At 63.6% G+C, this 54,581-nt stretch carries 56 protein-coding genes and 1 tRNA gene (1 of these 57 only partly in view); 35 read left to right on the forward strand and 22 right to left on the reverse strand.

Features of this window, described 5'->3' with window-relative positions:
• Positions 1 to 508: the 5' portion of an FMN-dependent NADH-azoreductase gene (locus FJ950_RS18260; RefSeq protein WP_015316231.1), read on the reverse strand. 128 nt of this gene lie to the left of the window's left edge; only the first 508 of its 636 coding nucleotides appear in the window; the start codon lies at positions 506 to 508; its stop codon lies off the left edge, out of view.
• Positions 509 to 615: 107 nt separating this feature from the next.
• Here FJ950_RS18260 and FJ950_RS18265 point away from each other — a divergent pair, with 107 nt between their 5' ends.
• A complete protein-coding gene (locus tag FJ950_RS18265; RefSeq protein ID WP_140617804.1) occupies positions 616 to 1,578 on the forward strand; it encodes a LysR family transcriptional regulator in 963 nt (320 codons plus the stop codon).
• Between the two features lie 382 nt (positions 1,579 to 1,960).
• Here FJ950_RS18265 and FJ950_RS18270 read toward each other — a convergent pair whose 3' ends face one another.
• From FJ950_RS18270 to FJ950_RS18280, 3 genes are all read right to left on the reverse strand, one after another.
• Complete coding sequence (locus FJ950_RS18270) at positions 1,961 to 2,575, reverse strand: TetR/AcrR family transcriptional regulator (protein ID WP_140617805.1); 615 nt, start codon at positions 2,573 to 2,575, stop codon at positions 1,961 to 1,963.
• A 141-nt stretch (positions 2,576 to 2,716) separates the two neighbouring features.
• Positions 2,717 to 5,827, reverse strand: coding sequence for an efflux RND transporter permease subunit (locus FJ950_RS18275; RefSeq protein WP_140617806.1), 3,111 nt, complete (start codon positions 5,825 to 5,827; stop codon positions 2,717 to 2,719).
• Positions 5,827 to 6,939 carry an efflux RND transporter periplasmic adaptor subunit gene (locus FJ950_RS18280; protein ID WP_140617807.1) on the reverse strand — a complete coding sequence of 371 codons (1,113 nt, stop codon included), beginning with the start codon at positions 6,937 to 6,939 and terminating at the stop codon, positions 5,827 to 5,829. The genes FJ950_RS18275 and FJ950_RS18280 overlap by 1 nt, the downstream gene beginning before the upstream one ends.
• A gap of 85 nt (positions 6,940 to 7,024) precedes the next feature.
• Here FJ950_RS18280 and FJ950_RS18285 point away from each other — a divergent pair, with 85 nt between their 5' ends.
• Together FJ950_RS18285 and fabF are read left to right on the forward strand one after the other, a co-directional pair.
• Entirely contained in the window at positions 7,025 to 7,603 is a 579-nt protein-coding gene (locus tag FJ950_RS18285) for a TetR/AcrR family transcriptional regulator (protein ID WP_015316237.1), read from the forward strand.
• A gap of 35 nt (positions 7,604 to 7,638) precedes the next feature.
• Positions 7,639 to 8,907, forward strand: a complete 1,269-nt coding sequence (gene fabF / locus FJ950_RS18290) for a beta-ketoacyl-ACP synthase II (protein WP_015316238.1) — start codon at positions 7,639 to 7,641, stop codon at positions 8,905 to 8,907.
• A 122-nt stretch (positions 8,908 to 9,029) separates the two neighbouring features.
• On the opposite strand, the gene FJ950_RS18295 is transcribed toward fabF, so the two are convergent.
• Positions 9,030 to 9,623 carry a TetR/AcrR family transcriptional regulator gene (locus tag FJ950_RS18295; RefSeq protein WP_140617808.1) on the reverse strand — a complete coding sequence of 198 codons (594 nt, stop codon included), beginning with the start codon at positions 9,621 to 9,623 and terminating at the stop codon, positions 9,030 to 9,032.
• Between the two features lie 66 nt (positions 9,624 to 9,689).
• On the opposite strand from FJ950_RS18295, the gene FJ950_RS18300 reads away from it, so the two are divergent.
• The gene (locus FJ950_RS18300) at positions 9,690 to 10,166 is read left to right on the forward strand and encodes a VOC family protein (protein WP_140617809.1); all 477 of its coding nucleotides are present in this window, start codon (positions 9,690 to 9,692) and stop codon (positions 10,164 to 10,166) included.
• Here FJ950_RS18300 and FJ950_RS18305 read toward each other — a convergent pair.
• Positions 10,126 to 11,076 (reverse strand): trypsin-like peptidase domain-containing protein, encoded by a 951-nt coding sequence (locus FJ950_RS18305; protein ID WP_140617810.1) that lies wholly within the window; start codon positions 11,074 to 11,076, stop codon positions 10,126 to 10,128. The genes FJ950_RS18300 and FJ950_RS18305 overlap by 41 nt on opposite strands.
• A gap of 166 nt (positions 11,077 to 11,242) precedes the next feature.
• Between FJ950_RS18305 and FJ950_RS18310 the strand changes: the two genes are divergently transcribed.
• On the forward strand, positions 11,243 to 12,115 hold the full coding sequence (locus FJ950_RS18310) for a S1C family serine protease (protein ID WP_140617811.1): 873 nt from the start codon (positions 11,243 to 11,245) through the stop codon (positions 12,113 to 12,115).
• An 8-nt stretch (positions 12,116 to 12,123) separates the two neighbouring features.
• On the forward strand, positions 12,124 to 12,810 hold the full coding sequence (locus FJ950_RS18315) for a helix-turn-helix transcriptional regulator (RefSeq protein ID WP_140617812.1): 687 nt from the start codon (positions 12,124 to 12,126) through the stop codon (positions 12,808 to 12,810).
• 244 nt (positions 12,811 to 13,054) lie between these two features.
• On the opposite strand, the gene FJ950_RS18325 is transcribed toward FJ950_RS18315, so the two are convergent.
• On the reverse strand, positions 13,055 to 13,321 hold the full coding sequence (locus FJ950_RS18325; protein WP_140617813.1) for a type II toxin-antitoxin system VapB family antitoxin: 267 nt from the start codon (positions 13,319 to 13,321) through the stop codon (positions 13,055 to 13,057).
• Positions 13,322 to 13,500: 179 nt separating this feature from the next.
• Between FJ950_RS18325 and FJ950_RS18330 the strand changes: the two genes are divergently transcribed.
• Complete coding sequence (locus tag FJ950_RS18330; protein WP_140617814.1) at positions 13,501 to 14,367, forward strand: NAD(P)-dependent oxidoreductase; 867 nt, start codon at positions 13,501 to 13,503, stop codon at positions 14,365 to 14,367.
• Between the two features lie 399 nt (positions 14,368 to 14,766).
• Here FJ950_RS18330 and FJ950_RS18335 read toward each other — a convergent pair whose 3' ends face one another.
• Entirely contained in the window at positions 14,767 to 16,866 is a 2,100-nt protein-coding gene (locus FJ950_RS18335; protein ID WP_140617815.1) for an OmpA family protein, read from the reverse strand.
• A gap of 198 nt (positions 16,867 to 17,064) precedes the next feature.
• On the opposite strand from FJ950_RS18335, the gene FJ950_RS18340 reads away from it, so the two are divergent.
• Positions 17,065 to 17,511 carry a YcgN family cysteine cluster protein gene (locus FJ950_RS18340; protein ID WP_140617863.1) on the forward strand — a complete coding sequence of 149 codons (447 nt, stop codon included), beginning with the start codon at positions 17,065 to 17,067 and terminating at the stop codon, positions 17,509 to 17,511.
• 262 nt (positions 17,512 to 17,773) lie between these two features.
• Positions 17,774 to 18,130 carry a hypothetical protein gene (locus tag FJ950_RS18345; protein WP_015316248.1) on the forward strand — a complete coding sequence of 119 codons (357 nt, stop codon included), beginning with the start codon at positions 17,774 to 17,776 and terminating at the stop codon, positions 18,128 to 18,130.
• Between the two features lie 168 nt (positions 18,131 to 18,298).
• On the opposite strand, the gene FJ950_RS18350 is transcribed toward FJ950_RS18345, so the two are convergent.
• Positions 18,299 to 19,009, reverse strand: a complete 711-nt coding sequence (locus FJ950_RS18350) for an SIMPL domain-containing protein (protein ID WP_140617816.1) — start codon at positions 19,007 to 19,009, stop codon at positions 18,299 to 18,301.
• 135 nt (positions 19,010 to 19,144) lie between these two features.
• On the opposite strand from FJ950_RS18350, the gene FJ950_RS18355 reads away from it, so the two are divergent.
• From FJ950_RS18355 to FJ950_RS18405, 11 genes are all read left to right on the forward strand, one after another.
• A tRNA-Ile gene (locus FJ950_RS18355) sits at positions 19,145 to 19,220 on the forward strand.
• Positions 19,221 to 19,299: 79 nt separating this feature from the next.
• Positions 19,300 to 20,328: a LacI family DNA-binding transcriptional regulator gene (locus FJ950_RS18360; protein ID WP_140617817.1), complete on the forward strand. Its 1,029-nt coding sequence runs from the start codon at positions 19,300 to 19,302 to the stop codon at positions 20,326 to 20,328.
• Positions 20,329 to 20,516: 188 nt separating this feature from the next.
• A complete protein-coding gene (locus FJ950_RS18365) occupies positions 20,517 to 21,530 on the forward strand; it encodes an SIS domain-containing protein (RefSeq protein ID WP_140617818.1) in 1,014 nt (337 codons plus the stop codon).
• A gap of 37 nt (positions 21,531 to 21,567) precedes the next feature.
• Positions 21,568 to 22,890: an ABC transporter substrate-binding protein gene (locus FJ950_RS18370; RefSeq protein WP_140617819.1), complete on the forward strand. Its 1,323-nt coding sequence runs from the start codon at positions 21,568 to 21,570 to the stop codon at positions 22,888 to 22,890.
• 4 nt (positions 22,891 to 22,894) lie between these two features.
• Entirely contained in the window at positions 22,895 to 23,854 is a 960-nt protein-coding gene (locus FJ950_RS18375; protein ID WP_224527425.1) for a sugar ABC transporter permease, read from the forward strand.
• A gap of 5 nt (positions 23,855 to 23,859) precedes the next feature.
• Complete coding sequence (locus tag FJ950_RS18380; protein WP_041163763.1) at positions 23,860 to 24,711, forward strand: carbohydrate ABC transporter permease; 852 nt, start codon at positions 23,860 to 23,862, stop codon at positions 24,709 to 24,711.
• A gap of 19 nt (positions 24,712 to 24,730) precedes the next feature.
• Positions 24,731 to 25,585, forward strand: a complete 855-nt coding sequence (locus FJ950_RS18385; protein ID WP_140617820.1) for a sugar phosphate isomerase/epimerase family protein — start codon at positions 24,731 to 24,733, stop codon at positions 25,583 to 25,585.
• Positions 25,582 to 26,448, forward strand: coding sequence for a PfkB family carbohydrate kinase (locus FJ950_RS18390; RefSeq protein WP_140617821.1), 867 nt, complete (start codon positions 25,582 to 25,584; stop codon positions 26,446 to 26,448). Before FJ950_RS18385 ends, FJ950_RS18390 begins: the two co-directional genes overlap by 4 nt.
• Position 26,449: 1 nt before the next feature.
• Positions 26,450 to 27,865: an FAD-dependent oxidoreductase gene (locus tag FJ950_RS18395; protein WP_140617822.1), complete on the forward strand. Its 1,416-nt coding sequence runs from the start codon at positions 26,450 to 26,452 to the stop codon at positions 27,863 to 27,865.
• Positions 27,866 to 28,021: 156 nt separating this feature from the next.
• Positions 28,022 to 29,518, forward strand: a complete 1,497-nt coding sequence (locus FJ950_RS18400) for an aldehyde dehydrogenase family protein (protein ID WP_140617823.1) — start codon at positions 28,022 to 28,024, stop codon at positions 29,516 to 29,518.
• 150 nt (positions 29,519 to 29,668) lie between these two features.
• The gene (locus FJ950_RS18405) at positions 29,669 to 29,944 is read left to right on the forward strand and encodes a hypothetical protein (protein ID WP_015316720.1); all 276 of its coding nucleotides are present in this window, start codon (positions 29,669 to 29,671) and stop codon (positions 29,942 to 29,944) included.
• Positions 29,945 to 30,049: 105 nt separating this feature from the next.
• On the opposite strand, the gene FJ950_RS18410 is transcribed toward FJ950_RS18405, so the two are convergent.
• Positions 30,050 to 30,550 carry a peptide deformylase gene (locus FJ950_RS18410; RefSeq protein WP_140617824.1) on the reverse strand — a complete coding sequence of 167 codons (501 nt, stop codon included), beginning with the start codon at positions 30,548 to 30,550 and terminating at the stop codon, positions 30,050 to 30,052.
• A gap of 10 nt (positions 30,551 to 30,560) precedes the next feature.
• The gene (locus tag FJ950_RS18415) at positions 30,561 to 31,643 is read right to left on the reverse strand and encodes a CaiB/BaiF CoA-transferase family protein (RefSeq protein ID WP_140617825.1); all 1,083 of its coding nucleotides are present in this window, start codon (positions 31,641 to 31,643) and stop codon (positions 30,561 to 30,563) included.
• Between the two features lie 132 nt (positions 31,644 to 31,775).
• On the opposite strand from FJ950_RS18415, the gene FJ950_RS18420 reads away from it, so the two are divergent.
• Positions 31,776 to 32,798, forward strand: coding sequence for an LLM class flavin-dependent oxidoreductase (locus FJ950_RS18420; RefSeq protein WP_140617826.1), 1,023 nt, complete (start codon positions 31,776 to 31,778; stop codon positions 32,796 to 32,798).
• A gap of 49 nt (positions 32,799 to 32,847) precedes the next feature.
• Positions 32,848 to 33,495 (forward strand): ThuA domain-containing protein, encoded by a 648-nt coding sequence (locus tag FJ950_RS18425; protein ID WP_140617827.1) that lies wholly within the window; start codon positions 32,848 to 32,850, stop codon positions 33,493 to 33,495.
• 1 nt (position 33,496) lies between these two features.
• Here FJ950_RS18425 and FJ950_RS18430 read toward each other — a convergent pair whose 3' ends face one another.
• On the reverse strand, positions 33,497 to 33,916 hold the full coding sequence (locus tag FJ950_RS18430) for a VOC family protein (protein ID WP_140617828.1): 420 nt from the start codon (positions 33,914 to 33,916) through the stop codon (positions 33,497 to 33,499).
• Between the two features lie 58 nt (positions 33,917 to 33,974).
• Positions 33,975 to 35,996: an amidase gene (locus FJ950_RS18435; protein ID WP_140617829.1), complete on the reverse strand. Its 2,022-nt coding sequence runs from the start codon at positions 35,994 to 35,996 to the stop codon at positions 33,975 to 33,977.
• Between the two features lie 158 nt (positions 35,997 to 36,154).
• Here FJ950_RS18435 and FJ950_RS18440 point away from each other — a divergent pair, with 158 nt between their 5' ends.
• The gene (locus tag FJ950_RS18440) at positions 36,155 to 36,388 is read left to right on the forward strand and encodes a hypothetical protein (protein ID WP_181171304.1); all 234 of its coding nucleotides are present in this window, start codon (positions 36,155 to 36,157) and stop codon (positions 36,386 to 36,388) included.
• Positions 36,389 to 36,462: 74 nt separating this feature from the next.
• Positions 36,463 to 36,663 (forward strand): hypothetical protein, encoded by a 201-nt coding sequence (locus FJ950_RS18445; RefSeq protein WP_015316727.1) that lies wholly within the window; start codon positions 36,463 to 36,465, stop codon positions 36,661 to 36,663.
• A 65-nt stretch (positions 36,664 to 36,728) separates the two neighbouring features.
• Here FJ950_RS18445 and FJ950_RS18450 read toward each other — a convergent pair whose 3' ends face one another.
• Positions 36,729 to 38,012, reverse strand: coding sequence for an alpha-D-ribose 1-methylphosphonate 5-triphosphate diphosphatase (locus FJ950_RS18450; RefSeq protein ID WP_140617830.1), 1,284 nt, complete (start codon positions 38,010 to 38,012; stop codon positions 36,729 to 36,731).
• Positions 38,013 to 38,219: 207 nt separating this feature from the next.
• On the opposite strand from FJ950_RS18450, the gene FJ950_RS18455 reads away from it, so the two are divergent.
• Positions 38,220 to 38,423: a hypothetical protein gene (locus FJ950_RS18455; RefSeq protein WP_140617831.1), complete on the forward strand. Its 204-nt coding sequence runs from the start codon at positions 38,220 to 38,222 to the stop codon at positions 38,421 to 38,423.
• 432 nt (positions 38,424 to 38,855) lie between these two features.
• On the opposite strand, the gene FJ950_RS18460 is transcribed toward FJ950_RS18455, so the two are convergent.
• Positions 38,856 to 39,656, reverse strand: a complete 801-nt coding sequence (locus FJ950_RS18460) for a carbohydrate ABC transporter permease (RefSeq protein ID WP_246681335.1) — start codon at positions 39,654 to 39,656, stop codon at positions 38,856 to 38,858.
• Positions 39,657 to 39,791: 135 nt separating this feature from the next.
• Between FJ950_RS18460 and FJ950_RS18465 the strand changes: the two genes are divergently transcribed.
• Both FJ950_RS18465 and FJ950_RS18470 read left to right on the forward strand, forming a co-directional pair.
• Positions 39,792 to 40,634, forward strand: a complete 843-nt coding sequence (locus tag FJ950_RS18465) for a helix-turn-helix transcriptional regulator (protein WP_140617833.1) — start codon at positions 39,792 to 39,794, stop codon at positions 40,632 to 40,634.
• A 395-nt stretch (positions 40,635 to 41,029) separates the two neighbouring features.
• Positions 41,030 to 41,560 carry a GNAT family N-acetyltransferase gene (locus FJ950_RS18470; protein WP_140617834.1) on the forward strand — a complete coding sequence of 177 codons (531 nt, stop codon included), beginning with the start codon at positions 41,030 to 41,032 and terminating at the stop codon, positions 41,558 to 41,560.
• Positions 41,561 to 41,620: 60 nt separating this feature from the next.
• On the opposite strand, the gene FJ950_RS18475 is transcribed toward FJ950_RS18470, so the two are convergent.
• Entirely contained in the window at positions 41,621 to 42,679 is a 1,059-nt protein-coding gene (locus FJ950_RS18475) for an aminopeptidase (RefSeq protein WP_140617835.1), read from the reverse strand.
• Here FJ950_RS18475 and FJ950_RS29550 point away from each other — a divergent pair.
• The 3 genes from FJ950_RS29550 (at position 42,618) to FJ950_RS18485 (ending at position 44,539) form a co-directional block, all read left to right on the forward strand.
• The gene (locus FJ950_RS29550; protein ID WP_181171314.1) at positions 42,618 to 42,797 is read left to right on the forward strand and encodes a hypothetical protein; all 180 of its coding nucleotides are present in this window, start codon (positions 42,618 to 42,620) and stop codon (positions 42,795 to 42,797) included. The genes FJ950_RS18475 and FJ950_RS29550 overlap by 62 nt on opposite strands.
• A gap of 90 nt (positions 42,798 to 42,887) precedes the next feature.
• The gene (locus FJ950_RS18480) at positions 42,888 to 43,646 is read left to right on the forward strand and encodes an SDR family oxidoreductase (protein ID WP_140617836.1); all 759 of its coding nucleotides are present in this window, start codon (positions 42,888 to 42,890) and stop codon (positions 43,644 to 43,646) included.
• Positions 43,643 to 44,539, forward strand: a complete 897-nt coding sequence (locus tag FJ950_RS18485; RefSeq protein ID WP_140617837.1) for a sigma-70 family RNA polymerase sigma factor — start codon at positions 43,643 to 43,645, stop codon at positions 44,537 to 44,539. Before FJ950_RS18480 ends, FJ950_RS18485 begins: the two co-directional genes overlap by 4 nt.
• A 12-nt stretch (positions 44,540 to 44,551) precedes the next feature.
• On the opposite strand, the gene FJ950_RS18490 is transcribed toward FJ950_RS18485, so the two are convergent.
• The 3 genes from FJ950_RS18490 to FJ950_RS18500 all read right to left on the reverse strand — a co-directional run bounded on the left by FJ950_RS18490 (position 44,552) and on the right by FJ950_RS18500 (position 47,007).
• A complete protein-coding gene (locus FJ950_RS18490; RefSeq protein ID WP_140617838.1) occupies positions 44,552 to 45,172 on the reverse strand; it encodes an FMN-binding negative transcriptional regulator in 621 nt (206 codons plus the stop codon).
• Positions 45,173 to 45,305: 133 nt separating this feature from the next.
• Positions 45,306 to 46,454 (reverse strand): amidohydrolase, encoded by a 1,149-nt coding sequence (locus FJ950_RS18495; RefSeq protein ID WP_140617839.1) that lies wholly within the window; start codon positions 46,452 to 46,454, stop codon positions 45,306 to 45,308.
• A gap of 103 nt (positions 46,455 to 46,557) precedes the next feature.
• Positions 46,558 to 47,007 (reverse strand): hypothetical protein, encoded by a 450-nt coding sequence (locus FJ950_RS18500; RefSeq protein ID WP_140617840.1) that lies wholly within the window; start codon positions 47,005 to 47,007, stop codon positions 46,558 to 46,560.
• A 216-nt stretch (positions 47,008 to 47,223) separates the two neighbouring features.
• Between FJ950_RS18500 and FJ950_RS18505 the strand changes: the two genes are divergently transcribed.
• The 5 genes from FJ950_RS18505 (at position 47,224) to FJ950_RS18525 (ending at position 52,370) form a co-directional block, all read left to right on the forward strand.
• Positions 47,224 to 48,084: a xanthine dehydrogenase family protein subunit M gene (locus FJ950_RS18505; RefSeq protein ID WP_015316740.1), complete on the forward strand. Its 861-nt coding sequence runs from the start codon at positions 47,224 to 47,226 to the stop codon at positions 48,082 to 48,084.
• Positions 48,084 to 48,560 carry a (2Fe-2S)-binding protein gene (locus tag FJ950_RS18510; protein WP_015316741.1) on the forward strand — a complete coding sequence of 159 codons (477 nt, stop codon included), beginning with the start codon at positions 48,084 to 48,086 and terminating at the stop codon, positions 48,558 to 48,560. The genes FJ950_RS18505 and FJ950_RS18510 overlap by 1 nt, the downstream gene beginning before the upstream one ends.
• A gap of 1 nt (position 48,561) precedes the next feature.
• Positions 48,562 to 50,826, forward strand: coding sequence for a xanthine dehydrogenase family protein molybdopterin-binding subunit (locus FJ950_RS18515; RefSeq protein ID WP_140617841.1), 2,265 nt, complete (start codon positions 48,562 to 48,564; stop codon positions 50,824 to 50,826).
• A gap of 165 nt (positions 50,827 to 50,991) precedes the next feature.
• On the forward strand, positions 50,992 to 51,237 hold the full coding sequence (locus FJ950_RS18520) for a MoaD/ThiS family protein (RefSeq protein ID WP_140617842.1): 246 nt from the start codon (positions 50,992 to 50,994) through the stop codon (positions 51,235 to 51,237).
• A gap of 392 nt (positions 51,238 to 51,629) precedes the next feature.
• Positions 51,630 to 52,370, forward strand: coding sequence for a sce7726 family protein (locus tag FJ950_RS18525; RefSeq protein WP_140617843.1), 741 nt, complete (start codon positions 51,630 to 51,632; stop codon positions 52,368 to 52,370).
• Here the strand turns inward: FJ950_RS18525 and FJ950_RS18530 are convergent.
• The 3 genes from FJ950_RS18530 to FJ950_RS18540 are packed head-to-tail and all read right to left on the reverse strand — an operon-like array spanning position 52,367 to position 54,427.
• Positions 52,367 to 53,470: a hypothetical protein gene (locus tag FJ950_RS18530; protein WP_140617844.1), complete on the reverse strand. Its 1,104-nt coding sequence runs from the start codon at positions 53,468 to 53,470 to the stop codon at positions 52,367 to 52,369. The genes FJ950_RS18525 and FJ950_RS18530 overlap by 4 nt on opposite strands.
• A 16-nt stretch (positions 53,471 to 53,486) precedes the next feature.
• Entirely contained in the window at positions 53,487 to 53,975 is a 489-nt protein-coding gene (locus tag FJ950_RS18535; protein WP_140617845.1) for an ImmA/IrrE family metallo-endopeptidase, read from the reverse strand.
• Positions 53,963 to 54,427: a hypothetical protein gene (locus FJ950_RS18540; protein ID WP_140617846.1), complete on the reverse strand. Its 465-nt coding sequence runs from the start codon at positions 54,425 to 54,427 to the stop codon at positions 53,963 to 53,965. Before FJ950_RS18540 ends, FJ950_RS18535 begins: the two co-directional genes overlap by 13 nt.
• Positions 54,428 to 54,581: the final 154 nt, after the last annotated feature.

Genomic DNA, 54,581 nt, shown 5'->3' on the forward strand with positions numbered 1-54,581 from the left:
CGGTCATGCCGATAAAACCGAGCACGCTGCGCAGGTAGGGGACGGCGTGATCGAACTGCACGGCCGCACCTTCGGAATAGATGCCGCCGGAGGCCAGCACGATGTAGACCTTCTTGCCGGTGACGAGACCCTTGGGGCCGTTCTCGCCATAGGCAAAGCTCTTGCCGGAGCGGGCGACGTGATCGACCCAGGACTTCAACGTCGAGGAGATGTTGAAGTTGATGAAGCCGGTGGCCAGGATCACCGTGTCGGCGGCGAACAGCTCGTCAAGCACGACATCGGAAACGCCGACCACTTCGGCCTGGCGCGGGGTGCGGGCATCGGCCGGCGTGTAGATGCCGGTCGCATAGTCGGCATCGATATGCGGCAGCGGGTTGGCGACGAGGTCGCGCACGACCAGCGTGTTCGACGGGTCAGCGGCGAGAAGCTTCTGGGCGAACTCGGTGGCGATGCGGGTCGAGTGCGAGGCAGCGCCGCGCGGGCTTGAGGTGACGAGAAGAATGGACATAGCGGGTCTCTCCAGTGGGATGAATTGTCCCGCCATATATGGGGCATCGACCAATCAGATAAACTGGTATATTTTCGATACGATCCATCCATAAAGTAGATACAACGATGCAGCCCAACCCGACCCTCGACCAGCTCCAAATCCTTGTCGCCGTTGCCGATACCGGCAGTTTCTCGGCAGCCGGCCGCAAGCTCAACCGCGCGCAATCCGTCATCAGCTACGGTATCGCCAATCTCGAGGCGCAGCTCGGGCTGAAGCTTTTCGAGCGCGAGGGCACGCGCGAGCCGCAACTGACCGAGATCGGCCGGGCGATGCTGGAAGACGCGCGGCGCATGATTGGCGTGCTGCAGCGCATGCGCTCGCGCGTCGACGGGCACCGTCACGGGCTGGAGGCCGAGGTGGCGCTGGCGGTGGACGTATCATTGCCTTCCCCCGTGCTGGTGCGGGTGCTCAAGGCATTCGAGGCGCGGTTTCCGACCGTGATGCTGCGCCTGTATATCGGCACGCTCGGTCTCATCCCCGATCTTGTCGTCAGCGGACAGGCCGATCTCGGCATTGGCGGCCTGCTAGGCGATGTCGACGTGCATCTCGTGCGCATCGGCTTCATGTCGCTGGTGCCGGCGGCAGCGCCCAATCATCCGCTGGCCCTGCTGCCGAAGCCGGTGGCGCTCGAGGATGTGCGCGAGCATACGCAGCTTGTCGTGATCGACCAGTCCGAGCGCACCAAGGGACGCGATTACGGCGTCTTCGCTTACCGCACGTGGCGACTGACCGACATGCGCACCAAGCACATACTGATGCGCGAGGGGCTCGGCTGGGGCGGGCTGCCGCGCTGGCTGATCGCCGACGACCTGGCCAGCGGCCGCCTGGTGGAACTCGACCTCGAACCCTACAAGGAAGTGAGTTCGCCCCTGTTTGCCATGCACCGCAACGATCGCAGTCCAAAGCCGGCGGCGGCCTGGTTGATCGACCGGTTCAAGCGCGGGCTCGGCTGCTTCAACGAGTTCGAGCCGGGCGAGGTGCCCGAAGAGGAGCCGGACACCGACGGTGATGCGAACGCCGGCGGCTGAATCCTGGAACTCAGCCGAAAATCATTCGATCTGCGTCACCCCGGAAACCACGAGCTGCGCCGTATGGGCGGTCAATTTTCCGCATTTGCGCAGTGTCGGTTTTTCATAGGTCCTTTTCATGTGTCCATCCCAAATGTGAGCCCGCAAGGTGGGTGAGCCAGCCACAACGGGATTGGACGGTTTCGGTTGCCTCGCCATTGCATTCTCCGCTGCGTACAAGGACACGATCACCTGCCTTTCGGAGACTGTTGGGGAACTCCATGCTTCACAGCCGGTCGCGATAATGTCCTTCCACTTTGCGGTCGTCGCGAAACCAATGTGTCGACCTCCATCTTCTGGTCGCCTCCCATCGCTAAGCCCTGCCGGACCAACGGCACGCGCCTCACTCGGACTTTCCCAGACCTTTCAGGATAAAGCGAATCTGCTCGCGCAGGCCAGCTTCGTCATCTTCGCCGTGTCGAAGGCGGTGCTCGATCAGAATCGGGTGGAAAAACGGGGTGAAGGCGGTCTTGACCGCGCGCGCTGCTTCCACTGGATCTTCGACCTTGAATTCCCGTGTTTGGATGCCCTCGCGGATAATCGCTTCGAGGATCGTTACCACCCGCTCGGTATGCGCCTGGATGATCGCGCAGTTGTTTTGCATGGCGGCGACAATCATCTCGTGCATGCGCCTTTCCTTGACCAGTGTGGTCTTGCTGTGGTGGTGCATCGCGGTCAGGAGTTGGTCGAGTTTCTCCGGGGCCGGCGCGCTCGTGCATGCGATCGCAGAGGCGATCCCGGCGACCTCGTTGACGACCCGTCCACAGACGGACTCGATGATCGCACCCTTGGAGGGAAAGAAACGATAGACGTTTGCCGTGCTCATGCCGAGTTCGGAGGCGATATCAGCCACCGATGTCTTATGGGTGCCGAGGCGGCGAAACTGCTCGTCCGCCACAGCCAGGATGCGCGCGCGCATCTCGTCGGGATCAGTTCGTGTTCGAACTGGACGGTTCATGCATGTCTCCAGAATTGATGAAGCGAACCGGCCGGACTCGCGTGGACGATCGTCTGTAAGCGGCAAGTTCGTGCCGTTGGCCCTGTGTCCAGGCAGAGCCAACGGGCAAGAATTCGAACCGTCTCCTGCGACAACGGAGCCCTACTCGGCCGCCATTGCTGCCGGCACTTCCGGTTCCTCCGTTGAATTCTCCTGGACCTCATCCGTGGCCGGCTTGATCCGGAACCACGCGACGTAGAGTGCAGGGAGGAACAGCAGGATCAGCACCGTGCCGGCAGCCGTGCCGCCGATCAGCGTGAACGCCATCGATCCCCAGAAGACGGAGTGCGTGAGGGGGATGAAAGCCAGAACGGCGGCAAGTGCGGTCAGGATCACCGGCCTTGTGCGTTGCACCGTGGCCTCGATGACCGCCTGATAGTCGTCAAGACCGGCGGCACGGTTCTCCTTGATCTGTTCGGTCAGGATCAGCGTATTGCGCATCAGGATACCTGCCAGGCCTATCAGGCCCAGGATGGCGTTGAATCCGAAAGGCTGGTTGAAGGCCAGCAACATCGGTACGACGCCAACGAGACCGAGAGGTGCCGTCAGCATGACCATCGCCATCGTCGAGAAGGATCGCACCTGCAGTATGATGACGATCAGCATGGCGGCGAGCATGGCCGGAAAGACCTTGCCCAGCGCTGTGTTGGCCTTGGTTGCCTCCTCGATCGATCCACCCATTTCGATGCGATAGCCGGCAGGCAGGGATTGAATCAGCGGCTGAAGGGCCGTCATGATCTGCTTGGAAACCTCTGGAGGCTGGGTCGCCTCATTGATGTCCGAGCGGATCGTGATGACGGGTGTGCGATCGCGGCGTTTCAGGATCGGTTCTTCCAGACGAACTTCGGAGTGACCGATCTGGTCGAGTGGAATCTGGCGGCCCTCCCGGCTCATCAGCGAGAAATCCGCCAGACGCGATGGATCCAGTCGCTCGCCGCCGGCGCTGCGGGCCACGATGGGGACGTTGCGGATGTCCTCGCGGACCTGCGTGACCGGGATGCCGGTGAGGAGGAACTGGAGCTGCTGGGCCACTTCCGCCGGCGACAGGCCGATAAGGTTCAATCGGTCCTGATCCGGGATGAAGCGCAGTACCGGCGTGCGATTGCCCCAGTCGCGATTGGCCTGCCGCACGTCCGGTACGCCGCGCATGATGTCGAGCGCTTTTTCGGAGATGGTGTACAATTGCCGCGGGTCTGGCCCCATGACCCGGAACTCGACCGGGAACGGCGTGTAAGGTCCGAACACGAGTTGCGTAACGCGGATGTTCGCTTCGGGGGCAAGCCCTGTCGCAACCGCTTCACGGAGCCTGTGCTTCAAGGCCTCGCGCGCGTCCGCGTCCGGGGTCAGGACGACGATCTTGGCGAAGGCGGGATCAGGCAATTCGGGCGCCATGGCGAAGAAGAAGCGGGGAGCGCCCTGACCGACATAGCTCGTGACGATCTTGGCCTCGGGCTGGCCGCCAAGCCAGTGTTCCAGTTTCTCGACCGTGGCGGTCGTCGTCTCGATGCTGGTGCCCTCCGGCAGGCGAACCTCGACCAGCACTTCGGGACGGTCGGATGTCGGGAAGAACTGCTGCTTGAGACCGCTCATGCCGACAACCGAAAGCGCGAAGACGATGCCGACGGCAGCGCAGGTCACGAACTTGTGGCGCACGGCAAAGGTGATGAGCCGGCGGAGGCGCCGATAGTTCGGTGTGTCGTATATGGCGTGAACGCCGCCTTCGACCGGTTTGATCGCGGGCAGCATCTTGACGCCCATATAAGGGGTGAAGAAAACCGCGACGACCCAGGAGACGATGAGGGCGAACCCCACGACCCAGAAGATGTTGCCGGCGTATTCGCCGGCCGTCGAGCGCGCGAAGCCCACCGGCAGGAACCCGGCGATCGTCACCAGCGTGCCCGACAGCATCGGCGCCGCGGTGTGGCTCCATGCATAGGCCGCCGCCTTGATGCGATCCATGCCCTCTTCCATTTTCACCACCATCACCTCGATGGCGATGATGGCGTCGTCGACGAGGAGGCCCAGCGCCAGGATGAGGGCACCAAGCGTGATGCGGTCGAAGAACCGGCCGGTTTCCAGCATGATGAGAAAGACGACGGCGAGCGTCAGCGGGACGGCGGCCGCCACGACGATGCCGACGCGCCAGCCGAGGCTGAGCAGGCTCACCAGCAGCACCACGCCAAGCGCCATCGCGAATTTGATCATGAACTCGTTGACCGACGAGCCGATGTTGACGGCCTGATCGCTCACTTTGGCCAGCGTCATTCCGAGAGGCAGCGTCTGTGCGATCGCTGCTGACCTCTCCTCCAGTGCCTTGCCGAGTTCAAGACCATTCCAGCCCTCCTGCATCACCGCCGCGAGCATGATGGTCGGCTCACCCTGGTGACGGATGACATAGGTGGCAGGATCCTCGTAGCCGCGCCGGACCACGGCGATGTCGGAGAGCTTCAACGTCCGTCCCGCGGCGACGATCGGCGTGTCGGCGATCGTCTGGACACTGTCATAGGCGCCGTCGACCCGGATAAAGACCTGCGGCCCCTCTGTGTCGATCGAGCCCGCCGGTGTGACGGTGTTCTGCCGCTGCAGGGCAGCGACGATATCCTGCGCCGACACGCCGAGGGTTGCCAGCTTGGCATAGGAAAACTCGACGAATATCTGTTCGGGACGTTCGCCGAGGATGTTGATCTTCTTGACGCCGGGCACATGCAGAAGGTCCTGGCGAATGGTCTCGGCCTGCCTGGCGAGTTCCCGCATGGGCAAGCCCTTCGCCTTAAGGGCGTAAAGAGCGAAACTCACATCGGAATATTCGTCGTTGACGAAGGGGCCGAGCACGCCGGGCGGCAGGTTGCGGGCTTCATCCCCGAGCTTCTTGCGGGCCTGGTAAAATTCCTCCTGCACGCTGGATGGCGGTGTGCTGTCCTTCAGCGTGACCGTCAAATAGGCATAGCCTGGCCGTGTCGTCGTCTCCACACGGTCGTACCAGGTCAACTCCTGAAGTCGCTTCTCCAACGGTTCGGCGACGAGGTCCTGCATCTCGCGCGCCGTCGCGCCCGGCCATACGGTCGTGACCGTCAGGGTCTTGATGGTGAAGTTGGGATCCTCCGCACGTCCAAGCATGAGGAAAGCGTAGGCGCCGGCGGCGACGAGCAGAATGATGAAGAAAAGGGTAACGGCTCGCTCGCGAACGGCGATCGCGGAAAAATTGAGGCTCATCAGTTGCTCCTGTTTTCAGAGGCAGTCCTGACGCGAGCGCCTTCCTGCAGGAGATGAGCACCGAGCGAAACGATCGAATCGCCCGAGCTCAGCCCGGAGATCACGGCGGTTTCGCTGGTTACACGAACAAGCTTGACGGGCCGAAAGTGTACGGTCGAGGTTGCGCCGTCCAAACTCCAAACGCCGGTCTTCTGACCATCGTCCAGCACGGCTCCGAGCGGCACCTGGACTTCCGTTTGACTTGCCTGGCTTGCAAGCCGGATGGTTACCGTCGCGCCAAGCGGTGCTGCCGCGGCCTCACCATCGAGCACATAACGGGCCTCATAGGTACGAGTCTGGGGATCGGCAGCGTCCGACAACTGCCGGAGATGCGCCGTAAAATGCCGCCCATCGCCCCCATACAAGCCCGCCTCGGCTACCGAGCCGATCGCCGGCCGGATCGTTTCGGGAAGCGTGACCACCGCCTCACGGGGGCCGGCGTTCGCGATCCGAACCACGGTCTGTCCCGCGGCGACAACCTGTCCTGGCTCGCCAAGCGTTTCGACGACGGTTCCGTCGGCGTTCGCGTCCAGGACGGAATAGGCCGCCTCGTTTTCCGCGACCTTCGCTTCCGCTTCGGTGGCGGCAAGCTGTGCAGTCGCGGTATCGAGTGCTGCCTTCGCCTGCTCGTAACGCTGCGGGGTTGCGGCCAACTCCTTCTTGACCAGAACCGCATAGCGTTTCTCGTCCGCACTGGTCTGAACCAGGACAGCGCGCGCAGCCGCGACAGCGTTGCGCTTGGCGGTGAGGGCAAGGGCAAGATCGGTATCATCGATCCGCAGCAGCGGTTGGCCCGCCTTGACCTGTTCGCCGACATTTACAAGGCGCTCGATGATCTTGCCGGGTACGCGAAACCCAAGATTGCTCTGCACCCTCGCGGCAATTGTACCCGTGAAGCCGCGTTCGGATCCTGTCACCGCCACTGCCGTCACCAGTCTGACGATCGGTGCTTCCTGCCTCGGGTCAGCCACGACGGCGGCTGCCTGTGTGCGAATGGGAAGTGTGACGAATGCAGCCACCCCAAACCCCGCGACCAGAACGCTCCCCAGCCCAATAATGAGTTTCTTTTTCATGCCCATCGCCTTCTGTGAAAATAGATTGCATTCGTACTCTATAACTGATATAGATTATGAACGCAATCAAAAAAGGAGACGAATGATGCGTGTGACTCGCAGCCAAGCTGAGCAGAACCGGCAAACCGTGATCGATGTAGCGAGCCGGCTTTTTCGGGAGCGCGGATTCGATGGCATCGGCGTCAAGGATTTGATGGAGGGCGCCGGGCTGACCCAAGGCGGGTTCTACAAGCAGTTCGCGTCCAAGGACGACTTGGTCGCGCAGGCGTCCAGACGGGCATTGGAAAGCGCTGCGAACCGATGGTCGACGGCGGCCGCGGCGAGCCCTGAGGACCCGCTTGGCGCCGTGATCGACTTCTATCTCAGCACGGGGCATCGCGAGGAAAGGATGGACGGCTGCCCGGTGGTTGCGCTTGGCTCGGATGCTGCCAGGCAAGGCGCCGAGGTGAAGGCATCATTTGAGGCCGGCATCCGAGAATACCTCGAGATGCTGGGCTCATGGGTTGGCGAGGCGGACGGCGATGCGCCCGGCGGTAAAGCCATGGCCGTTCTCTCGACAATGGTCGGCGCGGTCGTCCTCTCGCGCGCCGTCAATGATCCCGATCTCGCGAAGGCTTTTCTGAGTGCCGCCACCGCTCAGGTTCGCAAAGCCGTCGCGGCTTGAAAGCCGCACGCGCTGGCCAAGTGATAGGAGAATAGATGCGACGGATCGTTGTTACGGGCATGGGAGCGGTCACGCCGCTCGCGGCCAATGTCGAAGCGTCATGGTCGCGCCTGCTGGCCGGCCGTTCGGGGCTTCGAAAGCTTCCGGACGACATGGTGCGAGACCTGCCGGCGAAGGTCGGTGGAATGGTTCCTTCCTTGCTGGAAGACCCCGAAGTTGGCTTCGATCCAGACATCGTCCTGGCGCCGAAGGACCAGCGCAAGGCCGACCGCTTCATTGTCTTTGCGCTGGCGGCTGCGGAAGAGGCGGTTGCCCAGGCCAGGTGGAACCCGGTCTCGGACGATGACAGGACCCGCACCGCGACGATCATCGCGTCGGGTGTCGGAGGATTTCCCGCGATAACCGAAGCGGTGCGAACCGTCGACCTGCGCGGTGTTCGGCGTCTCTCACCGTTCACGGTGCCGTCGTTCCTGGTGAACATGGCGGCGGGACAGATTTCGATCCGATATGGGTTCAAGGGTCCGCTCGGCGCTCCGGTGACGGCCTGCGCGGCCGGCATCCAGGCGATCGGCGATGCGGCGCGTCTTATCCGCGCCAACGAGGCCGACATCGCGGTCTGCGGCGGAACGGAAGCCTGCATCAATACGGTCAGCCTCGGCGGCTTTGCCGCGGCACGCTCTCTTTCCACGTCCTTCAATCATCGTCCTGAGGAGGCCTCCCGCCCGTTCGACATGTCGCGCGACGGCTTCGTCATGGGCGAAGGCGCCGGCATCCTGGTCATCGAGGCATTGAGCCACGCGCTTGCGCGCGGCGCCAAACCGCTCGCCGAACTGGTCGGCTACGGCACGACGGCGGACGCTTATCACATCACCTCCGGCCCCGAGGATGGCGACGGTGCGCGCCGGGCCATGGAGATCGCGATTGCCCAAGCCGGTATTTCGGCACGGGAGGTCCGCCACCTCAACGCGCACGCGACCTCCACGCCAGTCGGCGACTTGGGGGAAATCGCCGCGATCAAAAGGGTCTTCGGAGAAGATTTCGGCATAGCCGTCAGCGCAACGAAGTCGGCGACCGGCCACCTGCTTGGCGCCGCCGGCGGGCTTGGCGCGATCTTCACGGTCCTGGCGCTCAGGGACCAGGTCGCACCGCCAACCCTCAATTTGAGCGCCCCCGATCCGGCAAGCGACGGGATCGACTTCGTCGCAAACCACGCCCGGCCGATGGAGATGGACTACGCGATTTCCAATGGCTTCGGCTTTGGCGGCGTGAACGCCAGCGCATTGTTCCGGCGCTGGACGGACTAGCCGCGGCTTGCGGCAATCGTGATGTCCTGGTCGGGCAGTGGCAGCCGGCGACAAGTTTACGCATGGCGACATCGTCGCCCCGCACCCGGGCGATGACTGCACGATACATTCGCGGGGGCACTTCAGGCGCGCGACAGTCCGTCTATCAGCGCCGTCAGCACGGCACGGTAGTCTTCGCCCGACGCACCGGCCTCGATGGCGAGCGCCGCGCGGTCGAAGGCGGCGGCAAGCAGGGCGGTCAGCGCTTCGGGCGGCAATCTTTTCATCGACTGCGTCCGCATCGCCGCGACAAGGCCCTCGCGCAGCGAGCGGTTGCCGTGGCGGTTGTCGATGGCGTCCATGGCGGCGCGGCCGAGCACGGCGGGGCCGTCGAGCAGCAAGAGCCGCGTGCGGCCGGGCGCGCGCATGGCCGTGAGATAGGCATCGGAACCGGCAATCAGCGCATCGCGGGCGCTGAGCGAAGGCGGGGAGGCGCTGTCAATCTCTCGCGCCACCGCCGCGGCTTCCTGTTCGACCACGGCGGCGAAAAGCGCCTGCTTGTCGGCGAAATGGTGGTAGAGCGCGCCGCGCGTCACGCCAGCGGCGGCAACGATCTCCGGTGTGCCGGTCTCGGCATAGGATTTTTCCGTGAACAGTTTGCGCGCCGCCGCGATCAGGTCGGCGCGCGTTGTCTCGGTGCGATCGCGATTGGAACGACACGCGGATTTCTGTTGCATACATGCAGCCTGTATGTTAATTCAATTTACATGCAAACTGTATGTCAGTTGACGGGAGAAGGAAAGATGAAGACGACGAGCTACTACCCGGTGCTGATGACCGGCGATGTCGCCGGCACCGCGGCCTTCTATGTCAGGCATTTCGGTTTCCGGCCGTTGTTTGAGAGCGACTGGTACGTGCATCTGCAGTCGGTGGACAACAAGCGCGTCAATCTCGGCATCGTCCAGGGCGACCACGAGACGATTCCCGAGGAGTGGCGGGGGCGAACCTCCGGGCTGCTGATCAATTTCGAGGTCCGTGATCCCGATGCGGTCCATGACCGGATCCTTGCTGCCGGCCTGCCTATCCTGCGAACGCTGCGTGACGAGCCTTTCGGCCAGCGCCACTTCATCACCAGGGATCCCAACGGCGTGCTGATCGACGTCATCAAGCCGATCCCGCCCAGCGAGGAATTCCTGGCGCAGTATGCGGAAGGCGCCAACGGGGGCTTGAACGGCAGCCTCAACTTGCCCGCGCCACCGGCGTCACCGCCACCTGGCTGACGCCGGTGCGGCGCACCACAGTGCACAGCGTCTCGCGGCCGATGCGCTCGGCGTCGAGCATGCGCACGAGGTCGTCGACGCCGGTCACCGGGCGGCCGTCGATTGCGGCGATGATGTCGCCTTCCCTGAGACCCGCCCTGGCCGCCGGGCCGTCCTTCTCGACGCTGCGCAGCCGTACCGCCGTGCTGGTCGAGACCTGCGACAAGAGAGCCGCGCGCCGCGGCAGGTTTACCGTGTCGGCGGAGACGCCAATGAAGGCGCGGCGCACGCGGCCGAAGCGGATGATCTCGGAAATGACGAAGTTCGCGGTGTTGGAGGCGACGGCGAAGGCGATGCCTTGCGCGCCATGGATCATGGCGGTGTTGACGCCGATAACCTCGCCGGCCGACGAGACCAGCGGACCACCGGAATTGCCGGGGTTGAGCGCGGCGTCGGTCTGGATGACGTCGTCGATCAGCCTGCCGGTCGAAGCCCGCATCGAGCGGCCGAGCGCCGAGACGACGCCCGAGGTGACGGTCCATTCGAAGCCCAGCGGATTGCCGATGGCAATCGCGATCTGGCCGCGCCGCAGCCGCTTGGAATCGCCCAGCGGCGCCACGTCGGCGAAGCTGCCGTCAGCGCGCACCAGGGCGATGTCGGTGTCGGGGTCGCGGCCGAGCACGCGGCCTTCGCTGGAGGCTCCGTCCGGCATCGAGACGCGTACCGTCCTGGCGTCACCCACGACATGGAAATTGGTGACGACCAACCCGTCGGGCGCGATGACGAAGCCCGAGCCATGGCCGCCCGGCCCCCCGATGCGCTCGATGCGGCAGACAGCCGGGCCGATGCGGTCGACCGCGTCGGCAACCGTCGTCGAATAGGCGTCGAGCAATGTCTCGTCCGGTTGGAATTTTGGCGCGGCGAGGGCCATGGGGGCTCCGTGTTTTCAGGCTTGATCGTGACTATATGTGCGGAGCGGCCGGAACCGCCGCGACCTGACCAGATGGCCAGTCGAACCCGCAACTAGCCGTCAGGCGAGTACCTCCTGGCGTACTGCCGAGCGATATCTGGGGCATGAGAAAACCCAGGAGATCATCATGAGCGACTTCAATCTGAATGCATTTTCCGATGCCATCGCCGATATCGCCGCCAAGGCGACGCCGACAACGGCAAGCTTCGCCACGCATCATCACCGCACGGCGAGCGCCTTCCACTGGGGCGACGGCTATTTCGTCACCGCCGAGGAAGCCGTCGAGGCCGGCGAGGAGATCGAACTGACGCTCGCCTCCGGCGAGACGGCGAAGGCCGAACTGGTCGGCCGCGATCCTTCGACGGGCGTCGCCCTGCTGAAGCCCGCGGATGCGGCCACCGCGCCTGTCCTCGATAGAGCCAGCCCCGTTCGGCCAGGCAATATCGCCATAGCTGTCGGCAGCAGCCAGGGCTCGGTGCTGGCCGTGTCGGGCTCGGTCGGCGAAGTCGGCCCGGCCTGGCGCTCGATGCGCGGCGGCACCATCGACCGGCGCATCAACCTGGCTGTCGGTGCCGGCGGCCGCTTCGAGGGTGGCCCGGTGCTGGACGCCAAGGGCGCGCTGATCGGCATGCTTCTGTTCGGCCCGCGTGGCCGCGCGCTGGTCATGCCCTATGAGACGATCGAACGCGCGGTGGCGACGCTGCGCGAAAAGGGTCATGTCGCACGTGGTTACCTCGGCGCCGGCCTGCATCCGGTACGCGACCGCGACGCGCGTGGCGCAATGGTGATGAGCCTCGACGACAATGGCCCGGCCAAGGCCGCTGGCCTCTCGCTCGGCGACATCATCGTGGCGTGGAACGGCGAGGCTGTGCATGGTCCGCGAGATCTGATCCGCCGGCTCGGGCCCGACAGCGCCGGTGCTTCGGTGAAGCTGGGTGTCGTGCGCGGCGGCGAACAGCGCGACGTCGTGCTGACGATCGGCGAAAAGCCGCTGAGCTGAGAGGACGGATGGAAAGCGACACGCTGACAAGGCCTGACGTGGCGCGCGGCGAACGCCAGCTCGTGGTGCTGATCGCACTGCGCGATGCCGTGCGTGCCGAGCGCTTGTCGGCTTCGCTTGCCATGGCCGACGATCTGCTGCCGGTCGTGGCCGGCGGCGGGGTCGCCGATGTCGCCATCGTCGATGACGCCGTCGCCAACAGCGCGGCCTCTGTCGATCGAGCCGGCGTCGGCAGCATCACGACGCCAAGGGTACTGCTTTCGGACCGCGCGGGCGGGCCGCAAGGCCAGGTGTTTGCGGTGCTGCCGTTGGCCGCGGACGCAGCTTTGATCGCCGCTGCCGTCAGGCTGGCCGCCGCCGGCTACCGGGTGTCCGGCGAAGGGCGTTCGATGCTGGATAGGCATGAGGATTTCGACCGCGGTGATGCGGCCGATGGGGATGGAAGCCATAGCGGGTTGTTCGGCGAGGAAACGGTCGACGATGGCGCCGCCGCCCGGCCAGCGCTGTCGCCGCGCGAGGCGGAAGTGCTGGCGCTGCTGGCCGAAGGGGCGCCCAACAAGGTGATCGCGCGGCGGCTCAACATCTCCGTCCACACAGCGAAGTTCCATGTCGCCGCGATCCTGATCAAGCTCGGTGCCGCCAATCGTACGGACGCCATCGCGATCGCGATGCGGCAGGGGCTGGTTCTGGTTTAGGAGTGGATGTCGGGCAAGTCTGACGATTATCTTCAGAGGTCGGCGCTGCCGCTCATCCGCCTACCGGCACCTTCTCCCCGTATAATGACAGGGAGAAGGGAGTTGCCGCGACCTCGGCGCTCCTTTTGCAAAGGTGATGATTGGCGAAGTCCGCGATGAGAGCGTCTTTCTCCCCGTCACTATACGGGGAGAAATGCCCGGCAGGGCAATGAGGGGCGGCGCGACGGTGCGGACGAAGTATCCGTCAGCTGCTCGGTGTTTCGAGTTCATCGTAACCGAGTACTTCGTCTTCGGTCATTGGGCGGTCCCGATCAGGTATCCGGCCTGCTTGCTCTGAAATTTCCATCAGCCTCGCGATCAGGTCAGACTCGTTTTGCTGAGAAGTCAGGTGTTCGCGAGCAGTTTCGTTTTCGAGGCTCTGCCGGATCGCTTCGGTCACCGGCACACCACGGCTCTTGGCAAGTTCTCGGGCCAACCGCTCCACTTCGACATTCTTGATGAACAAAGCCATTTGGTGATCTGCCATCCGGTATGGAATCATACGCCAAATCGGTTTCGGCGCCACGTCGTTTGCAGCCGACAAGGCACGGTACCCTCCGCTACGTCACCATCGCGTCGCACCACAAGCTCTTGTATCCCGCTCTGGCGCGCGCAAGGATCGCGACACAAGACAATCCAGGCGGAGGAAAAATGTCGCTCAAGGGAAAGACGCTGTTCATCTCCGGCGGGTCACGTGGCATCGGGCTGGCGATCGCGCTGCGCGCCGCGCGCGACGGCGCCAATGTGACGATCGCCGCCAAGACGGCGGAGCCGCATCCGAAGCTGCCGGGAACGATCTACAGCGCCGCTGAAGAGATCGAGCAGGCCGGCGGCAAGGCACTGCCGGTGCTATGCGACATCCGCGAGGAAGCGCAGGTGGCCGAGGCGGTCGGCAGAACCGTCGAGAAATTCGGCGGCATCGATATCTGCGTCAACAATGCCAGCGCCATCCAGCTTACCGGCACGCTGGAAACCGACATGAAGCGCTACGATCTGATGCATCAGATCAACACGCGCGGCACCTTCCTCGTGTCCAAAATGTGCATTCCACACCTGAAGTTGGCGAAGAACCCTCACATCCTGAATCTGGCGCCGCCGCTCGACATGAAGGCCAAATGGTTCAAGAACCATGTCGCCTACACCATGGCCAAGTTCGGCATGTCGATGTGCACGCTGGGCATGAGCGCGGAATTCGCCAGGGATGGCATCGCGGTCAATTCGCTGTGGCCGATCTCGACCATCGACACGGCCGCGGTGCGCAACCTTCTGGGCGGAGCGACGGTCGCGGCGATGAGCCGGTCGCCCGACATCATGGCCGATGCCGCGCACGCGATCTTCATGCGGCCGTCGCGCGAGGCATCAGGCAATTTCTATATCGACGAAGAGGTGCTGCGCGCCGAGGGCGTCAGCGATTTCTCGGTCTATGCGCCTAACGCAACCGGACCGCTGGCCGGAGATTTTTTTGTGCCGGATGAGGTGTTTGCCAGGACGGACAGCAAGATCAGGAACATCTACTGAAGGGGATTCTGCCGCCGCCGCTTGCTTTCAAAAAAGGACTCGACATCGAACGGCTCCGGTTCATGTGGCTGGTGCCCTCATCGATTCCCGACGAAGCTGCTCAAGCCTCTGATCGCCGTTTTCTTCTGTAGGCATCAAGTGGATCTGAAAGCAAAAAACCCCGCCGGAGAGGGCCGGCGGGGCTCAATGCGTCCCGCTGGAGTCGGGACGGGGCAGGGAACGCCCAGTCAGGAATCTGGGGTGCGAAGCCCGGTGATTCAATGAGCCGGCTCCAAGGCCTGTACAATTCTTGTTGACCCGGGCCGTGCCGTCGGCAGTTCGTCCCATCCCGGTTGATCGGGATGGGACCTTGTTGCCGACCTGATTCCAAAAATCACTGCAAGTGGCTGGAAAAGCAGGTCAGTTGTTGCTCGCCACCGGCGCCACGAGCGAGGTGATGCGGCGGATGGCGACGCGCCGGTTCTCGCGGTTGGGCGCCGAGGTGTCGACCTTCAGGTACTCCTCGCCATAGCCCTGTGTCGTCAGGTTCTCGGGCGGGATGCCGAAGGCGTTGGTCAGCGCTTCGGCGACCGCTTCGGCGCGACGGTCCGACAGAGCAAGGTTTGCCTCGGGCGTGCCGACGGCGTCGGTGTGGCCCTCGATCAGGAAGGTCTCGGCCGGGTTCTTTTTCAACAGCTTCTCCATGGCGTCGGCGACACCCTGGAGCTTCTGTACCTCGGTGTCGGAGATCGAGGACGAGCCGAATTCGAAATTCAGCGTGTCGAGGTCGATCCGCCGTGCAATGTCACGCACGCGGGCCGAACGCTTGACCTCGTTGATCGAATACAGACGCTGCACTTTCTCCACCGGCGGCTGTTCGAGGAAGGTGTAGTAGTCGTCGGGGCTTTCGACATCCTCGGAATCGAGGATGTAGTCCCGGCGCGGGATGGTCAGCCGCATCGGCGGCAGGTCATCGCCGGGATCGCGCCAGTCATCTTCGTCCTGGTAGCTGCGCTCGTCGACATAGCTCAGCACATATTCGCGACCGTCGGGCGCGATGCGCGACCGCTGCAGGATGTCGCCGTAGCGGTTGCGTATGGTGACGATCCGGAAGCCATTGTCGCGCTCGACCGTCTCGCGCGTGCGGCCTTGCGGCAGGTCCTCGTAGTAGACATCCTTGGCGCCGCGGGTCAGGCGCGGGCGATCGTTGCTTTGGACGAACGTCTGGTCGTTGAACTGGACGATCACCCGGTCGCCGATTTCCTTGAGCACGTCGACGCCCTTGGGCCGGCGGCGGTCACGGATGTCCTCGTCAGGCGCGCGCTCGAGCCGCTTGCCCTTCTCCTGCGTCACCGGGACGATTTTTTCCGTCTTGATCGCCTCCTGGGCGGCTCTGTCGTCGGTTGGAGGCGGACCCTGATCCACCGGCGCCACTACCGGCTTCCGGCCCTGGTCACCGCCTTGCTGGGCATTCTGCCCACCATTCTGCTGCCCGCCGTTCTGCTGTTCGCCATTCTGGTTGGCGGGCTGGGTGGCCGGGTTCCCGCCGCCCTGGCCGTTCTCGCCGCGACCCTTGCGCCTGGCATCCTTCTGGCTGTCGAGGATGGGGGCGGCATTCTTGTCGGCGGGGGCTTCGCCCTGAACCGGGTTTTCGCCCTGGACAGGCGCGGCCTTCCCATTGGTAGCGGCCCCACCGGTGGCGGGCTGCTCTCCCGTCGCCGGCTGTTCGCCGGTGGTGGGCTGCCTACCGGTCTGCGGCTGTTCGCCGGTCGCGGGCTGCTCGCCATTCGCCGGCTGTTCGCCAGCCGGTTTCCTGCCGTGCTTCTTCGTCTTGTCTTGGGATTGCTCGCCCTGGGCGGGAACCTGCTCGCCGGCGGGAGGGGATTCAACCTTCGGCGTCGCTTCGCCGGCAGGAGCCTGCTTCGGTGTCGGAGCGGTCTCCGGCACGGCGGACGGCGCCTCTTTCTGCTGGTCCAGCTTGTGTTTCCTGCCAGGCTTGGTCGGCTGGTTGTCGTTGGCAGGCGCGGCCTCGCCGGCGGGCGCCTGCTCGGTCTGCTGCTGGTCGCGCTTCTTCCTGCGCGGCTGCTGCTCGTCGGTTGCGGGCGCGGCCTCGCCGGCGGGCGCCTGTTCGGTCTGCTGCTGCTGGTCGCGCTTCTTCCTGCGCGGCTGCTGCTCGTCGGTTGCGGGCGCGGCCTCGCCGGCGGGCGCCTGCTCGGCCTGCTGCTGCTGGTCGCGCTTCTTCCTGCGCGGCTGCTGCTCTTCAGCCGCGGGGGCGGGCTGCTGCGCGGCCGGAGCGGTCTCGGTCTGCTGTTGCTGCTCGCGCTTCTTCTTGCGCGGCTGTTCCTCGTCGCCCTGTCCCTGGTCGGTGGGGGTGTCCTGCGCCAGGATGATCAGCGGTGTCCCCCCGCGTTGCATGGGGCCGAACGCGGCTGTCCCCTGAAGCGGGGACGCGCCTAACGGCGCGGATGCCATCAACAGGCCAAGGGCTGTGCCTGCCAGAATCCGTGGTTGGCGTTTCATCGAAATTCTCCTTGTGGGGTCCCATCCTTGCCGAAACCGCTTTTAACGAAATTGGTTCCAGTTGCCCATCGTTAGGGGCTGTACAGGGCTATTGGCCGACCTTTTGAAGGCAACTTCATGTCATTCGGCCCCCTTTGCAGCCTCATTCCGGCTGTCGCCGCGCTTGACCTTGGTGGCGGCTGGGGCCACATGCCGGAAATGGAAACCCCGTTCTGGAAGACCAAGACGCTGGAAGAGATGAGCCCCACCGAGTGGGAATCGCTCTGCGACGGCTGCGGCAAGTGCTGCCTGTCCAAGCTCGAGGACGAGGACACCGGTGAAATCTACTGGACCAGCGTCGGCTGCCGGCTGTTCGACGCCGAGAGCTGCCGCTGTGCGGACTATGCCAACCGGCTGGCGCGCGTTCCCGACTGCGTCGGCCTGACGCCGCAGAATGTGCGCACCATCAGCTGGCTGCCCAGCACCTGCGCCTACCGGCTGGTGGCCGAGGGCCGCGACCTCTACTGGTGGCATCGGTTGGTTTCCGGCAGTGTCGAGACCGTGCACGAGGCCGGCATTTCCATGCGCGGCCGGGTCAAGGCGAGCGAGACCGACCTGGCCGAGCCGGAAGACTATTTTGACTTTATGCTCGACGACGAGCCCTGACGCGCGCGGTAGATCGTCAGGAGTTGCCTGTCGGGAACCGTGCGAGGGCGAGGCGCCTGGCGCGATATTGTTGAATGCCGGCAAGGGATTTGGCCGGCGAGGGATTTGGCCGGCGAGATTTGCAAGGTCGGCGCTTTGCCCGTGTGGCGCTACATGAACCGCGGATGAACGGGCAGTTCGTAAATAGTTCAGACAGGCCGGTGCATTCTCCCGCCATCGGTTTCACGAGGAGGGCGCAAGCCCGCAACAAGGAGAGAGAACCATGTACACCACCATCAAGACGGCAGCGCTTTCGGCTCTGGTCGGCCTCGGCACGCTGGCGGCCATCCCCGCCCATGCCGACAGCCTCTATCTTGGCTTCGGCAACAACCAGGATCCGCGCTTCGGCGTCTATGCCGGCGACGACGGCTATCGCCATCGCCGGGACGAGCGCCGCGACGACTGGCGCCGTGGCTGCTCGCCGGACCGCGCCCTCGACAAGGCCGAGCGCATGGGGCTGCACCGTGCCCGCATCGTCGATGTCAACCGCCGCGTGGTCAAGGTGATGGGCCGTCAGTACGGCGACCGCGTCGTCATCGTGTTCGCCAACGAGCGCGGTTGCCCGGTCATCAACCGCTGAGAATCTCAGGCGTGGACCTTCTGTGAAGGTCTGGAGCCCCTTTCCCTCGGGAAAGAAGTGGCCCGAAATCCCCGCGGAAGCGATTCCGCGGGGTTTTTAATGCCCGCGGCGGTCTGTCTTGAGCAGGTCCGTGGCCAAGCAATGCTCGGCCACGGCGTCCAGCGCCGCCTACTTCAGTTCGAAGGTAACGGTGACCTGGACATTGTAGGCGTTCTCGCCGGCCTGTACCGGCGCCGCGCCGGCCGCGGCGTCGAATGCCTTGGCGTTGATCGGCATCGGCGCCGGCCTGATGTTCTGGTCGGTGATCTCGAGCACCCGGCCCAGGCTGACCCCGGCCGCCTCGGCCAGCGTCCTGGCCTTGGCCATGGCGTCGGCGACAGCTTTCTTGCGCGCCTCGGTGACGGTGGCCGCCGGATTGTCATTGGTGAAGGCGATGCCGCCGCCCTGGTTGACGCCGAGCGACACCGCCTTGTCGAGGATCTCGCCTGTCTTGTCGACGTCGCGCACGCGCACCGAGAGCGTGTTGGTCACCTGATAGGCGACGAGTTCGGCCTCCTGGCTGCCGTCCGGCTTGTTGGTGTAGTTGTAGCGGGGGTTGATCTGGATGCCCGCGGTCTGCAGGTCGCGATCCTTGATGCCGGCGGCCTTCATCGCGGCGATCACCGCGGCCATGGCATCATTGTTGGCGTCGAGTGCGGCACGCGCCGTCTTGGCTTCGCGCATGACGCTGAGCGTCAGCACCGCCAGATCGGGGGCCACGGTTGCTTCGCCCTCGCCGGACACGATGATGCGGGGCGGCGTCGGCAGATCGGTGGCTCCAGCCATCGCCGGAAAAGCGATTGCAGCGGCGAGCGCGAGGGGCAAAAGATGTCTGGTCATGAAAATCTCCTTGGTCTGCGATCAAGTCGCAGGGGGGCGCGTAGAGCGCGATTATGGGTTGATTTGGGCGATCTGCGAAAGCCCGCCGGGAAAGCCTTGTGCCGCGATGCGAAAAACATTAATCCAGCCCGCGTGGGGCCTGTAGCTCAATGGTTAGAGCCGGCGGCTCATAACCGCTTGGTTGGGGGTTCGAGTCCCTCCGGGCCCACCATTGTTGTTATTTACCAATAGCGTACGGGCAAGTTCGCCCGCGGGTTCGCCAAACGGGATATTGCCGTCCCGGGAGCACAATGATCGTGACGCAGAAAGGGATCACCCTGAAAGACGTGGCCGCCGCGGCCAACGTTTCGCGCGCCACGGCGGCGCGGGCGCTCAACAGTTATGGTTACGTCGGCGACGGTACGGCTTTGCGCGTGCTGGAAGCCGCCGAGCGACTGGGCTATCGCGCCAACCTCGTCGCGCAGGCCCTGCGCAGCGGGCAACTGCCGATCGTCGGCTTCATTCCCGGCGACATCCAGAATCCGTTCTTCGCGCGCATTGCCCATGATATCGAGGCGGAACTGCGCAGGCACCGCCACAATCTTCTGATCGCCAGCAGCGAAGAGAATGTCGAACAGGAAAAGGAACTGCTCGAAAGCCTGCGTTCGCTCAGCATCCGTGGCTTCATTCTCGCGCCGACCTCGGCGACGGACAGCCAGCATATCGTGCAGCTCGCCCGTGAGGGCACGCCGGTCGTGCTGATCGACCGTGTCGTCAAGGAAGTGCACTGCGACAGCGTCGTCGTCGACAATGAAGGCGGTGCGCGCGCGGCCGTGGACTACCTGGTTGCCAATGGCCATGAGCGCATCGGCCTGTTGCGGGACGAATCGCGCATCTTCACCGCGCAGGAGCGCCTTGCCGGTTACCAGAATTCGCTTGCGGCGCATGGCATTGCCCTCGACCCGTCGCTGGTCAGCGTATCACGCTCGACCGTGGAACATGCTGTCGAAGCCACCATTCGACTGTTCAGCCGCCGCGATCGTCCGACCGCCCTGTTCACCGTGGACAGCCTGATGACCCAAGGCGCGTTGCTCGGCCTGCGCTCGATGGGACTGGCGATCCCGCATGATGTTTCGCTGGTCGGCTTCGACGATTTCAACCTCGCCACCTTCACCGATCCCCAGATCACCGTCATTGCGCAGCCGACAGCCGAAATAGGGCCGCTTGCCGCCAAAATGCTGCTCGACCGCCTGGCCGGCAAGAAGCTGGCCGCGCGCCACACGCGCTTCCCGACCCGTCTCATCGTTCGCGGCTCGGTCTCGCGGCTGCACGGGCGCTGATCGCCCGATCCAACTAGGCTCTTCCGCGAATTGGTCATGCGAGGGGGCTTGCCAACCTCTGAAATGCGTGCGTTAAATATGTGAGATCGATCTCACAATCAGCCTGATCGATGGTGGCCGCGGCGATCGCCGGCGGTGCCTGCAACGAGCGGACGCCCTGCCGCAGCGAAAATACGAGGAAGACCTGCATGCTCAACTTTGACAAAGACCGCTTCATCAAGATCCAGGGCGGAGCCGTCTCCTTCGCCGGAGAGGCGAGGGCGCTCATGCACCGGCTGCTCGGCGAGGGCGTCGAGCGGCTCTATTTCATGGGGACCGGTGGCGTGCAGCTTCTGACCCTTCCAGCGATCGAGCTGGCCGAGCGCAGTACGAGCTTCCCGGTGCGGGGAGAGTATCCGGCGCAGGTCGTGCTTGATCCGCCCGCCGGGCTGGACCGGAAATCGCTCGTGGTCATCCCGTCGCTTTCGGGCACGACCAGGGAAAGCGTGCAGCTGCTTTCCTTCCTGAAGCAGAGAGGCGTGCGCACGCTCTCGCTCACCGGCCATTCCGACACGCCGCTTGCCAGGGAAGCCGATTTCACCTTCACGAACTTCGCGGAGGACGACACCTCTTCGGAGTCCTTCTATCTGCAGTCGCTGCTGATCGTGCTGGCACTGCTGGCCGAGCGAGGCGAATACGAGGACTTCGACGCCACCGTGGCCGAGCTCAAGAGACTGCCGGAACTGCTGGTTGGGGCAAAGGCGGCCTACGAAGACAGCGCGGCGAAACTCGCCGACACGATCAAGAACGAAACCTATCACATCTTCACCGGCGCCGGCTCCGTCTGGCCGCAAGCCTACTATTACGGCATGTGCATTCTGGAAGAGATGCAGTGGATCAGGACCAGACCGGTCCATGCCGCCGACTTCTTCCACGGCACGCTGGAGCTGGTTGAACCGGGTGTGAGCGTATTCCTCTTCAAGGGGGAAGATGCCAGCCGTCCGCTGGGTGATCGCGTCGAAAATTTCATCAAACGATATACCGACAAGGTGCACGTTCTCGATGCCGCGTCGGTCGAACTGCCCGGTATCTCGCCTGCTGTCCGCAAGCTGATCTCGCCGATCGTGCTTGCGACGTTGCTGGAACGGGTGAGCGCGCATCTGGAAGTGTTGCGCAATCACCCGCTGACGACGCGCCGCTACTACAAGCGCGTCGAATACTGATCACCTCACCTCATAAAAACGAAGAAGGGAACTGATCATGAAATATTCAACACAGGCGGCAATCGCCGCGCTTGCCGCGGCATCGGCACTGGGTCTGACTATGGGACAGGGTATCGGCGCCGAGGCGGTCCAGGCCGATCCGAACGCTAAGGTCGATTACCAGGGAACGCTGTCGGTCCTGACGAAATTCGGCGCGCAGCAGCTCGCGCCGTATTTTGTCGGCGTCGCCCAGGACTATGAGAAGCTTCATCCCGGCGTGAAGATCGAACTCATCCAGGAAAGCGACGACAGCGTCAAGGACAAGACCAAAACGCTGGTCGCGTCGAACTCGCTCCCGGACATCTACTTTTCCTGGACCGGCAGCTGGGGCGGAAATTTCGTGCGCGGCCATCGCGCCGTCGACCTGACCCCGGTCATCGGGCCCGATACCGAGTGGGGCAAGACACTGACGCCGGCGGCCGTTCAGGCCTTCATGTACAATGGCAAATACTACGGTATTCCGCTCTATCTCGACGCAAAATTCATGGGCTACAACAAGCAGGCGTTCTCCAAACTCGGCCTGAGCGCGCCCAAGACCTTCGAGGAGCTCCTGTCGTCCTGCGAGACGATCCGGAAATCGGGCATGACGCCGATCTCTTTCGGCAACAAGGAAGCCTGGCCGGCAATCCACTATGTGGGGCAGCTGCTCGCCTACGACGTTCCGCAGGCGGTACTCGAGAAGGATTTCGACCCCGGCACGGCGGACTATAGCGACCCGGGCTATGTCGCCGCGCTCACCCAGTACAAGCAGCTCATCGACAGTTGCACGGATGGCGGCGCCTCGGTGAACGGCACCTCCTATTCGTCGGCCATCCAGACCTTCAGCAACACGAAATCGGCCATGTACTACCAGGAAATCATCGAGTTCGATCAGAGCGCTTCGGCGGATTCCGCTTTGAAAGTATCCGATCTGGGCTTCTTCACCCTGCCTGTGCCGAACGGCGCGAAGGGCGACGCGAAAGCGATCGAAGGCGCGCCGGAAGGCTACATGATCAGTTCCGCCTCCACCAACATCCCGCTGGCGATCGACTTCATGAAATTCGTCACGTCCAAGCAGAATGGCCAGGTGCTCTCGGCTCCGCCCTACGGGCAGCCCAGCGCGACCATCGGCGGGGCGTCGGAAGCCAACATGAACCCTTCCGTCGTGGCCGGCCTCAAGGAGATCGCCTCCGCTTCCTACCTGATGCCGTGGCTGGACACGGTGAACCCGCCGCGCGTGGCCTCCGCCTGGCTGTCCAGCCTCCAGGCCCTCACCGGCGGCTCGATGACGCCGGAACAGGTCATGGAGCAGGTCAAGCAGGCGGCCGCGGCATCGAAATAGGCCAATGGCGAATCCCGGTCTGGCCAGAATGGAAGGCGCTGCCTTGAGCAACGCCAAGGGCGAGCCGGCGGCGAAAGCCGGCCGCCGGTTCCGCCACTGGGGCTCGCTCCGGTGGGTCGCCGTCGCCGTGATCCTGGTCGGCTGGTTCGTGTATTACCCGATCGTCGACAACTTCATCGTCAGCACCACCGACGAGGATATTTTTACCGGCGAGACCACGAATATCGGCCTCGCCAACTATGAGCGGCTGCTGCACGACCCGGTCGTCTGGGTGGCGTTGTGGAACAACACGCTCTACGCGTTGATCTCCATCGTCTTCCAGGTCGGCGGCGCCTTCGTGCTGGCGGCGCTGATCGAGGGGCTGGGCAGCGAGCGGCAAAGGCGCTTCTGGCGGGCGATTTATTTCATTCCGTCCGCGATCTCGATCACCGTGACCGGCCTGCTGTTCTATTTCATCTACCAGCCGGATATCGGGCTCTTGAACGCCGGGCTCAGGCGCATTGGCCTGGAACAACTCATCCAGCCCTGGCTCGGCGGCGAGCACACGGCGATCTACGCGATCATCGCGATGAGCCAGTGGCAGGGCTTCGGCTATTCGACGCTCCTGTTCGCGATCGCGATCCAGAAGATTCCGCGCGATCTCTATGATGCCGCGGTCATGGACGGAGCCGGACCGCTGCGCAGGCTGTGGAGCGTGACGCTGCCGCTGACCCGCGAGATGACCGGCCTGATGATCATCGTCACCATCACCGGCGCGTTCCAGGTGTTCAACGAGGTCATGGTCATGACCGCCGGCGGCCCCAACAACCGCAGCCAGGTGCTTGGCACATGGCTTTACCAGCAGGGCTTCATCCAGAACAATTTCGGCTACGGCGCCGCGATCGCCGCCGTGATCTTCGCCGTGACCATGATCACCGGAGCGGCCCAGCTTTGGTACACCAGGCGCCGGAGGGTCGAGCTGTGACGGTGATGGCGGCCAGCGGGCGGACCGCGCGCCCGGCCTTCGGGAGCGCTCTTGCGAAAGCCTTTCTGTACTCGTTCCTGATCTGTCTCGGCATCGTCGTGCTTTATCCGCTGGTCTGGATGGCGCTCAACGGCTTCAAGGATAATGGGCAGATCTTCGGCGACCCGTTCGCGCTGCCGTCGCGGTGGACCTGGGGCAATTATGTGCAGGCCTGGAACCGGGGCGTCCGCGACTATCTGGTCTCGAGCCTGCTGGTGACCGTCGCTTCAGCGATCTGCACGGTGCTGATCAGCGCCTGGACCGCCTACGGGCTGACGCGAACGCCAATGCCCGGCAAGCCGCTTATCGTCGGTCTGGTTCTTGGCGGCCTCATGCTCAGTCCGACCGTGGCGCTGATCCCGCTGGTGCGGATGCTGCAGGCCATCGGCCTCTACAACACCTACTGGGCGCTGATCATCCTCTACACGGCGTTCCGGATTCCGTTCAGCACCTTCCTGATCCGCGCCTACATGCTTGGGCTGCCGAAGGATCTCGACGAGGCGGCCCGCATCGACGGCGCCAGCGAGGGGCAGATCTTCTGGCGTATCATCCTGCCGCTGTGCCAGCCGATCATCATCTCCTGCATCATCCTGCACGTGCTGTTCGCCTGGAACGAGTATTTGTTCGCGATGGTCTTCACCAATGGATCGGCGGTGCAGACGCTGCCCGTCGGCCTCACCTCGCTGATGTCCAAGAACGGCACCAATTACGGCGTCGTCTTCGCGGCGATGACGATCTCGGCCCTGCCGATCGTCCTGCTTTTCTTCGCCGCACAGCGGTACTTCATCCGCGGCCTCTCCGAAGGCATCGGCAAATAAATCACCGGGAAGGACATCCATGCCGCAATTCAAGGTCGACCAGCTGATTGGGGCCAACTTCGCGTTCCAGCATTACGCATTCGAGCGCGTTGCCGAGATCCTTCGCGGCTTCGGCTTCAAGGAGATCGAGCTTTGGGGCATCGCGCCGCATCTCGACCTGTTTAATGCGACAGACGCGCATGTTCGATCGGTTCGCGAGATACTTGCGCAGAACAGCCTGACGGTCTGGTGCTTCACGCCCGAGCAGGTGATCTATCCGATTAACATCGCGTCGGGCGACGGCGCATACCGCCGCGACAGCGTCAGGCGGTTCTGCCGCGCGGCGGACATATGTGCCGAACTGGGCGCCCGATATTTGTTCCTGACGTCCGGGCGTGGATATGAACACGACCCGCCGCAAGAGGCGTGGGCACGGTCGGCCCAGTCGCTTGCGGAGATCGCCGCCCATGCGTCCTCGCTCGGCGTGCGCTGCCTGCTCGAGCCGCTGCAACGCGTCGAAACCAACGTCGTCACCAATGCGGCGGGCCTGCGCGAAATGCTCGACCAGATCGGCGCCGACACCATGGACGTGGTCCTGGACACCGTCGGCATGGCCACTGCCGGCGATACCGTGGCCGACTATGTCAGGCTGTTCGGGCCGCGCCTCGCGCATGTGCAGATCGTCGACGGGCTGCCGGCGGGGCATCTTGTCTGGGGCGACGGCAAGCTTCCGATCGGCCAGTATCTCGACGACCTCGCCGCGTCGGGCTATCGGGGGAAACTGACCTTCGAGCCGTTCGGAAATGGCTCCTATGCTCTGGACCCGGTCGCGGCGTGGACACGCAATCTCAAGGCGATCGAGCCCCACATGACGCGGGCGCCGACAGCAGCATGACCGGAGGAGTATCGCCCAATCTGGTCGCCGTCGGTGACAACTGCCTCGACGTCTATCTCAACAAGGACCTCCTGACCGTCGGCGGGAACGCCCTCAACGTTGCCGTTCAATGGCGCCGCAATGGCTGGAGCGCACGCTATTTCGGCGCCGTTGGCGATGATCCTGAAGGTGAGATAACGCTCCGCGAGATCGAGACCGCCGGGCTGTCCCGCAACGATGTCGAGATGATCTCCGGCGATACTGCGGTGACCTTGCTGCGCGATCAGTCGGGCGACCGTACTTTCCTGTTCGAATCCTTCGGCGTCGGCGAGAATTACATGCCCGCGCCGCGCAGCTGGCAGGTCATTTCGAAAGCCGACTGGGTGCATCTGGGCACCAATGCCAACGAGGATCTCGTGCGCCGCCTGGTTCGCGAGCGCGTGCCGTTCAGTCTCGACGTCTCGACCGCGCATCTGGCCTTGCCACTGGAGGGCGTGCCTCTGGTCTTCGCGTCCGGTCCAGACGAGCCGAGCGTGCCGGTCGAGCCCCTCATGACCGCGCTGCGGTCGGCCGGGGCGCGCCAGGTCGTGCTCACCTGCGGCAGCCGCGGCGCCTATTTCCGCGACAGTCAAGGCGTTCGCCATGTCGAGGCGTCGCCGACCGCCGTCGTGGACACGTGCGGTGCGGGAGACAGCTTTATCGCCACCTTCATCACCGCGTTCTGCTTCGCGGGTCTCGACGCCGACGATGCCATGCGAAAAGCCTCTCTCGACGCCAGCAGGACCTGCACGCATCTCGGCGGCTTCCCGCAGAAACCGCGCCCTATCCCCGACTGGCTGCCGCTGAAATATGCCGACGTGATCAATCGCGAGACGAGGGTCTGACATGGCCACTTTACGGATGAGACAGCCGGCGGTCGCGGCGACAGCCGATCGGTCGTTCTGGCTGCAGGACATTGCCGCTGCCCCGGCGACCCAACCCTTGGTCGGCGGCGAGCAGGCCGACGTGGTAATCGTCGGCGGCGGCTACACCGGGCTGTGGACGGCGTTGCGGATCCGCGACCTGGCTCCCGAAACCCGCGTCATGGTGCTCGAGGCCGATCAGTGCGGCTCGGGCGCTTCGGGGCGCAATGGCGGACAGGTGCATTCCTGGTTCGCCGAGCTCGATCAGATCAGCGCCGTCGTCGGCGAGGAGGAGGGGCGGGCGCTTTGCGCCGATAGCGTCGATGCCATTGCAGAGCTGGAGAAACTTCAGCGCGACGGCACGATCGATATGGATCTTCGTCTCGACGGCTGGCTGTGGACGGCCAGTTCCACGGCCCAGGAGGGAGCCTGGAACCGCGCTGTCGCGATGACCGAGGCAGCCGGGGCCAACCGCTTCCGGCAGCTGACCGGCGAGGAGATCAAGCAGCGGACCGGGTCTTCCGCCTCCTATGCCGGCGTCGTCGAGGCGAATGCCGGAACCGTGCATCCAGCCAAGCTGGCCACCGGCCTGCGCGATCTGGCGATCGCTCGCGGCGTGGTCGTCCATGAGCGCAGCCCCGTCACCGAAATCGTGCCCGGCAGGACCTGCCTGGTCCGGACCGCGCAGGGCGAGGTGAGGGCCGAGAAGGTCGTGCTGGCGGCCAATGCCTGGCTGTCGGCGCTGCCCGAACTGCGACGGCATCTCTACGTGGTCGCGAGCCAGGTGGTCGCGACCGCGGAAATCCCTGACTTGCTCGACCGGATCGGCTGGCGCGACGGAGCCTCCATCTGCGACGCGCAGCGCCAGGTCCTCTATTACCAGCGCACTCCGAAAGGCCGGGTGGTCTTCGGCCGCGGCAGCGGCAACATCGCCTATGCGGGCAATTTCGGCCAAAGCTTCAACCGCAGCCCCGAACACGGACGGGACAATATCCGCGAACTCGGCCGCGTCTACCCCGAACTGCGAGGGGTGGCGATCGACTATGATTGGGCGGGCCCGATCGACTGCGTGCCGGAGCATGTCCCCGTCTTCGATCACTTGAAGGGTCATCATAACATTTTCTTTGGCATGGGCTACAACGGGACCGGCATTGCCCAGACCCCAATCGGCGGCCGCGTCCTCGCCAGCCTTGTTCTGGAACGGAAGGATCGCTGGAGCAGCAGTGGGCTGGTGGGGCTCGATCGGCGCAAGACGATGCCTCCGGAACCGTTCCGCTATCTCGGCGCCAAGCTTGTGCGCGCCGCGATCGTGCGCCGGAACGACGTCGAGATCCGCAACGGGATGCCAGGCGCTCTAACGCGATTCCTGTCGGAACGCACGCCGGGCGGCGGGGACTAGGCATCTTTAAACCCGCACGGACCTGTTGTGGCGCCTTTCTGGTGAACATGGGCGCGGACGCTGGCGGTCCGATTACCCGAACGCCCTTCAGCTTTCCTTGTTGAGGTCGCCCGCGCCGGGAGTAATAGTCGCCCGGGAATTTGCGAGGAGGAAGGGATGACGGTGAATTTCGACCCGAGGGCGAAGGCCACGTCGCTCTACCATGGCGAATTCCGGCCGATGTTCATCGGCGGCAAGTGGGTCGCCGCGCAGTCCGGCGAGGTGATGCAGGCGCTGAACCCGGCGACCGGCGAGGTGCTGGCGACGGTGCCGCGTGGCGGAGCCGCCGATGTCGATGCGGCGGTCGCGGCAGCGCGCGCGGCTTTCGAAGGTCCATGGTCGAAATTCTCGCCCTATGAGCGGCAATGCGTGCTGCTCAGGATCGCCGACCTGTTCGAGACACATTGGGAAGAGCTCAGCGTTTCCGACACGCTCGACATGGGACTGCCGATCACGCGCACGCTGGCCAACCGGCGCCGCGTCATCGGCATGCTGCGCTTCTATGGCGGCATGGCGACGGCGCTGCATGGCGAGGCGATCGACAATTCGATCCCCGGCGAGATCGTCACCTTCACAAGGCGCGAGCCGGTTGGCGTCGTTGGCGCGATCATTCCCTGGAACGCGCCGACCGCGGCCTCGATCTGGAAGATCGCGCCGGCGCTCGCCACGGGCTGTGCCATCGTGCTGAAACCGTCCGAGGAGGCATCGCTGACGCCGCTGCTGATCGGCCGGCTGATGCAGGAAGCCGGCGTGCCCGACGGCGTCGTCAACATCGTCACCGGAACCGGGGCCGAAGCGGGCGCGCGGCTCGCCGAACATTCCGACGTCAACAAGATCGTCTTCACCGGCTCGACGCTGACAGGTCAAGCGATCGCGCGGGCCGCTGTCACCAACCTCAAGCGCGTCTCGCTTGAGCTCGGCGGCAAGTCACCGATCATTGTCTGCCGCGACGCCGACATCGACAAGGCTGTCCCAATCGCGGCGATGGCGGTGTTCGTGCATTCGGGCCAGATCTGCATTGCCGGCTCGCGCCTGTTCGTGGCGCGCGAGATCCATGACGAATTCGTGCGCCGGCTGGCGGAGTTCGCCGGAAAACTGCGCATCGGCCACGGCATCGAGGCGGAGACCGAAATCGGGCCGCTCATCAATGCCAGGCAGGCCGGCAAAGTGGAAGACTACATCAAGGCCGGCAGCGACGAAGGCGCCCAACTGGTCGTCGGCGGGGCGCGGCTGACAGGCGAACTCTATGATGGCGGCAACTTCATCGCGCCGGCCGTTTTCGGCGCGGTGTCGGACACCATGACCATCGCGCGGGAGGAGATTTTCGGACCCGTTATTTCGGCGATGCCGTTCGACACGCTGGACGAGGCCGTCGCGCGCGCCAACGCGACGCCCTACGGGCTTGCGGCCGGCGTCTTCACCACCCACCTCGGCACCGCGCACAAGCTAGCCCGCCGCATCAAGGCCGGCTCGGTCTGGGTCAACATGTACCACGCCATCGATCCGGCCGTGCCTTTCGGCGGGATGAAGATGTCCGGCCATGGCCGCGAGGGCGGCATCGAGCATCTGCACGAGTATCTGGAGACCAAATCCGTCTGGATCCAGACGGATTGAGGGCGTGGCGATGTTCAGGTGAGGGCGCCCGCGGTCCGGGCCCGTCGCCGACTGCCGCGCATCGGCCGGAGCAAGGCCCTTGTTCAGGAACTTTTCGTCATCTGGCGATTTTCGATATAAGATCGAATCCCGAACAGAAGGGTGTTTGCGATGACGACGAAACGATTGGCGATCTGCGCTCTTGCTCTCGCGATGGGCTTCGGCATGTCCTCGTTGGCTTTCGCGGGCGCCAAGCACCGTCATCACCAGGACGAACAGGAGCGCTACGTTCCCGCCAATGACGATCTCATCGACTTCCTCTTCGGCGGCCCGCGCTACTATGACCAGCAGTTGTTCACAACGGCCGCTGGAGCCTGCTCCTACCACCGGACTGGTCCGGACGGTTTTGCGATAAACAAGATCAACGATCACCACTGCGGAAAATGACCGGCGGACGTTTCGTCCGCGATCAGGTTAGCACGTTGCGAACGTGACACGGTCCGCCGGCGCGGCCACGCGCCCGGCGTAACATTGCGATCCGCCCCGTGGCGTCTACGAGGTTCGCATCAGCTTGCCATAGCGCTTGATCAGCCGGTCGCGCTTGAGGCGGGTCAGCCTGTGCGTCCAGAACAGCCCGTCGAGCTGATCGATCTCATGCTGATGGCAAACCGCCAGCAGGCCCTCGGCGTCCTCGAACCGCTCACCGCCATCCAGATCCTGATAGCGAACGCGGATGCGGGCGTGCCGTTCGATGTCCTCGGTGACACCGGGCATCGAAACGCTGCCTTCCTCATGACGGATCATTTCGGTCGAGGCCTGGACGACGGCCGGATTTACATAGATCGCCGGTTTTGCCGCGGAAGGGAGCTGGATGACGACCAGGCGTTTCAGAATGCCGATGTGCGGGGCGGTGATACCGATTCCGGGGGCCGCGCGCATGGTGTCGATGAGGTCGCTGGCCAAGGCCTGCAGATCGTCGTCGAACAGCTCCACGGGTTCGGCCACGGCGCGAAGGAGGGAATTGGGGAATTTTACGATCGACCGAACTGTCATGGACCTCGCCTCAACTCGGCAAGCCTGCGCGGATTTCCGCGTCATGTTCGCCGCGCATGGGGCTCTTGGCCGGTGTCTTTTGTTGCCATCCGGAAAAGCGCGGCGCGGCCGCCGCCTGCAGGACGCCGTCCACCGTCAGCCATGTGCCGCGTGCGGCCATGTGCGGATGCTGGGCCGCTTCATGGGGGCTGAAGACTGGGCCGACACAGGCGTCCGAGCCCGCGAACAACTTGACCCATGCGTCGCGAGGTCGCGTGGCGAAGATCGCCGCCAGCCGGTCGCCCAGCTGCGGCCAGAGTTCGCGATCGAACTGGTTGGCGAATTGCGGATCGGCGGTCAAGCCAAGCCTGTCGAGGAAGAGCGCGTAGAATTTCGGCTCGACGCACTGGACGCTGATAAAGCCGCCATCCGATGTCCGGTAGACGCGGCACCAATGCGGTCCGTCGAGAAGGCTGCGGCCGCGGTCGGCGGCAAGCGCGCCGGACTGTGCGAGCGACATCAGCAGGTTCATCATATGGGCCGAGCCGTCGACGATCGCCGCGTCGACGACGATGCCCTGGCCGCCGGCGCGCGCGTTCATCATGGCGGCCAGCATGCCGATCACCAGATAGAGCGCCCCGCCGCCGACGTCGCCGACGAGCGTCGGTGGCGCCATGGGCGGCTCTCCCGGCAAGGAGCCGTACCAGAGCGCGCCGGACAGGCCGATATAGTTCATGTCGTGGCCGGCGGTGCCGGCCAGCGGACCGTCCTGGCCCCAGCCGGTCATGCGGCCGTAGACCAGGCGCGGATTGGCCGCGATACAGACCTCCGGGCCAAGCCCGAGACGCTCCATGACGCCGGGCCGGAACCCCTCGATCAACCCGTCCGCGGTGGCGATTAGGCGCGTCAGCACGGCCACGTCGTCCATATTCTTCAGGTCGAGCGCGATGGAGCGCTTGCCGCGATCGAGCAGCGAGCGCTGGGGCGCGCCCGGCACGGACGGCTCCCTGCGGTGAACGATGATGACATCGGCGCCGAGGTCCGCGAAAAGCATGCCGGCGAAGGGCGCCGGTCCCAGCGCCTCGATCTCGACGATGCGGATTCCCCTGAGCATCCATCCTCCACAGCGGCCGACTCTCTGGTGACGCCTCTGGTGTTGCGCGTTTAAGCTATTGCGGAGGGCGACGGTGTGTAACCCTGTTCTTTCGCCATTGAAGCATGTGCCGCCCGCATATACTTCAGGACCATGAAAAAAATTGGTTTCCTGTCATTCGGGCACTGGTCGCCCTCTTCGCAATCGCAGGTGCGTTCGGCATCCGACGCGCTGTTGCAATCGATCGATCTCGCCGTCGCCGCCGAGCAGCTCGGCGCCGACGGGGCCTATTTCCGCGTGCATCACTTCGCCCGCCAGCTCGCCTCGCCATTCCCGCTGCTGGCGGCCGTCGGCGCCAAGACCAGCCGCATCGAGATCGGCACGGCCGTCATCGACATGCGCTACGAGAATCCGCTCTACATGGCCGAGGATGCGGGTGCGGCCGACATCATCGCCGGCGGCCGGCTGCAGCTCGGCATCAGCCGCGGCTCGCCCGAGCAGGTGATCGATGGCTGGCGCTATTTCGGCTATGTGCCGCAGGAAGGCAAAAGCGACGCCGACATGGCGCGGCATCACGCCGAGGTGTTCCTCGATACGCTGCGCGGCGAAGGCTTCGCCCAGCCCAATCCACGGCCGATGTTCCCCAACCCGCCCGGCTTGCTCAGGCTCGAGCCGCATTCGGAGGGCCTGCGCGAGCGCATCTGGTGGGGCGCGGCGACCAACGCCACCTCTGAATGGGCGGCGAAGCTCGGCATGAATTTGCAGAGCTCGACGCTGAAATTCGACGAGAGCGGCAAGCCGTTCCATGTCCAGCAGGCCGAGCAGATCCGCATCTATCGCGAGGCCTGGAAGGCGGCCGGGCATGAACGCGAACCGCGCGTCTCGGTCAGCCGCAGCATCTTCGCGCTGGTCGACGATCGCGACCGCGCCTATTTCGGGCACGGCAATGAGAGCCGCGACCAGATCGGCTTCATCGAGGAAAATACCAGGGCGATCTTCGGCCGCAGCTACGCCGCCGAGCCGGACGTGCTGATCAAGGAGCTGGCGCAGGACGAAGCGATCGCCGAGGCCGACACGCTTTTGCTCACGGTTCCCAACCAGCTCGGCGTCGACTACAACGCCCATGTCATCGAGGCGATCCTCACCCATGTCGCGCCGGCGCTAGGCTGGCGCTGACCGGTGCGGGGAGCGGTCGTCGGTCTAATGGATCGAGGGAGGTTGCCGCATGTCCAGGAAAGCCCTGATTGCCTGGGGAGGCTGGGAAGGCCACACGCCAGAGCGCAGCGCCAACATCATCCGCGACATGCTGGAGCGTAACGGCTTCGCGGTCACGCTCGGCGAGGGGACAGCGATGTTCGCCGATCCGAACCTTGCATCATTCGATCTCATCGTGCCTGTCATCACCATGTCGACGATCGAAAAGGCCGAGCTGAACAACCTGACGCAGGCGGTTCGCCTGGGGAGCGGGCTCGGCGGCTTTCACGGCACGATGGGCGACAGTTTTCGCGCGGAGCCCGACTACCAGTTCATGACCGGCGGCCAGTGGGTCGCGCATCCCGGCAACATCATCGACTACCATGTCGTCATCACCCGGCCGGACGATCCGGTCACGACAGGCGTCAGCGATTTCGCCTACCGGTCGGAGCAATATTACATGCATGTCGACCCGGGCAACGAGGTGCTGGCGACCACCACCTTTACCGACGCGCATTTTCCCGGAATTGGCGGCGTCGTCATGCCGGTCGTCTGGAAGCGCCGCTATGGCGCGGGCAAGGTTTTTTACAGTTCCCTTGGCCATACGGCGGACGAGTTCGCGGTGCCGGAAATGGCGCTAATCACGGAGCGCGGTTTGCTGTGGGCCGCGCGCGACTAGCCTACCAGTCCGCGACGCGGTCGCCGCCGGTGAATTGCGCGCTTTTGCCGGTGTATTCGAACAGTTCGATCTTCACCCCGTTGGGGTCGCGCAGCCAGGCCTGGTACGTGTCGTCGCAGGCGTGCTTTTTGGCGGTGATGTCCACGCCCATGGACGCGATGTGCGCGATCGCGGCGTCGATGTCTTCGACTTCCAGGCAGAAATGGTTGATCTGATCCGTCTCGCTGAACCGCGCGCCCTCTTTCTGGAAGACCTCGACATGGCTGCGGCCGCCGCAATTGAGGTAGAAACCGAAAACCGCGCCATCGCGCAGGAAATTGAACTGGATGTCCATGGCAAGGACATTTTCGTAGAAGCGCCGTGTTTCTTCCAGGTCGTTGGCGAAAATGCAGACATGGGCGAGTTGCTTGACTTTGATCATGGCTGGGTTCCGTGGCTTGGCCCGTTGTGCATGGTAAGGCGGCCCGTACGGCGCATCATCACTCGATTCCGCCGGTGACCGCGTATGCACCGGCGGTGCGCCCATCCTGAAGCCGCAAGACAGCAGTCACGATGGAGCCGTAGGAGCCGCGCCAGACGCTGTGCAGGCGCCGATGCTCGGCGGCAGGGACGAGCGCCTGCCCGGTGAACCGCATGCCGGTTCGCTGCATCTCAACGGCCTCTCCGTTGACATGGACCTTGATGCTGGCCGTTTCAGGTATCTCGCCAACCATTTCGATCGTGATGGCAATCTCATCCTGATCACCGTTAGCGCGCGTCTCGGCCGCAAGCTTGATGGTTGGCGCCGGCGTCTTGCCTGTGCCGGCTTGGCCGGGATGATCCGAAAAGACATCATCAGGCAATTCAGGCGTGCGCGGCGGCTGGGTGCGGCGCTGCGTGGAACGTTCGAAGTCGCCGGCCATGCAAAGCAGCCTTTCATCGTCATAGGCCTTGCCGGCGAAGGTCAGGCCGACCGGCATGCCGATATCGGCCATTGTGCCCATCGGCACGGTGACGGTCGGGATGCCGAAATGGCGCCAGACCAGATTGCCGTTGGCGACCCAGGTGCCGTTGCGCCAGGCCAGATCGGCTGACGCCTCGTTGACGTCGGCGTCGGCCGGGCCGACATCGGCGGCGGCCGGCAGGACCACGGCATCGAGGCCTTGTGCGTCCAGCCAGTCCTCGAAGTCGATGCGTCTTGTTGCTTCGAGTCCCTTGATGCCATCTGCGATCGTGGGAATGTGGGTCAAGGGCGCGACGCCGAGCTTTGCCCGCTCGACATACTCGGCCAGATCGAAGCCGCCTTCATAGCGGTCGGGCAGCGTGCCCGGTGGCTGCGGGAAGATTTTTGGGCCGTCGACCGAGGCGAGATCGGGCAGAGCAGGGTCGGCGTTGGCCCGCAGGAAATCGTCCCAGCCCCAGATGCAGAGATCCCAGATTTCGCGGTCGGCGAAGTCCCCGGGCACCAGCCCACGCTCGACCATGGTCCGCGCGCCTGGGCGGTCGCGCTCATAGTTGGAGACGACGGGAAAGTCGACCTCGACCACTTCGGCGCCGAGCCGCCGCAGATCCGCGGCCCCCTGTTCCCAGAGATCAAGTACCGAGGCGCGGGTTTCGATCGGGCGATCTATTTCCGTGTCGCGGCCGATATACATTCTGGGTACGCCGAGCCGCTTGCCCTTCAGCGAACCCGCAAGCGTCAGGTCGGTATAACGTCGTGGCCGCATCGCGGAGCTTTTCGGCAGCGCCACCCAAGGCTGGGCGCGCCAGAAATCGCCTCGCGTTTCCGGATCGTCGGCGACGATGATGTCGAGCAGTTCCAGCATGTCGGGCACGCTGCGCGTGTGCGGCACCACGACATCCATGGTCGGCACCAAGGGCCAGTTGCCGCGCACCGAAATGACGCCGCGCGAGGGCGTGTAGGCGACCAGCGCGTTGTTGGTGGCCGGCGCACGGCCGGACGACCACGTCTCTTCGCCAAGCCCGAAGGCGCAGAAGCTGGCCGCCGTCGCGGTGCCCGAGCCATTGGAGGAGCCCGACGCGAAGGCGGCGGTCAGATAGTCGCCATTGTAGGGGCTTTCGGCGCGGCCATAGACGCCGCGCTGCATGCCGCCATTGGCCATGGGCGGCATGTTGGTGAGGCCGATCAGCACCGCGCCGCCGGCGCGCAGCCGGGCGATGGTGAAGGCGTCCTCGTTGGCGACGAGATGCTCTAAGGCGGGCGAGCCGGCAGCCACCGTCAGGCCTTTGACCTTGTAGCTGTCCTTGGCGGTGTAGGGGATGCCGTCGAGCGGGCCAAGCGTCTTTCCTTGCCGGCGCCGCTCGTCGGAAGCGGCGGCATCCTCGAACATTTCAGGGTTGAGCACCGGCACGGCGTTCAGCGCGATGCCGTGCCGGTCGAAATACGCGATCCGCCTGACATAGGCTGCGACCAGTTCGACGCTGGTGACGGCGCCTTTGTCGAGCGCTAGGCGCAATTGGTCGATCGACGCTTCGACGAGGTGAAGGCTGGTCTCGGTCATCATTGGCCCCAGTGTCTGTACGCCATGGATGAGCGAGCCCGCCGGCTTCGGCAAGAGCCAATTGGAACTCTTTCGCGCCTCCCCGAAAAAATCGATTTTTTAGGCAACCTCCGATGGACGCGTGCGTTGCTGCGTTCCGGGGAAGGTTGAGGTTTGCATTGGACCGTTTCGAGATTTTGAATGAGCCGACAGGCACGTATTCCATTTTCGACAGATACACCGAATTGCCGGTGACGGTGCAAGGCAGGATTTTGATCGGGCTCTGCCGGCACGAAGTGCCGCTTGCCCTGCTCCGCGCCATGGAAGACGACGACGCGGGATGCCGTCGCTCTCCCCGTTGGGCGGCTGTCGATCGTACGAACATCAACGAGACGACTTGCAAGCGTGAATGAATGCTCGCATAAGTTGCGGCAAGGCATACAGCATGAAGAAAATGGTGCCGTTATCGTAGCATGAAAGGGGAATCATGCCTGACCAGATTGCGCTTGTCCGCGCAGCCATCGCGCGGCTGCTTTCGGAAAAAACCGGGGCTCCCGTGATTTCGATGAGGGAGAGTATCGCGGAACTGCCGGCGATATCAGGTGCGCCGCTGACCACCGAAAGCCTGCAGGATCTGCTGCTGGAAATGGCGGAGGTGCGCGGGATGATGGTGGCGCTCGATGTTTAGCAACTACTGGGGAAAGCGCAACGCGCTTTCCCCAGAGAACCGCTAAGCCCTAGTTGCCTAGGTGTCTAGTCCTGGGATTGCCCTCGGTCGGCTGGCAGCGGCCGGTCGCGGCCTCCCTCGGTCGCCCTGTTCCGCGCCGGTTCAAGCGTACCGTCGCCGTAGATCATGCGGCCGGCGCGGAAGGTGGCTCGCACACGTGGCACCGGCTGGCGGTCGGCCACGACGAGATCGGCCAGCAGCCCAGCCTCGATGGCTCCGCGATCGGTGAGCCCGAGTGCGGCGGCCGGGTTGGCGCTCGTCAGCGCCGCCGCCTTCGCCAGGCCACCGTCGCTCAGTTTCGCCAGGCCGAGCACGGCCGGCAGGATCGAGGCCGGGTGATAGTCGCTGGCCAGCATGTCGAGCAACCCGGCCTCATAGGCCTGGCGAGCGGAAAGATTGCCGGAATAGGATTCTCCGCGCAGCGCATTGGGCGCGCCCATGGCCGTATACACGCCCAGCCGGCGGGCTTCCCGCGCCGCCTCCAGCGTCACCGGGAACTCGCTGAGCACAGTTCCCAGGCCGTGGACCAATTCCACCTTTTCCGGCGTGTCGTCATCGTGGGAGGCGAGCACGATGCCGCGCGCGCGGGCAAACGCCGACAGGCTCTGCAGCGTGCCGAGCACACCGCCATGCCCGTTTCGATCGGCCATGCGCTTGCCGACGACCTCGGATACGTCGGCAATGGACATGCCGCGCTCCTTGGCCAGGCGGGCGATATACAGTTCGACGTCGCGGTATTGTCCCTGGCCAGGCGTGTGATCCATCAGCGAAATCAAATGCAGCTTGCCGGCATCCATCAATCTTTCCAGCACGCCGACAGCCGCGCTGAACGTCACCTCGAAGCGGGCATGTATGCGGTGATCGACCAGAAGGTGGTCTTTCAGCCCGGCGATGGTCTCGATGATGGACGATGTGTGTTCTTCCGAGCGCAGCAAGGCGGCCGTGGCGCTGTTGCCGATGAAGGAGAGCGCGGCATAGGCGGTGGTCACGCCGCAGGAGGCCAGCCGCTTGTCGAGCTCGGCGATGCCGATTTCCATCGGCACGTGGACCCCGCTGCGCGGCTCCACTTCACGTTCCACCATGTCGCCATGCATGTCGATGAAACCAGGCAGCAGCAGGCGGCCGCCGCCGACGAAGTCGGCATTCTCGACAGGCTGGTCTCGGATCTCGGCGATCCGGCCGTCTTCGATCCTGACCGCGCCATTGGCAATGACACGGTCGCGCAGCACAATCTCGAATTCGCTCAACCACAGATCCTGTTTCTTCAGCTGATTCCGATGGGGTGCGGCCCTGTCCGTCCGTTCAAGCATGGTCGTCTCCGAAAACAGCATTCCACATGTCCCGATCGCCCTCCGGCCGGGCGGTTTCAAGGCGTGTCATGTGGATGGTTCATTCCCGAGGATCGGATAAGCTCAGTTGGTGACAGCTTTGTGTAGGACAGGCGGGTTGGGCCGCCGTGCTGCCACCGGTGGGCGCAAGATGTGATACGAGACGCACGTTGGTTGGCTACGTCAGGAATGCGCCGCATTTCGGACGTTGAAATAGTCCCTGCCGCGACCTCAAAGCTGACATCCTCGGCGATAGTGCTGGCAATCCAGTTGCTGGCGAACGACAATCAACTAAATGGAGGACGCATGCCCAAGGTCAAACGTGAGAGCGCTCTCGATGAGGAGCGCGCCAAAACAGAGAAGCTCCTCAAAAAGGTTGGATACAAGCCTTGAAGGAGGCCGGTGTTGTATCCAAGCGACCCGACCTCCCAAATCTAAAGATTGAAAATAGACAGAAGTAAGCACGGCCACTCACTCCAGACATGTGCGCCTGCCTTCCGGTCACTCAAATCTAGCCCCGGAATTTTCCAAACCAGACACGAATCATACAACTAAGTCCATGGTCAGGCGAAAGTCCGAATCCTGTGCACGCCAGGTTTCATACCCGCCAAGAACGAACGATGGAGTGCCGCTTCCATTGCGGATGACCCCTTCGGCTCATGGAGAACGTTGCTGTCCTTTCTATTTTGGGGTGGGAAGCGGACCTCAAGAACTACGGCTAAGCCGCGAAGGGAGAGATCATCTCGCCTTGACGGGGATTGAAGGCGGCACTGGTTTGTTCGCCACGCTGGAAGCCGACGCAACGCTTCTCAGACACCTAATCACTTACTGCACGGCACCGAACGTCAGCCCACGCACGAACTGGCGCTGCGTCAGCCAGCCGATCAGAAGAATAGGACCGATCGCCAGCAGAGAAGCTGCAGACAGCCTTCCCCATAACAGATCGTTTGACAGGGTGGAGATGTAAGCGCTCAGGGGCGCACCCTCTAACGATGTCATCTGAACGCTCCAGAATGCTTCATTCCAGCACAGGACGACGGATAGAAGTGCGGTCGAGCACAGGCCGGGTAAGCACAAGGGCACCAGCACAAAGATAATCTGCTGCCGTACGGTCGCACCATCCATCTGGGCACTCTCCAGAATACCAGGTGGGAGCTCGCGCAGATATGAGAATAGCATCCAAACCACGATCGGCAGATTGGTTGTGGTATAGATGACGATGAGCGCGAATTTGGTGTCAATCAGGCCGACGGCGTTGAAGATCAGATACATCGGTATCGCCACACCGATGCCGGGCATGAACCGGGTCATCAGCATGCCATGCAGCACCGCCCTTCGATGCTTGGCATTGCAGAGCGCCAATGCATAGGCCGTTGGCAGAGCTAACAAAAAGCACAGAGCCGTCGCTCCGCCAGCCTCCACGACGCTATTCAACAGTGGCCGCTGAATGCCGCTAGGTGAGCCGGCTGCGATAAAGTTGTCCAGCGTTGGGATGAACAGGAGCCGTGACGGCTCAAGGGCGTCGACATTCGATTTCAGTGCTGTCAGCAGCATCAAGAAGATCGGTGCGGATATGCTCAATGCCACACCCCAAGCAAGCCAGGTCAGGAGAAGTTTGCGCATCATTTTCATCGCCAGAACCAGTGCGTTACCAGTTCCGAGCGTCTCACGCGCTGCTTCTTGACGCCATCAAAGGCTTGTGTGCTAGATTAAGCGACTTTTAGCGATCTACGCTTCAAGTCGCTTAAAAGTGGAGTCTGTATGTTTCCGCCTCAGCTCATCCTCGCCGAACGCAAGGACGATTTTTGTGCAAATCTCCAACTCTGCTGCGATCACTACCGTTCCGTGTCCGAGGTATGCCGGCGATTGAAGATTAACCGGCAGCAATTCAACCGCTACTTGGCTGGTACGGCGTTTCCGTCGCGGCATAACTATAAGCTTATCAGCGACTTTTTCGGCCTCGAACCCGAACATTTGTTCATGCCAAGCTCCGCGTTTGCGGCATCCTTCAAGCCCCGAACCATGGTAGAGGCTGAGCCGGCATCACGGCGCTGGGACGATCTTCGTCGCGCCGTCCTTGGGTTGCCTCAGTTGGCCGAGTATCAAGGCTTCTATTTCAAGTATTTTTACACCTACCTCGGTGGCCACCGGATCAAGCGTGAGCTGGTGCACTGGTACGAGAGTGAGGGTATGCTCGTATCGTCGGTCAAACAGCGCTACCTCGGAGAGGACGAGGGGGCGGACGCCTCGTCAGCCTTTATCACCTACCGTGGTATCGTTGGCAGCGTTGGCGATCGGTTGATCAATATCGACTATCACCGTGGGACCGGCCGAGAAGTCTCCACGATGTTCCTGTATCCGCGTGGACGTAAGTCGAGGCGAATGAACGGACTAACCGTTAGCGTCAGCCATGGCCCAGCCCGGGCCATTGCCGCGGCTCGCGTTGTCATGGATTTCATCGGGACTGAGATCGACCGGCGCGTTGCCCTAAGCGGTCTTGGCAGTTACGACCTTGACGACGCGTCGGTGCCAGCCATTATTAAACGCGCGGTCCTCAACGACCTTGATCCTGGCGAGACACTCTTCGCAGCGCGGCATCGTTGATTATTGATCGTTACGCATGGTTCGGGGCGTTGTTCCATGCACTCACGAAGGCTACTGCATCACCGTTCGCAGATTGTCTTGTCATCCTAAAGGAGTCGATCGCCAAACAGCAGCTTTCGTTTGTGCAGGCCCGAAGCCAGTCAGCCTGGATTCGGCCCCACAACGGCCGTTCATCGCGAATCCCCAACGCGCGTTGTCATAGTCCCGCCCTGTGGTGGGCTGGTGCCATCACCAAATCTCACGCCATGACCGGCGGTAGCCGGGTGGCCCCGGAGTGATTGAAGCGCCCGGCGCTGAGGCTGAAGGCGGGCGTACCTTGGTTCTGTCCTGGCGGTCAGCCGCCGCGGCCCTCCGCGCCGTTGCATTGGCGCTACCCCGGGGCGAAAATGCCCTCCATGAGAGCAGTTCCCAGGCTCACCACACCAAGGCTCGTGCTTCGGGCGCCGGGCGAGCGGGATATCCCGGCGTGGTTCGCGCGCGCGAGCGATGTCGAATCCGCCTCCCTTGCCGGCGATCCCGTTGCCGACGACATCGGCGCGGGCGCGCGATGGCTCGCCCTTGCGCGTCAGCGGTTCGCCGACGGCCGGGCGATCAAATGGTCGATAGACCAGACAGGCGTGGCGGACGCGATCGGGACGATAACCCTGTCCTTCGGCGCGAACGACGCCAAGTCGGCCGCATTGGGATTTGTGCTGGGGCGTACCCATTGGGGGCAGGGACTGTGCTCCGAGGCGGCACGCGAAGTGGTTCGCTACGCCTTCGAGACCCTGGCACTCGCACAGGTGACGGCCGAGGCGGCGGCGCGCAATGTCGCGTCGCTGCGGATCCTGGCGAAGCTCGGCTTCACACATGTCGACAGCTTCATCGACGAGTCCGACGGCGAGCAATGCGAGCGTTTCGTGCTCGACGCGCACATAGGACCGTAGGTCTTGGCGAACCAGGCTTAGAGCCATCGGAGCACGCCAAGGGCCACCGTGCTCTGCAAGTCAATCGCACGTGGTCGCGGCCTTGAGCGCTTCGGCACGGGACAATTGCGGCAGGTCAGCGATCCGTCGAACGGAAGCGTAGAATCTCGGATAGTCGCTGGAGCACAGCTCGAACAAGCGAATAAACGCAGGAACCTGTTCGCCATAGACAGACGTCGCGGCGAGCTTTGCGTTGTTGATCGGCGCATTGAACCAGGCGTCGTATCCCCGGTATCCGGCCCAGCTTCCGTCGCGCATTTGCCGGTAGCGCGTCCGCAACCTGTCGAGCGTGGCTGCCTTGGCCGCCGCCATCCCGTCGGGGGTCCGGGAGCTTTCATAGACCTGCCGCAACTCGTCGCGGGTTTTCGACACCAGTGCGAGAAAATCGGCGCTGCGCTTGCGATCGGCCTCGTAGCGGCGCAATCCGGCGCGATCGCCGGCGGCGCGGAGCCATTTTCTCGTGCCGGTGGTTTCGACGGCGACCGCGAAAGCCTCATTGAATGCGGAATCGCCGTTCACATAGAGGCGCTGATGCGCGAGTTCATGAAAGACAAGGCTCGCCAGATAGGTGTCGTCCTGACGCAGCATGGTCGAGAGCAGCGGGTCGCTGGACCAGCCCAGCGTGGAATAGGCGGTGATGCCGGTGACATAGACGTCCAGCCCCTGTCGATGAAGTGCCACGGCGCTTTCGGTCGCGGATTTCCGATCGAAGTATCCCCGGTAGGGAACGCAGCCGAAAACCGGAAAGCACCATGTCTTGGGCGTGAGCGAGAATTGCGGGGCGGCAAAAACGGCCCAGGTCACGGCATCCCGGTGGATGTCGACATAGCTGCGATAGCTGCTGTTGTCGGGCAGTGCCAGCTCATCCGTCGCGAACCGCCTTATGGCGCTCGCCGACGTCAGCTTGGCGCGCAATGCCTCCGGCGTCCAAGGGGCCTCGATCAGTTTTCCAACGTCTTGGCGCGCGGCCATGATCCGGACATGGCCCTCCAGCGATTGCGCGTAGTAGGAAACGCTGGTGCAGCCGCTCAGTGCGGACGCCACGGCCGCCACCGCAAACAATCGAAAAACGCGCTTCACTTCTTCCCCACCGCTTCGTCACCTGCCCATGGAGCACATGTTGCGCCCCAATGTCCAAACCGGCGCACCAATTTTCGTCAAGATTGATAGCGAGCAGCGGCGCGGACCGTCGACCTGATTTCTGGCTGACGACAAATCTCCCCCACCGCTGACTCTTTTCCAGATCCTCAAACGTCTCAGCTACAGTGAAACACTGGAGCAGGGTCAAATGAGCCTCAGGGATAAGAAAATCGTGGTCACCGGCGGCAGCCGTGGGCTTGGCCTCGGATTGGTCGAAGCGCTGGTCGAGCAAGGTGCCGGCGTGACCGTGGTCGCGCGGGGCGCCGAGGCGCTGCAGGCGGTCGGTGCCCGGCTTGGAGTCGCCACCATCGCCGCCGATGTCACGGACGAGGGCGCCGCCTATCGCATTCTTGGCGAGGTCCGCCCTGACATACTGGTGCTCAACGCCGGCGCCACGCCCCGGATGGGGCGGCTGGACCAGTTGAAGTGGGAGGACTTCTCCATTGCCTGGGAAACCGATGTCAAGGCCGGGCTCTACTGGCTGCAGGCGGCGCTGAACCTGCCGCTCGGGCCGGGCAGCCGGGTGCTGGTCGGGTCGAGCGGTGCGGCCGTCACCGGGTCGCAGATGTCGGGCGGCTATGGCGGCGCCAAGCGGATGCTCTGGTTCATGGCCAAATACGCCAATGGCGTGGCGCAGGAGAAAGGCCTCGGCATACGCTTCCAGGCGATCGTGCCACGGCAGATGATCCTCGACACCGGCATCGGCGATGCGGCCGCCGGCGCCTATGCCGGCTCGATGGGCATCACGCCGGAACAATTCGTCACCCGCTTCGGCGCGCCGATGCCGCCCCGGGCGTTCGGCGACAGGGTGGTCTCGCTGCTGGAAGACCCGCAATATGGCGAGGGCGTCGTCTTTGGCCTCAGCGGCGACGCGGGAGTGACGATCATGGAGGGCGCGGGTCCTTGAACGACGGAAAGCCAGCGGGGGAGCGCGACCGGCAGGAAGGGCTGCTTGCCCTTGCCACTGCCTTGCGGCCGGAGCTGCACCGCTATTGTTCGCGCCTGATGGGCTCGGTCATCGACGGCGAGGATGTCGTGCAGGACACGTTCGCGCGCGCCGTCGTTGCCCTGGAGGAGTCGTGTGAGGTGCCTCGGCTCAAGCCCTGGCTGTTCCGGATCGCCCACAACCGCGCGCTTGACCTGTTGCGCAGCCGCGCGATCCGCGCCGCGGAGCCGATCGAGGCGGCGCTCGAGATAGCCGACGAAGCCGACCCGGTGGAGGTGCTGATGCGCAGGCAAGCCGTGCAAACCGCCGTGTCGCGCTTCGCCGAGCTTCCGGTGACGCAACGCAGCGTGGTCATCCTCAGGGATGTGCTCGACGAGCCGCTGGCCGACATCGCCGCCCTGCTCGGCATCACGGTCGATGCGGTGAAGGCGCATCTGGCGCGCGGCCGCGCCCGGCTTCGGCGGATCAACGCCGAGGCCAATCCGCTCCCCGATGCGCGCATCGCATCGGCGGCCATCCTGCGCTACGTCAATCTGTTCAACCGACGCGACTGGGACGGCTTGCGCGCGCTGCTGGCCGACGATGTGAGGCTCCACCAGTCCACGCACAAGCCGCGGGCGGGGGCCGCCGACGTCGGCATGTTCTTCACCATCTACGCCAGGAGCGACGGCTTGTGGCTCAGGCCGGCATGGGTCGAGGGCCGCGAGGTGATCGCGGTGTTCGAAGACCGGGCCGACGCGAAACCCAGTCATTTCATGTGGCTGGAATGGCGCGACGGCCGGATCAGCTTCATTCGCGACTACCGTTATGTCCGGTACGTTCTCGACGACGCGGACCTGGTGCTGGCAAGGTGAGGCGCCGTGCCTTCACGAGATGAGGGCGGAGACCTCGCGGTCGGATGGACGCTCGCTCGCGGCCAGCCCGGAGGCCACGCCGGCGCGGTCGGCGGCGTTGCGGTTCTGGCTCATCTTGCGCTTGCCTTCGAGCCTGACGACCGGCATGCGCAGGCCGACAATGCCGCGAAGCTGCGACTGGATGAAGTCGGGCGGCGCGTCCGACACGGCCCAGGGCGCGGCGCGCGCGCCCTCATGCAGGTTGGTCAGCCGGGTGACGACTTCCAGCAGCCTGTCCGCATCCTCGAAGAACTCGACCGGCCCGTAGGCATGAACCGCGGCGTAGTTCCAGGTCGGCACGACCTTGCCGGTTTCCTGCTTGGTGGCGTACCAGGCCGGCGTCACATAGGCGTCCGGGCCCATGAAGATGGCGAGCCCGTCGCCGATCGCGGGAACGCGCCACTGCGGGTTGGCCTTGGCCAGATGGCCATGGATGACGCCGTGCTCGCCCTCGGTTTCATCGAGAAAAAGCGGCAGGGGGGTGGCGAGCGGCCCGTCCGCCGTGGCGGTGACGAGATTGGCCAGCCGCGCGGCGCGGATCGTCGCGATCAGGCTATCCTTGTCGTCGTCGCGGAAGGCGGGCGGCGTGTACATTTTCGAACTCCTCGCATTGCCCTCACAGATGCCACACAATCCGGCCCGTTGGAAATATCCAGTTCGAGGCATCCAGGTGGCCAGTCGATCGGGGACGGAGCTTTGCCACAGTGCTGGCCGGATGCCGCCGAGATCAGCCGAGAAGGTTGCGCGCGGTCCTCATGAAGATCTTCGAGCCGATCGGGATCAAATCGTCGGGAAAGTCGTAGTCGGGATTGTGCAGGGCAGGGTGCCGCTCGCCCGCACCGAGGAAGAACATCGCCGACCTGGCGCTGTGGCCGAACAGGCCGAAATCCTCCGAGGCGCGCATCGGCAAGGCTTCCTCGCCATGCGCGACGCTCTCTTCATCGAGGGCGCGCCGCAGGTGCTCGACCGCATCCGGTGCGTTGACGCTGGCGACGAAGATCTCGTGATAATCCCAGCTGGCGGAGAGGCCGTGGCGGCCGGCAATCTCCTTGACCAGGGTTTCGGCGGCGGCGCAGAGGTCGGCCATGCGCTCGTCGCGGCGCGTGCGCAGCGTCGCCCAGACCTCGGCGTGGGCGGGCGCGATGCCGAATACGGCTTCGCCCATGCGCGCATGGGTGACGGTGACCATGGAGAAATCATCGTCGGCGAAAGTCGCGCGGCCGAGCGCGGGCAGGGCCGGCATCAGCTCCGAGATCGCCGGCATGGGCGAGGTTCCGGTCTCGGGCATGGAGGAATGCGCGGTCTTGCCTTCCAGCACGATGCGCATGCCGCGCGAGGCGCAATTGACCACGCCGGGCTTGAGCCTGACCTCGCCGAACGGCACGCCAGGCAGATTGTGCAGCGAGAAGGCGAAATCCGGCGCGATCTCGCCAAAGCGCGGATCGGCGACGACGCCGGCCGCGCCATTGCCGGTTTCCTCGGCCGGCTGGAACATCAGCACGACGCGGCCGCTGGCGGGCCGTTCGCGCCCGAACTGGCGGCCAAGGGCGGCCAGGATAGCGGTATGTCCGTCATGGCCGCACATATGCGACTTGCCAGGAATTTGCGATGCATGCGGCACGCCGGACAGTTCCTCGATGGGCAGCGCGTCGAGTTCGGACCGAAACAGGACGGTTGGTCCGTTTTTGCCGCTGTCGTAGATGGCCGCGACGCCGTGGCCGCCGAGGCCGGTCAGCACCTTGTCCGGCCCGGTGTCGGCAAGGAAGGAGACGACCTCTTTCGCCGTCTTCTCCTCCTCGTTCGAGATTTCCGGCTGCCGGTGCAGCTTGCGCCGCCACTCGGTCAGTTCGACAATGTCGCGATTGGTCAGGGTCATGGTCTTTCGCCTCCACTGCGGTCCTGTGCTAGCGATAAACGGCCGTGCCTACCACGGTCCAAGTCCGGGGCTTTGGCGGGCCAGGCCTCGCGACCGGTCTACTTCACGCGTTGGGGCAGAGCGCCTTGAACTGGTCCAGCGTATAATCGTAGCCCGAGGCGCCGGAGCCATCCAGCACCACCTTTTCGTCAACGGCGGTGATCCGGTAATCCGTCGTCACATCCGTGCCCTTGTTGCGGCCCTGGAACAGCATGGCGGCGCCATAGAAGGTGGTGAATTCGCCGGTCTTGCAGTTGGCGGTGATTTCGAAATGCAGGGGCGCCTTCATTTCCGCATCAATGCACTCCTGGGTGAAATCATGGCCATATTCGCGGCAGTAGAGGCGGGCCTTCCGCCTGTCGTGCCTGGCCAGGATACTGGCGTGCGTGGAGCCGATGCCCGACTTTTTGACGATGGTAAGCTCCATTCCAACCCGGGCGCCGTAATAGAGCGTCGCGGCGCCAGCCGGCGCGGCCAGCATCACGGCGCAAAGCACAGCCAACAGACGTCGCATGGAAATTCCTCCCTTGGCCGGGAAGGATTGACGCACGGCGCGGGGCGGTCAAGCCCCAATCGGCCCCCACTGGCTGACGCTTCGCGGCCATGTTCCAGGTCGAGTGGACCGCATTTTGCCGCACCTGGCCCAATCGCCTCGGCTCGGGAAACGGATGGTCATTATGAGACGATTGTTTATAACGGTCGCTGAAAATCGCGATACCAAGGGGAGACGATGCGCTACATACGTCCGCTTTCAATCGAAGACGCCGTCGGCCAATTGGCCGGATCGGCCGGCCCGGCCGCCATCCTTGCCGGTGGCAGTGACCTCCTGGTGAGGATGAAGGGCGGCTTTGTCGAACCCGAACTGATCATCGACATCAAGTCGATCGCCGGCCTGCGCGACATCAGGGAAACCGCCGACGGCTTCAGCATCGGCGCCGCCGTGCCCTGCGCCGTGCTGGGCGAGAACGCCGGCTTGAAGAAGGCCTGGCCTGGAGTGGTCGAGGCGGCCAAGCTGATTGGTTCGAAGCAGGTGCAGGGACGCTGCACCATTGTCGGCAATCTGTGCAACGCCTCGCCGGCGGCCGACAGCGTTCCGGCGCTGGTGGCGGCGGGCGCCAAGGCCGTGGTCGTCGGCCCGTCGGGCAAGCGCACCATTGCCGTCGAGACGGTGCCGACCGCGCCGGGCCGAACCTCGCTCGCCAAGGGCGAGATCATCGAGGCGATCCTGCTAGGCAAGCCCGCGCCGCGTTCGGCCGATGCCTATCTCAGGTTCATTCCGCGCACGGAGATGGACATCGCCGTGGTCAGCGCCGGCGTCAACCTGACGCTGGACGAGGCGGGCGTGGTGACAGCGGCCCGTGTGGCGATCGGCGCCGCGGCGCCGACCGTGTTGCTGGTGGAAGAAGGGGCCGAGGCCCTGATCGGCCGCAAGCTCGACGAGGCAGCGCTGGAGCGGCTGGCCAAGGTCTGCGCCGGGGCCTGCCGCCCGATCGACGACAAAAGAGGCACAATCGAATTCAGGCGCAAGGTTGCGGGCGTGCTGGCCAGGCGGGCCGCAATGACCGCCTATGCACGTGCAGGAGGCAAATGATGGCTGGCGTAGCGGTTTCAACCACGATCAACGGCGACAATGTCGAATATCTCTGCCAGCCCGACGAGACGCTGCTCGACGTGCTGCGTGACCGGCTGGGACTGACCGGCGCCAAGGAAGGCTGCGGCACGGGCGACTGCGGCGCCTGCAGCGTCATCGTCGACGACCGGCTGGTCTGTTCTTGCCTGGTGCTTGGCGCGGAAGCGGAAGGCCGCCGCATCGAGACCGTCGAGGGCATGGCGCATGGCGACAGGCTGCACCCGCTGCAGCAGAAATTCCTGGAGCACGCCGCACTGCAATGCGGCATCTGCACGCCCGGTTTCCTGATCGCGGCCAAGGATCTCCTGGCCAAGAACCCCGACCCGACCGAAGAGGAAATCCGCTTCGGCCTGGCCGGCAATCTCTGCCGCTGCACCGGCTACGACAAGATCGTGCGCGCCGTCCAGGACGCGGCCATCGTTATGAAGGGAGCCTGAGATGAATTTCGATCCGCGTTTTTCGGGGCGTAAGTTCGCATCCGTCGGCACGCGCCCGATCCGCCCCGACGGTGTCGACAAGGTGACCGGCCGCGCCCGTTATGGCGCCGACTTCAACATGGCCGGCCAGCTGGTCGGCCGCGTGCTGCGCAGCCCGCACGCGCATGCCAAGATCCGCAAGATCGACACTTCCAAGGCGGAAGCGCTTCCCGGCGTCAAGGCGGTGATCACCGCCGCCGACCTGCCCGACCTCACCGATGGCGATGCCGCCATGTACGACATCCTCGACAATTGCATGGCGCGCACCAAGGCGCTCTATGACGGCCATGCGGTGGCCGCCGTCGCCGCGATCGACGCCCGCACCGCGCGGCAAGCGCTGAAGCTGATCGAGGTCGACTACGAGGTGCTGCCGCATGTCACCGATGTCGACGAGGCGATGGCGCACCACGCGCCGCTGATCAACGACACGGTCTTCACCGAGGGGCTGGAGGAAAAGCCGGTCAAGGCTTCCAACGTCACCAAGCGCAGCCAGTTCGGCCATGGCGATGTCCATCAGGGTTTCGGGCAGGCCGATTTCATCGTCGAGCGCTCGTTCAAGACCGAGCAGACGCACCAGGGCTATATCGAGCCGCATGCCTGCGTGGCCAATGTCAGCTCCGACGGCACGGCGGATCTCTGGGTCTGCACGCAGGGCCATTTCGTCTATCGCCAGCACTGCGCCCAGCTGCTCGGCATGGAAGCCTCGAAGCTGCGCGTCACCTCGTCCGAGATCGGCGGCGGTTTCGGCGGCAAGACCCATGTCTGGGCCGAGCCGGTGGCGCTGGCTCTGTCGCGCAAGGCCGGCCGCCCGGTGAAGCTGGTGATGACCCGCGACGAGGTGTTCCGCGCCTCGGGTCCGACCAGCGCCACCTCGATCGACGTCAAGATCGGCGCCCGCAAGGACGGCACCATTACCGCCGCCGAAGCGACGCTGCGCTACAGCGCCGGCCCCTATGCCGGCTCCTGGGCCGAGATCGGCGCCATGACGGCGTTCGCCTGCTATCGTCTCGATAACGTCAAGACGGTGGGCTTCGAAGTGCTGGTCAACCGGCCGAAGACCGCCGCCTATCGCGCGCCGTCGGCGCCGATGGCGGCCTTCGCGGTGGAAAGCGCCGTCGACGAGCTCGCCAAGGAGCTCGGCATGGATCCGGTCGAGTTCCGCATCAGGAACGCCGCGCAGGAAGGCACGCGCTCGTCCTACGGCCCGGTCTACGGCCCGATCGGCATCGGCCCGACGCTGGAAGCGGTGAAGAGCCATGCGCACATGAAGGCGCCGCTGAAGGAGAACCAGGGCAGGGGCATGGCCTGCGGCTTCTGGTTCAATTTCGGCGGCCAGACCTGCGTGGACTTGAACATCGGCATGGACGGCTCGGTGTCGCTGGCCGTCGGCACGGTCGACGTCGGCGGTTCCCGCGCCTCGCTGTCGCTGGTCGCGGCGGAGGAGCTCGGCATCGACTATTCCCAGCTCAAGGCGGTGGTCGCCGACACCTCTTCCCTCGGTTACAACGACATGACCGACGGCAGCCGCGGCACCTTCTCGTCCTCGATGGCGACCATCTCGGCCGCCCGCAACGCGATCAAAATCCTGCGCGAGCGCGCCGCGCAGATGTGGGACATCTCGGTCGACGACGTGATCTGGGAACAGGGGCATGCGGTCGCCAAGGGCGAGAAGCACGGCAATCTCGGCAAGCTGTCGCTGAAGGAGATCGCGGCCAAATCGGGCACCACAGGCGGGCCGATCGCCGGCCATAGCGAGCTCGTCGCCGACGGCGCCGGCGTCTCCTTCGCCACCCATATATGCGACGTCGAGGTCGACCCCGAGACGGGTTCGACCAAGGTGATCCGCTACACGGTGGTGCAGGATGCCGGCAAGGCGGTGCACCCGACCTATGTCGAGGGCCAGTACCAGGGCGGTGCGGCGCAAGGCATCGGCTGGGCGCTCAACGAGGAGTATATTTACGGCAAGGACGGCCGGCTGCAGAACGCCGGCTTCCTCGACTACCGCATCCCGGTGTGCTCCGACCTGCCGATGATCGACACGCAGATCCTGGAAATCCCCAACCCCAACCACCCCTATGGCGTGCGCGGCGTCGGCGAAACCTCGATCGTGCCGCCGTTGGCGGCGATCGCCAACGCGGTGTCGAACGCGGCCGGCGTGCGCATGACCCACATCCCGATGTCGCCGCCACGGATTCTCGCGGCGATTGAGGCGGAACGGGAAGGCTAAGGCGAAAGCTAGGGATAAGGTGTGTTGAGATTCAGGTCAGGCCGAGCCGAAAGTGGCGGGTTCCGAGAACCGGAGCGGAGCGTACTTGAAGTACGTGAGCACCGGAAGCGCAGGAACCTGCCATTTGCAGGCCAGCCTCACCTGAATATCGGCACACCTTAAGCGATGGTCGAGGTCACGCTCTGGGGCGCGCTCAGCCAGCTTGCCGGAGGCCAGAGTAAGGTCAAGGTCGAGGCCAAGGACATCAGGGAGCTGTTTAGGAAACTGGCTGAACAGTATCCCGCCCTGGAGCCGCTGATCGAGAAGGGCATCGCGGTGGCGATCGACGGGGTGATCTATCGCGATACTTGGGGGAAGGAATTGCCGCAGGGGGCGGAGATATTTTTGCTGCCGAGGCTGGCTGGGGGGTGAGGGGGCTGGGGCTTCCAAGCTGTGACAGCATTCGCGAGATGGTGTGTTGACGGCGCTTTGAAGTGGAGCAGCCTTGCCGATGTCTTGGAATCCGACATTATCGGCGACTACTCCGGAGACGGCGGTTGTGCCTCGTTGTTGCGATCAATGAAGATCGCTCGAATGTCAAAGGCTGCCGTTGTTCAGCCGCCAAGGCTACGATCATTGCGGTCTCGATCGTCAATTGATGGTTCGCCAATATCGGCGAACCCTGCTGCGCCTCATCTCGGACGTCTGGGTGATAATTTGCTAAGATGTTTCGAAACTGAAATCCAAAATCCGTGCCCGATCCAGCTTAGACGTGTATTGCCACCACCGCCGGAGAAGAACCACCTTCTGAAGTGAAAACATACATGAATAGTGAAAAGGCAGAGCCTACCGCCAAAGCGGCCCTCTTGAGCGCACTTAAAATGGCTCGGAAGCTGTCGCGCTCAACGGTTATGTCCGAACTGGTGGTCGGAGGACAGAGCAATCGCGCTGACATTGTACTCGCCAACGACCGCCTATCTTGCTTCGAAATTAAAACTCACGCCGACACTCTCGTGCGTCTCCCGAAGCAACTCGACACCTTCACAAGGTGCTTCGACGAGACGACGGTAGTGGCTGCGAGCAAGCACCTCTCGGCGGTGCGCGCTCTTGTGCCCGATTTCGTCGGAGTAATGGAACTTGCTGGAGCGCCGAAGGCCCCGGAGATTATTGTCCACCGGCAAGCGTCCACGTCTTCTCATTTATCTGTCGAATTCCTTCTGCAACTGCTGCCGGCTGATCGTCTCCGGCTCGTCCTTGGCGGCCGAGGACTGCCGAAAAAGCGGGCTGACCTGATGCAACACGCGCAAGCCATGTCGATTGAAGATGCGCGCGCAGCGGTTATTGCCTTTCTTCGAGATCGCTATCGCGTCTCCTCTAAGGCTTTTGCCTCGGGTGCTCAAAGGAGTGTGAAATGCAAAGATTTGTTGCGTCTGCGTCGGCTGCACAGGATTGAAGCTTCGACGCTTGATGATAACGAAGCCCAGGAATGGGAGATTTTCCAGTATGTCGGGCAAAGCTTCGGCCAAGCCCCGCCCGAGATCACAAAAGCTTTCACAAAGGTCTAGTCGGTCCAGGCCTCTTCGATAACAGAAGCCCCACCAGCGGAGAAATGGGCCTGCTGATGCAGATGCACATTGATCCGCACGGCGGTCCACGGCGATGCCGAGTTCAAGCCTGCTACATCCCCGGCTGCTGCACGCCTAATCTCTTGCGCGCCCCAACACAGAAGAGCTTTGTCCCAATCGTCCTCGTCAGTAATGGCTTTTGCAGCTACCCCGAACCCCTCGGATGCAGGTCGACGATGATAAATCCAACGATGAGGCGCAGGATAGTCTACCCTTGGCGAGCCTCTGAACGACGGGGTTCGTTCTGCCGCGTAGACCGAAGCGTGATCGCCGTACTGGAGTTGTATCCCCTGCCTGAGGAGAGGAGGACTCTCTTTAAGCAGAGAGAAGATTTGCCGCTCCCGGATATCGAGTTTTGCCGTTGTCGGATGGATATCTGAAAAACTGCTTGGGAAACTGGAGCCGATGACCACAAAATGTAGGTCCGGCGCTGCAAGTTTACTTTTCGCGTAGAGGATAGTGCTTTGCGCAGCGCTTGCGAGGAGCGTCAAATCGTCTCGAAGCGCAATCTGCTCACAATCGACGATAACCAACACTCTACTCCCCCTAAAAGAGATGCCACCAAGCAAGTCGATACCGTCCCGGTTCCAATTCTGACTTCTCTTCAATCGGAAAACGAGGCCGCGATCTAGTGCCAACAGCTCTTGAACTTCCTGGCGTAAAATCACCTGATCGATCGTCCACTGCACAACGGGAATAAACTGCGCATGCAAACGCATGAGGTCGACCCATGCTCTGAACCCCTCAATGGGAGCATGTAGCGCCGAGATTTCTGCACGACCGCAAGCAACCGCCTCGCTCTCACGATCATACCGCGGCGAAGCAAGATCGATAATTACTCTTCTCGCGCCAAAAGCTTCAAAAAGCTCATTAAGGCTTCGCGAAACGAAACCAGTGTCGCTTTGCTTAATGCGCGGCCAAGCTTGGAGCTTGATCAATGGGAGCAGCAGGTCTTTCGTCGGACCGGCCAGACGGCCAAGCGCCCGCATCTCAGCCTGTCGAGTTGCAATCGCTGGGAAGTAGGTCTTACTGCCGTTCAATCGCGTTCCTGCTTTATTATGTTGGCAGTCCGAGTCGTATATGCATCGCAGCTTCGGAAACTTCTAAAGCATTTGCAAGTGCAGGAACCGATGTACCATGCTTCGACATCAAGTGCTTCACCAACGACCAAGGCATTAGGATATCGGCAGCCAATGCGTTCGCTTCGAATTCTCGACGCTCTGAGAGTCCGCTGCGATAAAAGGTATCATCAATTACGCCATCCGAAATTGCGTCGCGATGAAGGACAAAATGAGCGATCTCATGTGCTATAGTAAAGCGTTGCCGGTTTCTATGTTCGTGCCGATTGACTTTGATCGACCATTTGTCCTTCCCTGGCTCAATTCTGGACAACATTCCTGAGACGGAAAGCGGCAGATCGCTGACCAAAACAGTAATCCCCAAATCGGCGGCAATTGCACCAACTCTGACGGGGGCTTCAGTTTGGTGGCGCGCAATGATCTCTGCTGCCGAATGCGGGACATCCGCCAGTGTTAATCGCGCCACTTTTGGTCTCCTTCAGCGTTGCCTGCGTGAGCACCCGCATCCACAGGTTCTTGAAATTCTGGCGCGTCGTCCGCTTTCAGAACCGCCGGTCCCAGAGCATCCTGGACAGCTTCTTTCGCTTCGGCAGCTAATCGTTGCCTGATAGCTTGATCCACCTGCTCTCGAAACACTGGGGATTTCAAATAGTCGTCGCAACCGGCCTTGGAGGTCGCTTCAGCCTTCTCTTCGGCAATAGATTTGATGGACTGGTATCCCCAAATTGCTGCTCCGGCGACAATCACACCAATGAACGCAAGGACCACGGTCACTGTCGTCAGAAGTACGGCGACTAAATCTTTGTATTCCCAAACGCCGGGAACAATCAGGCCGCTTGCGTGCCAATGGAGAAAGGCTGCCAACCCTACGAAGAACAGCAGGTTGAAAAAGAACAGCAGTCGGTTTGCCCAGATCACCCGTATAGCTCCCCCGTCTAGCCCTGCTGGCTGCATTGTAACTCACTGCGCGTAAAGACGATGCATTGCTCTACCTTTGCTACAGTGATTCTCGCCAACCGAGGCCAATCTGCGGGCTCCATGAAGCTTTTGCAAGGAATTTGTTCTTTGTTCG

The organism is Mesorhizobium sp. B2-3-14 (genome assembly GCF_006442175.1).
Classification (GTDB): domain Bacteria; phylum Pseudomonadota; class Alphaproteobacteria; order Rhizobiales; family Rhizobiaceae; genus Mesorhizobium; species Mesorhizobium australicum.

What these genes read in the sequence shown, in the direction of transcription:
- FJ950_RS18295 (WP_140617808.1), bottom strand. Translation starts at nt 9,623, where the DNA reads ATGCAACAGAAATCCGCGTGTCGTTCCAATCGCGATCGCACCGAGACA.
- FJ950_RS18445 (WP_015316727.1), top strand. Translation starts at nt 36,463, where the DNA reads ATGCCTGACCAGATTGCGCTTGTCCGCGCAGCCATCGCGCGGCTGCTT.
- FJ950_RS18410 (WP_140617824.1), bottom strand. Translation starts at nt 30,550, where the DNA reads ATGACAGTTCGGTCGATCGTAAAATTCCCCAATTCCCTCCTTCGCGCC.
- FJ950_RS18435 (WP_140617829.1), bottom strand. Translation starts at nt 35,996, where the DNA reads ATGACCGAGACCAGCCTTCACCTCGTCGAAGCGTCGATCGACCAATTG.
- FJ950_RS18310 (WP_140617811.1), top strand. Translation starts at nt 11,243, where the DNA reads ATGAGCGACTTCAATCTGAATGCATTTTCCGATGCCATCGCCGATATC.
- FJ950_RS18500 (WP_140617840.1), bottom strand. Translation starts at nt 47,007, where the DNA reads ATGCGACGTCTGTTGGCTGTGCTTTGCGCCGTGATGCTGGCCGCGCCG.
- FJ950_RS18270 (WP_140617805.1), bottom strand. Translation starts at nt 2,575, where the DNA reads ATGAACCGTCCAGTTCGAACACGAACTGATCCCGACGAGATGCGCGCG.
- FJ950_RS18510 (WP_015316741.1), top strand. Translation starts at nt 48,084, where the DNA reads ATGGCTGGCGTAGCGGTTTCAACCACGATCAACGGCGACAATGTCGAA.
- FJ950_RS18375 (WP_224527425.1), top strand. Translation starts at nt 22,895, where the DNA reads ATGGCGAATCCCGGTCTGGCCAGAATGGAAGGCGCTGCCTTGAGCAAC.
- FJ950_RS18365 (WP_140617818.1), top strand. Translation starts at nt 20,517, where the DNA reads ATGCTCAACTTTGACAAAGACCGCTTCATCAAGATCCAGGGCGGAGCC.
- FJ950_RS18390 (WP_140617821.1), top strand. Translation starts at nt 25,582, where the DNA reads ATGACCGGAGGAGTATCGCCCAATCTGGTCGCCGTCGGTGACAACTGC.
- FJ950_RS18415 (WP_140617825.1), bottom strand. Translation starts at nt 31,643, where the DNA reads ATGCTCAGGGGAATCCGCATCGTCGAGATCGAGGCGCTGGGACCGGCG.
- FJ950_RS18505 (WP_015316740.1), top strand. Translation starts at nt 47,224, where the DNA reads ATGCGCTACATACGTCCGCTTTCAATCGAAGACGCCGTCGGCCAATTG.
- FJ950_RS18405 (WP_015316720.1), top strand. Translation starts at nt 29,669, where the DNA reads ATGACGACGAAACGATTGGCGATCTGCGCTCTTGCTCTCGCGATGGGC.
- FJ950_RS18425 (WP_140617827.1), top strand. Translation starts at nt 32,848, where the DNA reads ATGTCCAGGAAAGCCCTGATTGCCTGGGGAGGCTGGGAAGGCCACACG.
- FJ950_RS18350 (WP_140617816.1), bottom strand. Translation starts at nt 19,009, where the DNA reads ATGACCAGACATCTTTTGCCCCTCGCGCTCGCCGCTGCAATCGCTTTT.
- FJ950_RS18515 (WP_140617841.1), top strand. Translation starts at nt 48,562, where the DNA reads ATGAATTTCGATCCGCGTTTTTCGGGGCGTAAGTTCGCATCCGTCGGC.
- FJ950_RS18280 (WP_140617807.1), bottom strand. Translation starts at nt 6,939, where the DNA reads ATGAAAAAGAAACTCATTATTGGGCTGGGGAGCGTTCTGGTCGCGGGG.
- FJ950_RS18330 (WP_140617814.1), top strand. Translation starts at nt 13,501, where the DNA reads ATGTCGCTCAAGGGAAAGACGCTGTTCATCTCCGGCGGGTCACGTGGC.
- FJ950_RS18305 (WP_140617810.1), bottom strand. Translation starts at nt 11,076, where the DNA reads ATGGCCCTCGCCGCGCCAAAATTCCAACCGGACGAGACATTGCTCGAC.
- FJ950_RS18520 (WP_140617842.1), top strand. Translation starts at nt 50,992, where the DNA reads ATGGTCGAGGTCACGCTCTGGGGCGCGCTCAGCCAGCTTGCCGGAGGC.
- FJ950_RS18380 (WP_041163763.1), top strand. Translation starts at nt 23,860, where the DNA reads ATGGCGGCCAGCGGGCGGACCGCGCGCCCGGCCTTCGGGAGCGCTCTT.
- FJ950_RS18490 (WP_140617838.1), bottom strand. Translation starts at nt 45,172, where the DNA reads ATGTACACGCCGCCCGCCTTCCGCGACGACGACAAGGATAGCCTGATC.
- FJ950_RS18325 (WP_140617813.1), bottom strand. Translation starts at nt 13,321, where the DNA reads ATGGCTTTGTTCATCAAGAATGTCGAAGTGGAGCGGTTGGCCCGAGAA.
- FJ950_RS18495 (WP_140617839.1), bottom strand. Translation starts at nt 46,454, where the DNA reads ATGACCCTGACCAATCGCGACATTGTCGAACTGACCGAGTGGCGGCGC.
- FJ950_RS18525 (WP_140617843.1), top strand. Translation starts at nt 51,630, where the DNA reads ATGAATAGTGAAAAGGCAGAGCCTACCGCCAAAGCGGCCCTCTTGAGC.
- FJ950_RS18340 (WP_140617863.1), top strand. Translation starts at nt 17,065, where the DNA reads ATGGAAACCCCGTTCTGGAAGACCAAGACGCTGGAAGAGATGAGCCCC.
- FJ950_RS18345 (WP_015316248.1), top strand. Translation starts at nt 17,774, where the DNA reads ATGTACACCACCATCAAGACGGCAGCGCTTTCGGCTCTGGTCGGCCTC.
- FJ950_RS18470 (WP_140617834.1), top strand. Translation starts at nt 41,030, where the DNA reads ATGAGAGCAGTTCCCAGGCTCACCACACCAAGGCTCGTGCTTCGGGCG.
- FJ950_RS18360 (WP_140617817.1), top strand. Translation starts at nt 19,300, where the DNA reads ATGATCGTGACGCAGAAAGGGATCACCCTGAAAGACGTGGCCGCCGCG.
- FJ950_RS18300 (WP_140617809.1), top strand. Translation starts at nt 9,690, where the DNA reads ATGAAGACGACGAGCTACTACCCGGTGCTGATGACCGGCGATGTCGCC.
- FJ950_RS18265 (WP_140617804.1), top strand. Translation starts at nt 616, where the DNA reads ATGCAGCCCAACCCGACCCTCGACCAGCTCCAAATCCTTGTCGCCGTT.
- FJ950_RS18420 (WP_140617826.1), top strand. Translation starts at nt 31,776, where the DNA reads ATGAAAAAAATTGGTTTCCTGTCATTCGGGCACTGGTCGCCCTCTTCG.
- FJ950_RS18465 (WP_140617833.1), top strand. Translation starts at nt 39,792, where the DNA reads ATGTTTCCGCCTCAGCTCATCCTCGCCGAACGCAAGGACGATTTTTGT.
- FJ950_RS18450 (WP_140617830.1), bottom strand. Translation starts at nt 38,012, where the DNA reads ATGCTTGAACGGACGGACAGGGCCGCACCCCATCGGAATCAGCTGAAG.
- FJ950_RS18480 (WP_140617836.1), top strand. Translation starts at nt 42,888, where the DNA reads ATGAGCCTCAGGGATAAGAAAATCGTGGTCACCGGCGGCAGCCGTGGG.
- FJ950_RS18460 (WP_246681335.1), bottom strand. Translation starts at nt 39,656, where the DNA reads ATGATGCGCAAACTTCTCCTGACCTGGCTTGCTTGGGGTGTGGCATTG.
- FJ950_RS18335 (WP_140617815.1), bottom strand. Translation starts at nt 16,866, where the DNA reads ATGAAACGCCAACCACGGATTCTGGCAGGCACAGCCCTTGGCCTGTTG.
- FJ950_RS18395 (WP_140617822.1), top strand. Translation starts at nt 26,450, where the DNA reads ATGGCCACTTTACGGATGAGACAGCCGGCGGTCGCGGCGACAGCCGAT.
- FJ950_RS18430 (WP_140617828.1), bottom strand. Translation starts at nt 33,916, where the DNA reads ATGATCAAAGTCAAGCAACTCGCCCATGTCTGCATTTTCGCCAACGAC.
- FJ950_RS18400 (WP_140617823.1), top strand. Translation starts at nt 28,022, where the DNA reads ATGACGGTGAATTTCGACCCGAGGGCGAAGGCCACGTCGCTCTACCAT.
- FJ950_RS18275 (WP_140617806.1), bottom strand. Translation starts at nt 5,827, where the DNA reads ATGAGCCTCAATTTTTCCGCGATCGCCGTTCGCGAGCGAGCCGTTACC.
- FJ950_RS18285 (WP_015316237.1), top strand. Translation starts at nt 7,025, where the DNA reads ATGCGTGTGACTCGCAGCCAAGCTGAGCAGAACCGGCAAACCGTGATC.
- FJ950_RS18315 (WP_140617812.1), top strand. Translation starts at nt 12,124, where the DNA reads ATGGAAAGCGACACGCTGACAAGGCCTGACGTGGCGCGCGGCGAACGC.
- FJ950_RS18385 (WP_140617820.1), top strand. Translation starts at nt 24,731, where the DNA reads ATGCCGCAATTCAAGGTCGACCAGCTGATTGGGGCCAACTTCGCGTTC.
- FJ950_RS18455 (WP_140617831.1), top strand. Translation starts at nt 38,220, where the DNA reads ATGCGCCGCATTTCGGACGTTGAAATAGTCCCTGCCGCGACCTCAAAG.
- FJ950_RS18370 (WP_140617819.1), top strand. Translation starts at nt 21,568, where the DNA reads ATGAAATATTCAACACAGGCGGCAATCGCCGCGCTTGCCGCGGCATCG.
- fabF (WP_015316238.1), top strand. Translation starts at nt 7,639, where the DNA reads ATGCGACGGATCGTTGTTACGGGCATGGGAGCGGTCACGCCGCTCGCG.